Raw genomic sequence first — 57,671 nt, 5'->3', positions numbered from 1 at the left:
ATGTCAGACATATCATCAGGATGATAGATTTCAAGAGAATCAAAAAATAGAATGAGTTCTTGCTTACTTTCATTTCTTATCCAAAAGTTGCGAATGTAGAGACCGATACCCATATGAGCTTCGGCTGTGGCTTGTGTTTCATCAGTCTCTTTAAAATGTTTAATGTGACGTTTGGCAAGTTTTTTCTCCAAATCTTTAAAAGCTTTTTCAAGAGGAACTTGTGAAAAAGCTTTTGAGTAAAATAAAATCAAAAACACCCAAATAAGCCTTTTACTTCTCATATTTGATTGCATATTTCATTGTTATATTTTACAAGTCTAACTCCATCTTGATGTTTGCTCTTTTGTAGTGGGTGCTATTAAAAGAGATTTCTTTGAAACCGTATTTTCTATACATCTCAACAGCTGTTTGGAGTTTTGTATTAGAATATAGAATTAATTTCTTCATAGACATTCTTTGAGCTGTCTCTAAACAGTGTTTCATCAAATATTTGCCAATTCCCAAACCCTGATGTGTTGCTGTAACAGCCATTTTTGAAAGCTCATAAGTAGTTTCATCTACTTTCATCAGGGCTGCACAACCTACGATTTCGTTTTGGTATTGGGCATAGAAAATCATGCCTCCTTTGTCTATAATTTCTTCTTGAGGGTTAGAAAGCTGTTTTTCGTCATTTGGCTCAACAGCAAAATACTTTTCGAGCCATTCTATATTTAGGTTTTTTATAAAACTTTTATTTTCTTCAGAATAATCAATAATCTCAATCATATTTTTGTAAAGAATTTAGTAAATTGTTTTTAACTGAACTATGCCATTCATCTTTTAAAATACTTAAAATGACACTTGTTCTGCGTGTACCATCTGCACAATCGGCATGACTACGCATGATGCCCTCTTTTACACAACCAATCTTCATCATGGCTTGGATGCTTTTTTCATTTCTGTAATCAGCTCGAAATTCTACTCTTTCGTTGTTTAACTGTTCAAAAGCAAATTCCAAAAGTAAATATTTACAGTTTCTATTCACATGAGTACCTTGAAAACTTTTGCCATACCAAGTAAAACCAAGTTGTAACATTCTGTTTTCAAGCTGTATATCATAAAATCTTGTAGAGCCAGCATATTGCTGTTTGAGTTTATCAAATACAGCAAATGCATATTCTTTTTTAGCTTTTCGGTTCTCGAGAGCTATTTGAATATATCTTTGGAGACTATCAACATCATTAATTTGCATAAGGCTATATTTCCAAATTTCAGGTTCTTCGATAGGGAAATGCTTTAAATGCTCTAAATGAGCTTCTTGAAGAGGCTCTAAACGGATTTTTTCGTTTTCTAAAATGTAAGTTTCATCAAAATTAAGTAACATAAAATTTTAGTGATGGATTAGTTAAAATATGTATTTTTGCTTTACACAATTCATAACGTAGAATGAAATGCCATCATACATGAAAAAACTATTTTTATCAAATTTTATACTTTTATTATTTTGTTTTGTAACCTCTGCTCAACAAAAAAGAGGTGTCATTGCTTCTAAAGCAATGGTTGTAAGTGCTTACCCTGATGCTTCCAAGATAGGTTTGGAGGTGCTTAAAAAAGGTGGTAATGCCTTTGATGCCATGATTGCAACTGAATTAGCACTAGCTGTTTGTTATCCTGTAGCAGGTAATATTGGTGGAGGTGGTTTTATGGTGTATAGAACTCATAAAAGCGAATATGGAACTCTTGATTACCGAGAAAAAGCCCCAAAAAAAGCTCACAAAGATATGTTTTTAGATGCTCAGAGGAATGTAATTCCCAATTTAAGTTTGGAAAGCCATTTGGCTGTGGGTGTACCAGGAACTGTAGATGGTCTATGGCAAGTACATCAGAAATTTGGAACATTACCTTTCAAGGATTTGGTACAACCTGCCATAGATTTGGCATACAAAGGTGTAATCCTTACCAAAGCCGAAGCGGATGGTTTGAATGAATACAGAGCTGATTTTATCAAAAATAATACACAGATTCCTCATTGGGTAAAACCAGAAGGCATTTTTTGGAAAGCTGGAGATACACTCAAACACATTGATTTAGCTCATACACTTGAAAGAATACGTGATAATGGAAGAGAGGGTTTCTACAAAGGAAAAACGGCTGAATTGATAGTTGCTCAAATGAAAAGCCCACAGGCAAACAAAGGTATCATTAGTTTAGAAGATTTACAAAACTACAAAGCTACTTGGCGAAAACCTGTAATAGGGAGTTACAAAGACTATAAAATTATTTCTATGTCCCCGCCTTCAGCAGGAGGAATAGGGCTAATTCAGATGCTTGGAATGGTGGAGAAATTTCCTTTAAAAGAATGGGGATTTCATCATCCTAAAAGCATACAAGCTATTATAGAAGCTGAACGCCGATTCTACGCAGATAGAGCGACTTATATTGGAGACCCTGATTTTTATAAAGTTCCCATCAAGAAACTTTTAGACAAAACCTACATTGCTAAACGTATCAAAGATTTTACGCCTGAAAAAGCGACACCTTCCAGACAAATAAAAGCAGGAGTATTGAGCGGAAAAGAAAGTGAAGAAACAACACATTATTCGATTGTGGATGCTTTGGGCAATGCTGTGGCTGTAACCACCACACTCAACGATAATTATGGTTCAAAAATTATGGTACATGGAGCAGGTTTTTTGTTAAACAACGAAATGGACGATTTTAGTAGCAAAACAGGCGTTCCTAATATGTTTGGAGTGGTAGGAGGCAAAGCCAATGCCATAGCACCCAACAAACGCATGTTAAGTTCAATGACACCTACCATTTTAGAAAAAAACAACAAGCTTTTTATGATTGTAGGTACACCTGGTGGCTCAACCATTACAACATCTGTTTTTCAGGTAGTTTTGAATGTAATAGAGTTTGATATGAGCCTTCAGGAAGCCATTGAAAAGCCTCGTTTTCATCATCAATGGCTACCAGATTTGGTGTATATTGAAAAAGCCACTTTTGACGAAAAAACAAGAATGATACTTAAACAATGGGGCTACACGCTCCAAGAAAGAAACCCAATTGGAAAAGTAAATGGTATTTTGATATTGCCAGATGGCAAATTGGAGGGTGGTGCAGACAATAGAAGAGATGACACAGCAGTGGGTTATTAAACACTTAAAGGTTTTGAAAGGCTAAAAAACTAACTATTTGATATATCAGAAAATAATTTGCACATTTGCATAAACCAATCAATACTATGGCAAGAATATTAATCATTGATGATGAGGCAAGTATCCGTTATGCCTTAAGAGAAATATTAGAATACGAAAAACATAAAGTAGAAGAAGCAAAAGATGGAGAAGAAGGGCTTGCAATGTTGACCAAAGAAGATTATGACATTGCATTGTGTGATATTAAAATGCCCAAAATGGATGGTTTGGAGGTACTTACCAAATTTTCTGAATTGGGTAAAAATACTCAATTTATCATGATTTCGGCTCATGGTACCATAGAAACAGCCGTAGATGCTACCAAAAAAGGAGCTTATGAGTTTATTACAAAACCACCAGATCTCAATCGTTTGCTCATAACAGTTAAGAACGCCTTGGAAAAAACAAGTCTTGTGAAAGAAACCAAGATACTTAAAAAAGTTATCAGCAAAAAATACGAAATTATAGGCGAATCAGAGGTTATCAAGCAAATAAAAGATGATATTGAAAAAATAGCTAAAACAGATGCTCGTGTTCTGATTATAGGACCCAATGGTTCAGGTAAAGAGCTTGTTTGCAGACAAATACACGAACAAAGTGAAAGAGTTTCTATGCCTCTTGTTGAGGTTAATTGTGCAGCTATTCCTAGTGAACTCATTGAAAGTGAGCTTTTTGGGCATGAAAAAGGTTCGTTTACAGGAGCTATCAAAGATAAAAAAGGAAAATTTGAACAAGCTGATGGAGGCACACTCTTTTTGGATGAAATCGGGGATATGAGCCTCTCAGCACAAGCCAAAGTATTAAGGGCTTTACAAGAACAGAAAATAACTCGTGTAGGTAGTGATAAGGATATCAAAGTAAATGTACGAGTGATAGCAGCCACCAACAAAGACTTAAAAGAAGAAATCAAAAAAGGAAATTTTAGAGAAGACTTATTTCATAGATTGGGTGTAATTATGGTAAAAGTACCTTCGTTAGATGAAAGAAAAGACGATATACCTTTGCTTATAGATAGATTTTTAAACGACATTGCTGAAGATTATCGAAACTCTCCCAAAAAAATAGATAAAGACGCTATTGTTTTACTTCAAGAAAGAAACTGGTCTGGAAATATCAGAGAATTGCGTAATGTGGTAGAAAGACTTGTAATTATGGGAGGAGTAAAAATTACCACTGAAGATGTAAAAAAATATGCAATGCTGTAAGCATTAGGCATATTTTTTGCTTAAAATATAGAAACATCTAAATAGAAAATTTATGAAACATAACTATCTCTATTTATTACTTTTATTTCTTCTTTCAGGCTGTATTAGCTTCGGTAACGAAGATGAATATCCTAATGAAGTAGATGGATTTAAGCCTGTCTATGCTTCTAAAGAGAAAATCAACTCTATTAGTACTTTAGAAGCTCGTGTTTTGCAGAAACCAGGGAAAATATATACCTATGGTAAATACCTCTTCATTGGAGAGTCAGGTAAAGGTGTTCATATCATAGACAATGCAGATACAAAACAACCTAAAGCTCTTAGTTTTATTGAGATTCCTTTTAATAATGATATAGCCATCAAAGGCAATATTATGTATGCTGATAACTATGGGGATTTGGTTGTTTTTGATATATCTAATCCAACAGATGTAAAACTGATGAACCGAATAACCAATGCTTTACCACAAAACAGCTCTCAAGTACCTCCTGTACAAGGTTTTTTTGAGTGTGTGGATGCTTCCAAAGGTGCAGTGGTAGGCTGGGAACGTGTTAAAATCAAATCTCCAAAATGTAGATATTAAACCTTTATGACTATGATGAAAAAGTTTATCTATATCCCTTTGCTCTCATTTTTTCTAGGAGCTTGTAGTATGCAAGATAGTAATGATAGCACATTTGATAAAGCCTCACCTACAACTGGACAGGCTGGCTCTCTGGCTCGTTTTGCTATACAAGGAGATAATCTGTATATTGTTGATAAAACCAATTTAAGGACTTTTAGTCTTGTAAGTCCCACTGAACCCAAACAAATTCATACTACCAATATTGGATTTGGCATAGAAACGATATTTCCATATCAGAATAAGTTTTTTATTGGAGCTAGTGATGCCATGTATATTTATGATTTCTCTAATCCTGAAGCTCCAGTTCAGCTTTCTCGCTATCAGCATATTACAGCTTGCGACCCTGTGGTGGCACAAGGGAATTACGCTTATGTAACGCTGAGAAACAGTCAAATTACTTGTACAAGGTCTGATAATGTTTTGGAAGTGGTGGATATTAGCAACCCTACAAATCCTCAAATGGTAAACAGAATGTCCATGATAAACCCACATGGTTTGGGTGTAGATGGTATAGATTTGTTTGTTACAGAAGGCTCAAATGGATTGAAGAGGTTTGATATTACAGACCCTACCAAACCTGTAGAAAAAGAATTTTTACGCAATACTGCCAGTTTTGATGTAATACCTCGAAACAAAACGTTGATTGCTGTGGGTTCTGACGGATTGTATCAATACGATTACTCACAAAGTCCCATGCAACTACTCAGTAAAATACCTGTAATCAAATAATAATGTTAAGAATATTTTTCATCATCTTTATTATAGTAGGTTTTTTTTCAAAATTGAATGGACAAATAGTAGCCAAATGGACAATGTTTCGTCTATTCGATCCTGTGGCTCCTTCCATCTATTTGAATGGAGAATGGAACCCATATAAAAAATCTGCTAAAAAGACACTTCAAGGCTCTATAGGTTATGGATTTTGGGGGAATTTACAGGAGAATGAGAGAAATATCTCAAAAACAAGAACAATTCGTTTGGGTTTAGAACATAGATATTACTATTCTGGAGAAAAATTTGAGGGAAAATACCTATCTATAGGTATTGAAACTCGAAACGCTTTTTATGATGCAGAGGAGTGGGAAACAGTTTGTCCAACAAACGATTGTTACGAAGAACTCAAAACACAACGCTATATTAGAAACGCTTATAGTCTTACATTTAAACGTGGTAAAGTAAGAAATATGGGCTCTAATATTTATCTTGAAAATTATTTTGGGGTGGGTGTAAAATTCTCAAAAAAAACGGGAACAGCTTCAGAAATAGAGGAAATATATGCTTTAAAAGAAAATCATTACCTGTTTCCCATGTTTAGTTGTGGACTTCGATTAGGGTATATGTTTAAGCCCAAACAATAGTCTTTTTTATTTTTAATCTGTATTTTTTTCTCTTTTCAAGGATTTTATGCTATCTTTGCGTTCCAATTTTTAAACGCAATTATTAGTTAAAGCTATGATGGATAGAAATCAAGCCATTGGAATGGTAATTATTTCAGTAATGATTTTTGTGTGGCTCTTCTTTTTTTCCACGCCACCTACTGATAAACCTAAAGATTCCAAGCAAACCACCCAACAACAACAACAGCAAATAGACACAAACCAAAAGAAAATTCCTCAAATAGATACCAAACTATATGATACTCTACTTTTACAAGCAGAAGTGAAAGATGTAGTTTTAGAAAATAAAGAAATTAAAGTTACTTTTTCGACACAAGGTGGTAAAATCAAACAAGTTTTACTAAAAAATTATAAAACTTACGACCAAAAGCCTTTATATCTTTTGGATGAGAAGTTTAGCCAAATGAGTTATCAAATCCCAATGACCAATGGCAAAATAGATTTATATCAAATCAGGTATCAATCAGAGTTAAAAAATAATACAATCGTTTTTAAAGCTCAAGCAGGAAGCAAACAAATAGAGCAAATTTATACTTTAAAGCCTGATAGTTATGAATTGGGTTATGAAGTGAAACTTGCAGGGTATAATCTTACAAAAGATGTTGCTACTCTTGACTGGCAAGCCAATATGCCCAGAACAGAAAAAGATGCTACTCCAAGCCGTATCAAATCAACAATCACTTATTATACAGCAGAAGGAGGTTACGATTACCTTTCAGAAACTAACGACAAACAAGAAAAGACTATTACAGAGCCTATTCGTTGGGTTACTTTCAAACAACAATTTTTCTTAGCATCTATTTTCGCAACCAAAAACAATAGTTTCTCAAAAGCTTCTTTGACAACAACCACTGATGAAAATAATAAAGATGTTGTAAAGAGTTATCAGGCAAATATTGCAATTCCTTCTGAAAACCTACAAAATGGAAAAGGTACTTTCCAATTCTATTTGGGACCCAATAAATATGATGTTTTAAAGAAATATGATGAAGATTTTAGCAAAAACGTAGGCTTAGGCTGGGCTGTTTTTGGTTGGGTAAACAGATTTGTAGTAATTCCTATTCTTGATGTACTTTCTGGAATTGGCAACTATGGTATCATCATTATTGTATTAGTGCTAATTTTGCGTGCAGTATTATTCCCGCTTTCATACAAGTCGTACATTGGTATGGCAAAAATGAAAGTTTTAAAGCCTGAAATTGATGAAATAAAAGCTCGTACTGGTGGCGATATGCAAAAGGTTCAACAAGAACAAATGGAGCTTTTCAGACAAGTAGGTATCAATCCACTGGCTGGTTGTATCCCAATGCTTTTACAAATGCCTATTCTGATAGCCATGTTTACGTATTTTCCGAATGCTATTGAACTACGTCAGGAGAGTTTCTTATGGGCTGAAGACCTTTCTACTTACGATTCTGTTTTAAATTTATCGTTCCAAATACCTTTTTATGGTAGTCATGTGAGTTTGTTTACCATCTTGATGACCATTTCTACGATTGTTTATACTTGGTTTACTAACCAAACATCTACTATAGAAGGACCTATGAAAATGGTGGGTTATATCATGCCAGTGGTATTTATGTTTATGCTGAATTCTTATCCTGCTGGTTTGACTTACTATTATCTAATATCTAACTTAATGTCTATTGGTCAGCAAATAGGTATCAAGCGTTTGGTAAATGAAAGTAAAATCAGGGAAATTTTGGAGCAAAATAGAATCAAAAACAAGGACAAGAAAAAAACAGGTTTCCAACAACGTCTCGAAGAAGCTCTAAAGGCTCAACAAGAAAAACTTGAAACGAAACAAAAAGATTTGAAAAATAAACAAAATACAAAGAAATAAAGAAAAGGGTTTATAGAACATTCTATAGACCCTTTTTCTTTTTATTTTATCCAACTTCGTATTTCAGCACTGACTTCTGCCACCGAAATAGCATTGATACAACTACATTGTTCTGTTTTTCGACAATCAGAACAATCTTTATCCAATACCAATACTTTTGCTTTTTTACCTATGGGTTGCCATCGGGCAGGGTGCATAGGTTTAATGGGTGGATAAATGCCTAAAGCATAAATACCCAAAGCCGAGGCAATATGTAAAGGTCCTGTACTACAAGCAATTAAACCATCACAAATACTGATAAACATCATGAGTTCTGTTAAGTTTAACTTGCCTGTAAGGTTATAAACATTTTCTAAACCTAATAATTCAGGTTTTTGAGATTGAATCAAATCTCCTTCTGCTTGTGTGCCTGTTACAAAAAATTGAATATCAGGGTTATTTTGAGCCAATGCAAAATAACTATCCAAATGCCACTCTCTTGCTGAACCTTTCGATTTGGGGTGAAGAATAACATTTAGTTTTTCATGAGAAACCAAACTTTGCAATTCAGGTGTTAAATCAGGTGTTTTGAACCCATACCAGTCTGTAATGAGTGCAAAATTAGGTTCAATATTGAAATCTAAGCCTTCAAGCAATTTAAAATTAAGTTGTGCTTCATGAAGAGGAGAATCTTTTCTTGAGAAATCAATACGTTTATTACAATAGAGCCAATGCCACCAACGATGGCTTGTGCCAATTCTCAAAGGAATTTTTGCTTTTTTGGCAATAGGGGCTAAATCTTGATCAGGAAAAATAAAAATAATGACATCAGCCTGCAAAGAGGCCAATTTTTGAGGGTCTTTTAAAATTTCATCTTTGTCTAAAAACTTATCTACAAACTGACAGGCTTCTATGATGGGGCGTGTATAGGATTTTCCAATAAAATAAACCTCATTTTTGGGGTCTTGTTCTTTCAAAAAACCAGCGATAGGAAGCGTGAGGATTACATCACCCAAATTATCAGTTCTACTCAAAATGATTTTCATACATTACTCATCTATTACAAAAAACTCTACTCGTCTATTCTTCTTTCTGCCTACTTCTGTTTTATTATTTTCGAGGGGTTGCGAAGCTCCATAACCTCTGTAAAACAGCCTATTTTCACTAATTCCATTTTTAATAAGATATTCATGAACAGCTTTGGCTCTGGCATCTGAAAGCTTTAAATTGTCTTCAGGTTTTCCTATTTCGTCTGTATGTCCCGAAATCATAATCTTGATTTCTTTGTATTCATTAAGCAAACGAAGCAATTTATTTAATTCTTTTTTTGAGTTTTCTAAAAGAACGGCTTTACCAAACTCAAACAGTACATTTTTGAGAATAATGGGCTTATTGGGTTGCAAATAACCAAATTCGGTAGGTTCTAATTGCCAAGGCTTTTCAAAACCTGTTAATTCTTTGGGTGCTGTTAGTTTGTAAGGTGGTTGGGGTGGGTCAGCGAGAATAGGGTCAGCAAGAGCATCCAGCCAAACTAAACTCAAATTATCAAAAAAATAATAAGCTCTGTGATAACTAAAACGCTGTTTGTGTTCAGGTTTTTCGTCTATTTTACGAATATCTTTTTTTGAAAAACTACTAAATTCACCCAATGTAATGTATTGTTCATCGCCTTCAGCAACAAGTGTATCTACAATTTTTACCCATTTCTGCTTAGTATCCATAAAATCTGTTTGAATTTGTGGACGAAATTCCAATTTGTCATTCACCAAAACAGGATGTTTACTAAAATAAGCTCCTAATTTGCTCAAAGCAAAACAAGAATATTCTGATAAAGATATATACATGGTAAATATGTATCTATTTCTCGACTTTAAAGGTTCTCGGAGACGAGCTTGGACGTGTTCTCTATAAAAAAGCTCATCAGTATTTTTTTCGGGAGATTCACCAACTCTTACAATAAGTCCCAAATAGCCTTTTCCTTCTTGAGCTTCTAAATTGCCACAAGGATTGTTTTTAGGACTAAACTCTTTACTACATTGATGAAAGTAGTCTGGAGTACAATCTGGAGGGGTTGCCTTCCAATATTTTAAGCCACCAATGCGGACAGATCCAAAAGCATCAGGACAATCCTGATAATCCTCAAAGCTACCATCTATGATAAAATTGGGTGTTTGTTTGGTTTGAGCTTTACAAACTAAAAAAGGGAGAAATAGAAAAATGTAACGTAAAAATATAAGCATAATGTAAAACACTTCTGATAACAAAAATAATGAAAAAATTTACGAGTACAAAGCTTCAGACACGAATAAAAATATTGAATGTATTTTGTTTTTTAGGAAGATGAACAACATTCTCATAAACCAACTTTGCAATTTTTAATTTTTAATTATTAAATTCGCCAAAAAAACAAAATTATGAAGCAGTGTAATCTATTTTTAATCATTATACTTTGTCTATCTCATTCTGTTTGGGCTCAAACTTGCTTTAAAGATGTTGTGCTACAGATAGATACACTCAAGTATTCTCAACAAAAAGATGTACTAAATTATAAAGGAGATAAATTTATCGCATTTGAATATACTTCTGAAAATATGCCATGTGAGGTAAAGTTATACCCCACCAATATGGAGAATATTCAGAAAATAGATATTGCAAACTCATCTGATTTTGACATATTAGATTCTGTTTTTCGTGGACAAGATTATTTTAGATTCAAAATCAGATTTAAAAACTTAAATCAAAGTAAGTTTATAAGTTTGAACTTTACAATCAATCAGATTCCACTTAAAGAAACGACTTGTGAAATTAAATTATTCCCTCATCATAACACCAAAGCAGATTTTTATCCCAAAGATGATGAACTTTATATTGGTGAGGAAAGAGTTTTTGAGTTGCTCTCCAACAACCCTGAAAACATTAGAATAAATCCTATTTTTACAGAAGGAAAAGAAATTAATTACAGAACAGAATATTCTAATCGCCAACTCCGAATTTATTTATTACCCTCTAAATTGGGTGATATGGAGTTTTCTTTGGATTTGTTTACCATCAATCCATATATAGATGAAAGAGGAAAAGTACATTATCAATTACCTACCATCAAAAAGAAGTTTAAGGTAAAAGGCAGTCGTTTGGCTTTTTTAAATACAGAACCAAAGGAAGTTACATTAGATGACAAAGCTCAAAGAGTAGGCATAGAATTTCAAATAGATTATACTCGTCTGCTCGAAATGGAAAAGACATATCGTATTGAAAACCAAGAGAAAGCAGGAGGGATGCTTGTTGCAGAAATTTTCACCCAAAAACTTTTGAGTAATGGAAAAATACTATGTTTGTTAAGACCTTATAGCTTTCATAAACGTACAGACGGTTATTTATACATCAAAAATGGTGATTATCCTGTTTGTATTACCAATTTTAATGTAAATCCTAAAACTATTATTAGTAATATTACCATCTTACATGAAGGTAACAGAAGAGAGACTGTATTTTACCCTGGAGAAACAGTGGAATTAAGGCTCGAAGGGCTTGCTCTAGATAAAACTAAAATTCGTTTTGAAGGCTTAAACGTACTTACTTCCGATTCTCTGATTCGTACAGAAAGCGTACAAACTTTTAAACTGCAAGTACCCTTAAATATTACACTCAAAGAAATAGAAATTTATAATAGAAGCGAAAAAATAGGGCGTTCCATACCTGTCAATGAATACCAGCGTCCACACCAACTTAATTTTGTAAATATCAATTATGGTGCTGGAAAAACTTTGGTTACAGACCTGCCTCAAACAGTTTTACACCCACATATTATTAGAGATATTGAAATATCTTTTAATCCAGAGAAAATAGATGATAACAATAAACTCTTTGGAAAACAGTATGTGAGTGTAGATGTAACTGTTTTCAACGCCAAAGGCGATTTAGTGGAAATTAAGCGTATCAATAATATTTTAGTATGTCCTGCTGATAACTCTCCAAGAGCAGCTTTTTACATAGATAAACAATGCAACAGAACACCTATCAGTCTAAACACAATTTTGGGTAGAAAAACCTATGACTTAGATGGTTGGAGTAAAATAGAAATTGTTTTTAGTCACGATAAAGACAAATATGGAGGTGATGGATTTGTCAAAAAACTAGAATTGATTCTTCAAAGAAAAACCCGTTTCGATACTGAAGTGAGTTTCCCTGGGGGGCTATTAATTAAAAGAGCTGATCAAGCCAATTTTAACCCTTTCGGAGGGATTAGTTTGGCAATTGTTCAACAATTAAGTTTTTATCATCCCGAAAAAATCAATCGATATCGCCCTTATAAAGTAGGAATTGGGATTCTTGCCAACAATGCTTTTAATTTTAGTGCCAATGCTGCCAATAGAGATATAGGGGTGGTTGTGATTGGAAGTTTGTACCCAACTCGCAAAGACGTGAAACTTTCTTTCCCTTTGTATGCAGGCATGGGGTATTTTTTGAGTGCCAAAGCATGGTTTTTCCTCATAGGACCAGGGATTTTTGTGAGTTTTTAAAACCTAAAACATGAAAATAGCCTTCGTTGCCAATACTAGTTGGAACATATACAATTTTAGAGAAAGTTTGGTCAAGTACTTCTTGAGTCAAAACCACGAAGTATATATTTTAGCTCCCAAAGATGAACACACAGAAAAAATACAAAAATGGAATATCCAGTATTTTGAAATAACTTTGGAAAACAAAGGTAAAAACCCTTTGACTGATTTGAAATTTGAAAGACAACTCCGAAGACTCTATAAAGACATCAAGCCTGATGTAGTGTTGCATTTTACTATAAAACCCAATATTTATGGTACATTAGCTTGCAGAAGCCTAAAAATTCCTTGCATCAATAATGTTTCAGGGCTAGGGACAACATTTATTCATAAAGGTTTAAGTTCCAAAATAGCTCATTTTCTTTATAAAATAGCCTTCAAATTTGCTGATAAGGTGTTCTTTCAGAATGAAGACGATTTACAGATTTTTTTAGATAAAAAACTCATTAAGAAAGATAAAACAGGTTTACTCCCTGGTTCGGGAATTAATTTAGAAAAATTTAAACCTGATTTACAAGAGAATAAAAACGCTGAAAAATTTACTTTTTTGATGATTGCAAGGCTTATTTATGATAAAGGTGTACGAGAATATGCTGAGGCTGCTAAAATTGTAAAACAAAAATACCCTGATGTAGAAATACAACTTCTAGGAAACTACGAAAAAGACTCCAAAAATCCCTTGAATATCTCTGAAAATGAGATGGTTTCATGGAGTAATGAAATCAATTATTTGGGAGTATCTTCGGATGTACGTATTTTGATAGCTAAAGCAAGTGTTGTGGTATTGCCCTCATACAGAGAAGGAACGCCACGTTCGTTACTGGAGGCAGCAGCTATGGGAAGACCTTTGCTTGCAACCAATGTAGCAGGCTGTAAAGAAGTGGTAAAACATGGAGAAAACGGACTTTTGTGTGAGGTAAAAAATGCTCAGGACTTGGCTGTTAAAATGATAGAAATGATAGAAATGTCCCCTGAAAAACTTAATCAGATGGGCGTAAATAGCCGAAAACTCACAGAAAATCATTTTGATGAAAAAATAGTCTGGCAGAAATATGAAGAAGCAATTGAGGAGATAAAGGGTTAGAGAAAAGAGAATGGAAAAAGGAAATTAGAGAAAAAAGAGATAAAAGTTGTTAAAAAATAATTGAAACAACTGATATTGAACAATTTAATCATTGTGATTTTTTCAAATGAAAGAGCGTTGGGCAGAAAATTCAGCGAGGGTGGGTAGGCTTGTGCATGGAAGCATTGAATTTTCTTGATTTTTTGGTTCTTTTGTATTAAGACAAAAGAACAAGTCTATTAACTTATCACAAAATAATAAATTTAAATAACCTCTCTAATATATATTAAAAAATCATGAAAGCACTTATTTTGACAACCGAAGAAATTGAAATTCAAAATATAGAAAAACCTGTAGCTCAGGCTGGTGAGGTAGTAATCAAAGTTCAATATGGTTCTTTAAATCGCAGAGACCAATGGGCAAGAGTAGGGCTATACCCTGGGATGACCTACAATTGTGTTTTGGGATCGGATGGTTGTGGAATTGTGGAAAGTGTGGGGGATGGTGTAGATGCTTCTTGGATTGGACAGGAAGTAGTTATCAATCCTAATCAGAATTGGGGAGAAGACCCAAGACATCCCAATTCAAAAACTTATACGATTTTGGGAATGCCTAAAAACGGAGTTTTTGCAGAATATGTATGTGTACCTGTGGATAGAATTCATAAAAAACCTACATACCTGACTCCAAAAGAGGCTGCTGCTATTCCATTGGCTGCCCTGACAGCCTACAGAGCTTGTTTTTATAAAGGAAATATCCAAAAAGGAGATCATGTACTGGTTACAGGTATTGGAGGAGGTGTGGCTCAATTTGCTGCTCAATTTGCAATGGCACAAGGAGCAAAAGTATGGGTTACTTCGGGTAGCGATGAAAAACTTTCAACCATGAAAACCAAGTATTCTATTACTGGTGGGGCAAATTATAAAAAAGAAGACTGGCAAAAAGACTTACTCAAAGAATCGGGTGGTTTTGATGTAGTAATTGATAGTGCAGGTGGAAGTGATTTTAATTTGCTCTTGAAAACCCTTAAACAATCTGCAACCCTTGTATTTTATGGAGCTACATTGGGTAGCGTGAAATTAGATATGCCTCGTGTGTTCTTTGGGCAATATACCATCAAAGGTACAACCATGGGCAACGACCAAGAATTTGCAGATATGCTTGCATTCATCGAAAAACACCAAATACACCCTATCATAGACTCTGTACGCCCTTTTAAGCAGATTGTAGAGGCATTTAATGATATGCGAGATGGCAAAATTTTCGGAAAAGTGGTGATAGAGATGTAGGAAAAAAAGGTTCTATCTAAATGTTTTAAACATTTGAATAGACTTTTCGCAAAAATAATTAATATTATAATGTATTTAAAAAATATTCGTGTCATAGAATTGGCTTCGGTACTAGCTGCTCCAAGTGTGGGGCAGTTTTTGGCTGAATTGGGTGCTGAGGTTATCAAGATAGAAAATCCGCTTACAAAAGGAGATGTAACTCGCAGTTGGAAACTCGCTTCCGAAAATCCAGAAACAACGGTTTCAGCTTATTTTTCGTCTGTAAACTGGGGAAAAACATCTGTGTGCTTGAACATTCAGAAGAAAACAGACTTAGAACGCCTCTACAAAATGGTAGAACAGGCAGATATTGTACTAGCAAGCTATAAACCCCAAGATGCCGAAAAACTGGGAGTAGATTATGAAACATTGTCTAAAATAAACCCACGCCTCATTTATGGGCATATTACAGGCTACGGCAACGATTTTGGAAAAGTAGGTTATGATGCGATTATCCAAGCCGAAGCAGGTTTTATGTTTATGAATGGCGAACCCGATAGCCCGCCTACTAAAATGCCTGTGGCTCTTGTAGATGTACTGGCTGGACATCAGCTCAAAGAAGGTATTTTGCTTGCATTGCTGGGGCGTATACAGACAGGTGAAGGGGCATACATTGAGGTTTCACTGTTCGACTCGGCTGTTTCGGCTCTTGTCAATCAGGCTACCAACTGGCTCAATGCTGGGCATACGCCTGTTCGTATGGGTAGCGAACACCCCAATATTGTGCCTTATGGAAGTATTTTTATGACCAAAGACGAAAAACTCATTACACTGGCAGTAGGCACTGATAAGCACTTTGCCATGCTTTGCGATTTGCTTGATATTTCGGAATTAGCTGATTCTGAAAAGTTTGCCACCAATGCACAAAGAGTAAAAAACAGAAAAGAGTTACTGCCAATTCTCAAAGAAAAAATAGCACTTTGGGATAAAAACACCCTTCTTGAACGTTTGGAAGACCTAAAAATACCAGCAGGAGGGATTAATACCATGCCAGAAGTCTTTGAAATGCCTTTTACCAAAGAATTGATGTTTAAAACTCAAAATTTAAAAGGTATCAGACAATGGGTTGGTAAAATTAATGGAAAACGAGGCGTAGAGCCTCCAGAGCCTCCAGCTTTGGAGTTGTAATAGACTATTCAGAGATTTCTCTTAGTATTAGTTCTGTTTTAGTGATTTTTACAAGTTCAAACTTGGTTCTTTTATTGATAGGAATGGTGATGTTAAAAGTATTAAGTTCTTTATTGTATGACCACTTTCCTTTTGATTTTTTTTGATCATAAATGCATCCTCCATTGTATGTGTATAAAAGCTTACCTTTTTTGTTTATTGTGATTTGTTCTCCTAGAGGGATGATGTTTTCATTATTTCTTTCAAATACTAGAGTGTTGTTTGGATTATTATAAGTTTTCACCCATGATCCAATTAAGCTTTTAGGGACATTTTTATACAGATTAAGACTGTCTTGTCCTTTTGTTTCAAAGCTACCAAAAACTATAATGATGATGATTTGGAAGAGTTTGTTCACTTTATTGATTTGTTAGTAGATGCCAGAATGTTAAAACTGGATTTCTTTTGACCATATTTCTGAAGTTCTTGTCATTTTTGTTTCAGGAATTTCTACGCAAAGAAACCCAATCTTAAATTTAGAAATCTCTCGTTTAGCTTTTTTGACTTCAATTGTAAATGTTTTTGATTTTCCCGCAGGAAGTTTGACAATTTCGGAGCTGTTTTTATCACATGGAAATTTGAGAATTACTAATTCATCATTGTTGGTAACGAATAATTCTGTGTTTGAGCAAGACCAAGTTAGAAATTTAATTTCCTTGTTTGATGTATTTTTCACTCTTAAAATGATTTTTTGAGTCATCGAATCTATAGCCACCGTTCGGGTTATCAAAAGGCTTAAATTAGGATTTTCGACCTTGCTGAAATTCAAAGAGAGTGCAACAACAAAAAACAAAACTATATTTTTCATAGGATACACTTTACAAGCTTTCTGTTAGCAACTAAATAGATAATATTTTTTAATATTATCTAACCCAAAAACTTCGCTTTGAGTTCTGGAGTAGGAATCATACATTCTGTTTTTTTGCCAAACCATTTATAACGATTTTTAGCAAGGGTATTATAAACACCATCCCTCATAAAACGAGGTACAATCCAAAAAACTTGAAAAATCTTCCAAAATCCACCCAAATAAGAAATTACTTTTAAGGCTGCTGATGAACGCAAATAAACTTGGTCGTTCACTATCAACACAAAAGAATTAAACTCATTGGTGGGTAAATTAAATTTTTGGAGTAATGTTTGCCCTGCTTCTGATTGTAAGGAAGCAAAACGAAGAATATTTTTTTTGTCATTTCTAATAAAAAATTGTACAGAGCTATTGCAAAGGTTACAAACTCCGTCAAATAATACAATAGGATAATTCATGTTGAATATTTGTTTTATAAAAAATATGATAGTATTTTGGAATAAATATTTAGATTAAAACAATTTTTTAGGGAAATAAGTTGTATGAATAATTATTAATAATGAGATACTCAATCTATGTATATATTTACACTATATAAGAAAAAAATAAAAGAATTAGCTTTAGAAGAGTATATACTAATTAGAATCATAGAGATAGCAATTATAATGGATTTTTTAGTCCTCTTATTCAATAATTTTGCAGCATCTTTCCAAGCCACAACGCTAAATTTTATTTTTCTTATTTGCTTATTGGGTTTGTATTATATTGCTTTGTTTAAACATTGGCTGAACATTGCTCTTATTGGATTTATCTTATGTCTTGTTTTACTACTAACTTTTGCATGGTTTTTTAACCATGGCATTCTTGGAGACGCAGCATACTTTTTTATTAGTATGACCATTGCCTTTAGTATAATATTAAAAAATAAAAATAGAATACTTATACCAATTGGTGTTTTAATCTTGTTTTTAGGATTAGTTGTATTAGAATGGTACAATCCAACATGGGTTATATTGTATGAAAATGAAATATATCACAAATGGAACATGATCTTTTCTATTTCATTAAATATTATTCTTGTTTATAGTGTGGTAAATATACTTAAAAAAGAATATGAAGCTAATCGTAAAAACTTAGAAAAAACTAGTAATGATTTGAGTGAAAAGAATAAAATTCTAGAGGCAAGTGAGTCAACATTACATTCGCAGAATGAAAATTTACAACAATTAAATCAGGCTAAAAACCGACTTTTTTCTTTGATTTCCCACGATTTACGGAGCCCTTTAGCAGGAACTCAAGGCTTAATAGAACTTGCCTATAAAGGTGATTTCCCCGTTGAAAAAATCAAAGAATTACTACCAGAAATGCATCAAAGTCTTTCTTATACAGTTTCACTTTTAGATAATTTGTTGTTTTGGTCTAAAAGCCAGTTGTATTCTTATGAGCCTGAAATTAAGGAATTGGATATAGCTGAAACTGTTCGAAAATATTTTTTGCCTAATTTACAAATCATGGCAAAAGATAAGCAAATTAAAATTACACTTGATTTTCAAATTCATCATGCTTTGGGTATGATAGACTATAATATACTTGAAATTGTTTCAAGAAATGTTTGTTCAAATGCTATTAAATTTAGTCCAAATAATTCAGAGATTAATATTATTTTAGACAACTATGACGATTTTTTAAATCTGAAATTTATAGACCAAGGAGTAGGCATGAATCCCCACCATATTGATAAAATCTATAAAGGAGTTTTGTTTAGTACCAAAGGTACAAGCAACGAAAAAGGTGTAGGAATTGGCTTAAATCTTTGTCAGGAATTACTTCAAAAATGTAATGGCTCTCTTGAAATTCAAAGCGAAATGGGTAAAGGAACAACTGTAATAGTAAAAATACCTAAAGCTAGACTTAAACAATAAAAAAAATAATCACTTCATACGAAATTTTCTATTCTTAATATAATTCATTAAACTTGCGGAAAAAATAAACATAGAAAGAAAAAAATAAAATATGAAAGTAGCCTTAATTACAGGTATTACAGGGCAAGATGGAGCTTATCTTACTAGATTACTTTTAAAGAAAGGATATCAAGTTCATGGTATCAAGCGTAGAACTTCTTTGCTTAATACAGATAGAATTGATGATATTTATCAAGATCCACATGAACAAAACCTTCGTTTGAAACTCCATTATGGAGATCTTTCAGACTCAACCAATATTATTAGAATTATTCAAGAAGTACAACCCGACGAAATATATAATTTGGGTGCCATGTCGCATGTTCGTGTAAGTTTTGATGAACCCGAATACTCTGCTGATGTAGACGGCATAGGTACTTTACGTATCTTGGAAGCGATTCGTATTTTGGGACTTACCAAAAAAACAAAAATATATCAGGCTTCTACGTCTGAATTGTATGGTTTGGTACAAGAAGTTCCACAATCAGAAAAAACACCATTTTATCCACGTTCTCCGTATGCAGTTGCTAAAATGTATGCCTACTGGATTACAGTAAACTACCGAGAAGCTTATGGGATGTTTGCTTGTAATGGAATTTTATTCAATCACGAGTCGCCATTGAGAGGTGAAACATTTGTAACTCGTAAAATTACAAGAGGTACAGCTAGAATAGCATTGGGTTTACAAGATAAAATTTTCTTAGGAAATTTAGATGCCAAAAGAGATTGGGGACATGCCAAAGATTACGTAGAAGCTATGTATCTCATGCTTCAACAAGAAAAACCTGAGGATTTTGTTATTGCCACAGGGCAAACAACACCTGTAAGAGATTTTGTAAGAATGGCATTTGAACATGTAGGAGTTACATTAGAATTTAAAGGAGAAGGAGAAAATGAGGTAGCAGTGGTAGTAGCTTGTAATAACCCTGAATATCAAATACCTGTCGGAAAAGAAGTAATTGCTATTGATAAACGTTATTTCAGACCGACAGAAGTAGATTTACTGATTGGAGACCCTACCAAAGCCAATACAGTGCTTGGTTGGAAGCCCAAACATACACTCCAAGACTTGGTAACAGATATGATGCAATCTGATTTGGACTTATTCAAAAAAGATTTGTACCTGAAAAAAGGTGGACATGACGTGAAAAACTACTTTGAATAATACCTAATTATGCAGAAAGATAATAAAATTTATATTGCAGGACACAGAGGAATGGCTGGCTCTGCAATTCTTAGGAAATTAGAACAAGAGGGGTATACAAATATTGTTTATAAAACATCTCAGGAGCTAGATTTGCGTAATCATCAGGCTGTTGCGGATTTTTTTACTCATGAAAAACCTGAATATGTATTTTTGGCTGCTGCCAAAGTAGGTGGAATTCTTGCCAACAATACTTATAGAGCTGATTTTATCTACGAAAATATCACTATTCAAAACAATGTAATTCATGAAGCTTATAAAAGTGGTGTAAAAAAATTACTCTTTTTAGGCTCTTCGTGTATTTATCCAAAATTTGCCAATCAGCCTATCAAAGAAGAATATTTGCTAACGGGTACACTCGAATACACTAACGAGCCTTATGCTATTGCAAAAATTGCAGGAATCAAGATGTGTCAAGCCTACCACGACCAATATAGCTGTAACTTTATTTCTGTGATGCCTACCAATTTGTATGGCAAGGGAGATAATTATGATTTACAGAATTCGCATGTAATTGCTGCTCTGATTCGTAAATTTTGGGAAGCTAAACAAGAAAATAAGCCATCTGTAGAGATTTGGGGGACAGGCTCTCCAAAAAGAGAATTTTTGAATGCAGATGATTTGGCAGATGCTTGTTACTTTTTGATGCAAAATTACAATAGCCCAGAAATTGTAAATATTGGTACAGGAGAAGACATTTCTATCAAAGATTTGGCTCTTCTTATCAAAGAGATTGTTCAATATGATGGAGAACTCAAATTTGATACATCTAAACCTGATGGAACACCTCGTAAACTCTTAGATGTAAGTAAATTGAATTCTTTAGGCTGGAAACACAGAATCGAATTGAGAGAAGGTATCCAAAAAACGATTCAAGATAAATTTGAAAATAATTAACAAATATTTAACATAAGCTACATTGATTCAATGTAGCTTTTTTCTTATTTTTATAAGAAATGATGAAAGAAAATAATGTATGGAAAGAAATTGAAAAGTTCGATTTCGACTCACCACCATCCGAATATGGATTTTCAGTTAGATTGGCTTATGAAAATGGATGGTCTTTGAATTTTACACAGAAAGCCATTGAAGAGTACAAAAAGTTTATGTTTTTAGCATCCATTTCAAAAGAAATGGTTTCGCCTTCGGAAATAGTAGATACGGTCTGGCACCAACATCTACTATTTTCTCATTTTTATGCCAATTTCTGTCAAAAATTAGGGAAATGGATAGACCATGTACCTTCAACACATCAGGCTTCGGAAAAACATACATTTGTACAAGCCAAAAAACATACAAAAGAGCTTTATCGGGAGTATTTTGGTGAAATGCCGAAAGATATTTGGCAAAACAATTCGATTTTAGAGGATTTTAGAAAAAATACGAAAGCAAAGATTTCGAAGCAACAAATTGATATTGTTGCTTTTTTTATGTTTATACTACTTTTCTATCCTTTCAGAAAATTACTGGAGCCTGTTCTTTTAGAGATACCAGGCACCAATTTTCTATTTATATATCCAATATTGATAGCCTTTGTAGGAATAGGTTTGTGGATTTTTACAAGTAATTATTTTCAGAAAAGTATAAAGGATATCATGCCTAAAATACTTCTTTTACAAAATCTGCATCCTTTAGAACTGATTTATATGCAGAAAAGAAAATTGGAGTTTGTAATTCATGCAATTACCAATGAACTCTTCAGAAAAGACTGTATTCAAATAAATAATCTCAATCGCTTGGAAATTACTGATAAGCAAGTTGATAAGACATTTTTTGAGCAAATTATTTATAATTATATTCATGAACAAAAAGCTGTTTATTATACAGATTTGATGAACAACTTTATTTATCAACCTGTTTTTACACAAATTTCGAAGTTTGTAGATGATTTTGATAAAGCAGTTTCTTCTTCAAAAATATATCTCAATTATCATCTAGTTAAATTGACTGCATATTATATCACTTTCTCAATTGGTTTATCAAGATTTTTTTTAGGAATAGAAAGAGATAAACCTGTAGGGTATTTGATGGGGATGTTGATACTTTTTTTAATAATTAGCCATTTTTATAACTTATATCTCAATGAAATCTTTGTGTCTAAAATTATTCCCAATAACTACTGTATAAAAGAAAAGCATACATTAATAAGCCTAGATAGCTCTAAGTATTTGGGCTGGGAATATTTAACTATGGGCCATGCTGTCATTGTAAGTAGTTTTGCTCCTATAATTACATTTTATAAACACAAGCAAAATGAAGATGGATCCAATGCAAGTAGTTGTGGTTCAGGATGTAGCAGTGGTGGAAGTTGTGGTAGTAGTTGTGGAGGTGGCTGTGGTGGTTGTGGAGGATAGAATAATATTTAAAGGCTGTTAGGAAAATCTTTTTTTTGGCACTAAGTTTGTCTTACAACTCAAAAAAATTAACATAAATTCAACATCCATGAAAAAGACCCTACAAGTGATGCTTTGTGTTGGAATACTATTTTTCACATGCAACCAAGCTGAAGCTCAAAAAAAGAAAAAGAAGAAAGATGTAGCTGAAAAAGCTACTGTAGTTACTCCAACCGAAGACTTAAAAAGCCTTATTCAAAGGAAATGGCAATTGGATGGAGAATTTTTTAAAGCTGAAATGAAAAAAGAAGCAGAAAAGTTAAAAGCTACAAATCCGGAAAAAGCTGCTGAAATAGAATCGCAGATGGATATGGTAGTGGGTCTTGCTTCTTCTATTACAATGGAATTTAAGGTAGATGGTAGTATGGAAATGGGAGCAATGGGACAATTGGAAAGCGGAAAATGGACTTTAGACGAAAAAGCAAAAATCTTGACCATGATTGATGCTAGTGGTAAAGAGTCTAAATTAAACATCAAAGAAGCCTCTAAAGATAAATTAATACTTGAAAACCCTACAGATGAAACTATGAAAATGCTTGCTTTAGTCCCTGCCAAATAATAACACGATGAAAAAAATCTTACAAATGATTCTTTGTGTTGGGCTTATGCTCTCCACAATTAATCAAGCAGAAGCTCAAAAGCTAACTAAAAAGGAGAAAAAAGCTCTTGCTAAAACACAAACTCTTTTGCAAAAAAAATGGTCTTTTGATGTGGACTTCCTAAAAGGTGAAATGCAAAAAGAGGCTGAAAAACTTAAAGCTACAAACCCTGAAAAAGCTCAAGAGATTGAAAGTCAGATAGAAATGGTTGCCATGCTTGGAGGTATTACAATGGATTTTAAAGCAGATGGTATCATGGAGATGGGTATGATGGGACAATCAGAAAAAGGAACTTGGAGTTTAGAAGATAAAGGAAAAGTTCTTATTATGACAAATTCGGGAGGCAAACCAGATAAGTTAAATATCAAAGAATTAACAGAAAAAAGATTGGTATTGGAAAATCCCACAGACGAAAACATGAAATTGATAGCTCTAATACCTGCTAAGTAAAATTTAGATAGAAGTAATTATTAAAGCACTCAAAAAATATTTTTTGGGTGCTTTATTTCATTTAATGGGCATTTAGTTAAAAGTTTGATAAAAATCATAAAAAAAAATCTTTCAGAATAAATGAGTTATACAAAGAATTACTATTTTTGTGGCTGATTTATTTCGTTTATTCCATTCTAAACTGATTGATAAAGTTTTATGAACATTAACGTAAGACCTGACGAAGTTTCTGCAATTCTCAGAGAACAACTTTCTAACGTAAAAACAGAAGCCGAATTAGAAGAAGTAGGTACAGTTCTTCAAGTAGGTGATGGCGTTGCCCGTATCTACGGACTTACCAAAGTACAAGCTGGTGAGTTATTAGAGTTTGAAAATGGTGTAAGAGCCTTAGCTTTAAACTTAGAAGAAGATAACGTAGGTGCTGTATTGATGGAAGCTGGTGAGGTGAAAGAAGGCGATACTGTACGTCGTACCAAAAAGATTGCAAGTATCAAGGTTGGAGAGTCAATGCTTGGAAGAGTTGTCAATACTTTAGGTCTGCCTATTGACGGAAAAGGTGATTTGCTAGGTGAGCTGTTTGATATGCCTTTAGAGCGTAAAGCTCCTGGGGTAATTTATCGCCAGCCCGTAAATGAGCCTCTTCAAACAGGTATCAAAGCGATTGATGCGATGATTCCCATTGGTAGAGGTCAAAGAGAGCTTATCATTGGTGACCGTCAAACTGGTAAAACAGCTATCATCATTGATACAATCATCAACCAAAAAGAATTTTACGATAGAGGAGAGCCTGTATATTGTATCTACGTAGCTTGCGGACAAAAAGCATCTACAGTAGCTCAAGTTATGAGAGCTTTGGAAAAAGGTGGAGCTTTGCCTTACACTATTGTTGTAGCTGCTACAGCTGCTGACCCTGCTCCAATGCAATTCTTTGCTCCTTTTACAGGTGCAGCTATTGGCGAATTCTTCCGTGATACAGGAAGACCTGCTTTAGTGGTATTTGATGACCTTTCTAAACAAGCTGTTGCGTATCGTGAGGTATCTCTTCTTCTTAGAAGACCTCCAGGACGTGAAGCTTACCCAGGTGACGTTTTCTACTTACACTCTCGTTTGCTAGAACGTGCTGCTAAAATCAATGCTTCTGATGAAGTGGCAAAGAATATGAATGACCTTCCTGAGTCTTTGAAAGGCAAAGTGAAAGGTGGTGGTTCATTGACTGCATTGCCTATCATCGAAACACAAGCTGGTGACGTTTCTGCTTATATTCCTACCAACGTAATTTCAATTACAGATGGTCAGATATTCTTGGAATCTAACTTGTTCAACGCAGGTATCCGTCCTGCTATCAACGTGGGTATTTCGGTAAGCCGTGTGGGTGGTAACGCTCAAATCAAATCTATGAAGAAAGTAGCGGGTACATTGAAACTTGACCAAGCTCAATTCCGTGAATTAGAGGCTTTTGCTAAATTTGGTTCTGATTTAGATGCTGCAACCAAACTAGTTATTGATAGAGGTAGAAGAAACCTTGAAATCTTGAAACAACCTCAATATTCTCCAGTGTCTGTAGAAGACCAAGTAGCAATTATTTATGTAGGTACACAAGGTTGCTTGGATAAAGTACCTGTGGATAAAGTAAAAGAATTTGAAAAAGAATTCTTACGCATGATGCGTGCTGAACATAAAGATGTACTTGCAAACCTTCAAAAAGGTAAATTTGAAGATGCAGATACAGCCAAAATGAAAGAATTGGCTTTGCGTTTAGCAAAAAATTATTAATAAAATTATGAATTATGAGTGATGGGTAATGATTACTCCATCACTCTTGATTTACTACTCATAATTTATCATTTATAATTCGTCATTTATAAGATGCCTTCACTTAAAGAAACCCGTAATAGAATCGTATCTATCAACTCTACACAGCAAATCACCAAAGCAATGAAAATGGTGGCTGCTGCCAAATTGCGTAGAGCTCAAGAGGCTATTACTCAGATGCGTCCTTATGCTCAGTCATTAAATAAAATATTAGGCAATCTTTCTTCTAATTATGCTGGCGAAATAGAAAGTCCTTATTTACAAGAAAGACCAATAGAAAAAGTTTTGTTAGTGGTTCATACTTCTGATAGAGGTTTGTGTGGTGGATTTAATAGCAACATTCAGAAATATGTTATCCTACTTCTAAAAAATGAGTATAAAGCTCAATATGAAAAAGGAAATGTACATTTACTTTGCATAGGTAAAAAAGCTGCTGAATTCTTCAAAAAACGTAATTATACTGTTATAGGCGAAGAATTTACTAATATTTTTACTCGTTTAAGCTTTGATGCAGTTAAAGAAGCAGGGGAGTTTATCATGAACTTATATGCTGAAAAACGTTATGATAAAGTAGCACTTGTTTACAATGAATTCAGAAACGTAGCTACGCAGGTATTATGCCAAGAGCAATTTTTACCTTTATCTTCTGAAAAGAAGATAGAAATAGCTAAAAATAGTTCAACAGACTATATCTTAGAGCCTTCGGCAGAAGAAATTATTACAGAGTTGATTCCTAAATCGTTGAAAGTGAAGCTTTACAAAGCTGTTTTAGAATCTAATGCTTCTGAACATGGAGCAAGGATGACAGCTATGGACAAAGCAACTGACAACGCTAACGAAATCTTAAAACAATTGCGTTTGGAGTACAACCGTTCTCGTCAGGCATCTATTACCAAAGAAATCTTAGAGATTATTGGTGGTGCTGAAGCCTTGAATAATTAAGATGTTTAGAAATATTGATAATAAAAAAGCCCTTGAATTTCAAGGGCTTTTTGCTTTGAATATGCTTATATTTCCTACTAAAATTAACTTATGAAGTGGCTCTTTTTTTATCTAATTATATTAGTCCCGTCTAAAATTTTAGGGCAATGTTATGAAGAAATTTCTTCCAGTACAATCTATATAGCAGAAAAGAAACTTTTTAGTAAAACAAAAGAAATAGTAGCACAAGAAATATCAGATTTACTAAAAAAAGCAAAGTTAGGTAATCGAGATACGAAATATAAAATGTATCATTATAGAGTTAAAATAGATTCAAAAGGAAATATTAAGGATATATTCTTTTTTAAAACAAAGAATATAAATAAAAAAATAGATATGTTATTAAAAAATTATATTCAAACATTAGTCCCTTTTAGACAATCTGCATATATCAATGATAAAGGCGAAAATATCTCTTTTATTGAGTCATTTTCTATATATATTCAAATAGAAGAAAATGGAATAACTCTTAAATTACCTTCTCAAGAAGTAATAACTATAAACTAAGAAATTCAGCTTTTTCTCCCTTTTTGCCATACACAAACCAAGTAGTATCATTTCCTTGAGCCAAGAAATTTTTGATTTGCTCAAACTCTACATTGACTATAATAATACCTCCCAGACTACCTACACCAAATGTATTGGATTCAAATCCTGCCATGTAATAACGCCATTCGTTGTTACTTGCATCTGTGAGCAATTTCATAGATGCATCTTCATTTCTATCTAAAAATGCCCTTTCCGATTCAGCATCTGTATAACTCATATTATCATCAAAAATATCATAAGAAATAAAAAAGAAATTGGAAGCATTGTCTTTAGAGTTAAGGAATTTATCCATTGTAGCACTGGTTTTGCCCAATTCGATAGAGGCATCAACACCAGGAGCAAAAACTGTAAAAGCCCCATTTTGAAGGTAAGCAAGTAAATCAGCCATAAGAAAATTTGAATTATAAAGATTGAATGATTATTGCCTAAAATTAAATGGAAAGAATCGTTATTAGAAACCAAAATGAGTTTGTGAAGAAAATATTTAGTTTATGTTAGGTAAAATCAAAGAATAGCCACTAAAAAAGCCCTTGAATTTCAAGGGCTTTGAATTACATTAATTTTTTATACTTGATACGTTTGGGAGCTTCATTACCCAATCTTTTCTTGCGGTTTTCTTCGTAGTCAGAATAGTTTCCTTCAAAGAAGTATACTTGCGAATCACCTTCAAACGCTAAAATATGTGTACAAATTCTATCTAAGAACCAACGGTCGTGGGAGATGACCACAGCACAACCACCAAAGTTCTCGAGAGCTTCTTCTAAGGCTCTTAAAGTGTTCACATCCAAGTCGTTGGTAGGTTCATCCAAAAGTAGTAAGTTTCCACCTTCTTTGAGTGTAATAGCTAAATGAACTCTGTTTCTTTCACCACCTGAAAGTACACCTACTTTCTTTTCTTGGTCGTTTCCTGTAAAATTGAATTTGCCAACATAAGCTCTTGCGTTCATTTGCATATTGCCCAATTGTACCCATTCATTTCCTTCCGAAATAGTTTGGAAAACAGTTTTTTCAGGGTCTAAATTGTCATGCTCTTGATCAACATAAGCTATTTTTACAGTTTCACCTACTTCAAAAGTACCAGTGTCGGGCGTATCTTTACCTGTGATGAGTTTGAAAAGAGTTGTTTTACCTGCTCCGTTTGGTCCAACCACACCCACAATACCCGCAGGAGGAAGCGAAAAACTCAGATTTTCAAATAAAAGTTTATCACCAAATGCTTTACTGATGTTATCGGCAATGATTACTTTATTACCCAAACGAGGTCCAGCAGGGATGTATAACTCCAATTTTGCTTCTTTTTCTTTTCCTTCTTCAGAAAGCATTTTTTCGTAAGCACCTAAACGAGCTTTTGATTTGGCTTGACGAGCTTTGGGAGCCATACGAACCCACTCCAATTCTCTTTCTAGAGTTTTCATACGTTTGGTTTCTGATTTCTCTTCCTGAGCCAAACGTTTTTGTTTTTGGTCTAACCAAGAAGAGTAATTTCCTTTCCAAGGAATACCTTCGCCTCTATCAAGCTCTAAAATCCAGCCCGCTACGTTATCTAAGAAATAACGGTCGTGGGTAACTGCAATGACAGTTCCTTTATACTCTTGCAAGTGTCTTTCAAGCCAATGTACTGATTCAGCGTCTAAGTGGTTGGTAGGTTCATCCAAAAGCAATACATCAGGTTGTTGTAAAAGTAAACGACAAAGAGCTACACGGCGTTTTTCACCACCAGAAAGGTTGGCAATGAGTGCATCGGAAGGGGGGCAACGCAAAGCGTCCATCGCTTTTTCCAAACGAGCATCCAATGTCCAAGCGTCCATGTGGTCAAGGCGTTCTTGTACTTCGCCTTGTCTTGCAATCAGTTTATCAAAATCTGCATCGGGTTCGCCAAATGCAAGATTGATTTCTTCAAATTCTTTAAGGAGGGCAACTGTTTCAGCAACACCTTCTTCTACAATATCACGAACAGTTTTGGTTTTGTCAAATTCAGGTTCTTGAGAAAGGTAACCAGTTGTGTAATTTCCAGAAAAAACTACTTCTCCCAAGTAATCTTTGTCAATTCCTGCAATAATCTTCATTAAGGTGGATTTTCCCGAACCGTTCAAACCTAAAATCCCAATCTTCGCACCATAAAAAAACGATAAATAAATATTCTTTAACACTTGTTTGCTGGGAGGGTATATTTTACTGACCCCTGCCATTGAAAAAATAATAGTTTCACTCATAATATGATGATTTAGAAAAATACAGCCAAAAATACGTTTTTTTTTATTTTTTGCGAATAATCAACGAGAAAAAACATGAAAATAAAGAGGTTCTACTTCTGAATTACTGTTTTTTTGTGTATTTTGATTTCAAAAAATATTAAAACTATGCAAGGAACTTATGAAGAAAAGAATGTGAAAGTAATCAATTGGAATGTAAAAATGGTACTTTTAGAAAGTTTAGAAGGTGATTTTCTAGTAAAAAGAGAAGATTTTGAAACAAAATTTAAACAAGATGAAATTCTTACGATTCAATCAGAAATCGTACGCAATGCTCAAAAATATGCAATAAAATGCCATACCGAAACCAATCATACTTACGATAATTTGCCCTATGAAGTACATTTGCGTATGGTATATGGTTTTGGCGTTCATTTTGAACATTTATTACCTCAGGATACTAAAGAATATGCTTTAGCAGCTTGCTGGACACACGATACCATTGAAGATTGCAGACAAACTTATAATGATGTGAAAGTTGCTTGTGGAGAGCAAATTGCTGAACTCACTTATGCTCTTACGAATCTCAAAGGAAAAAACAGAAAAGAAAGGGCAGGAGATGTTTATTATGAAGGTATTAGGAGTACACCTATGGCTCGTTTTGTGAAACTTTGTGATAGACTTGCCAATGTGAAATACAGTCTCGAAAAAGGAGATAACAGAATGTGGCAAACTTACAAACAAGAAAATCCTCATTTTAAAATTCAACTCTATGAAGAAAATCTTCAAGAAATGTTTGATGAGTTGGAAAAATTATTTCAAGGCTAAAAATGAACTTTATGAAATATTTCTTATTCTTATTTTTGCTTGTTTCGGCTTGTTCTAAACCTCAATCTCTGAAAACACCCAGAGCAAACAATCCATCTTGTATTGAAAATTATACTGTGATGATTGAGGAAAATGGAAAAAAAGAACCTCTTTTTTTCTGTAAAACAGAAATGTATGAATTTGCAATTATTTGGCAAAAAGATACATTGATTAAAGAAACAAGCTATCGTAAACTGAATGAGGTAATTACGCCATTTTCTAATAAAGAATTCAAAAATTGTTTTTTTCTAAACTTGGAATATGGAGATGGTTGCCCTGTTATGTATAGAGTATTGCAAATTAAAAAAGGGAAGGCATTTATTTCAGATGCTTTTGGAAACTGCCATGATGAAATCAGTACGTATAACTGGAAATTCCCGATTCTTGAAATAGATTTCAAAGAATCGCCTGATTTCAATAAACCCAAACTCAAGTATATTTTTGATAGTGGACAATCTGCTTTTAAAGAACAAAGCCCTTAACTTTCTCAAGGGCTTTCATTTTAGATGCTACTTAAATTTACTGTTTTTTGATAAGTTAATGGAGTCATTGTTCTTTTGGCTTCGCCGAGCTAAAGGTTTTCTTGATAAAAAAGAACGAAAAAATCAAGAAAATTCAAAGCTCCCACGCACAAACCTTCCCACCTCGCTGAATTTTCAACCCAACGCTCTTTATATTTGAAAAAAAATATAAAAATTTAATCATGTATTTAAGCTATTTTTAAGTAACTTCTTAATTCGTTTTACGAACGTATTTGGTAAGAATCACGATGGTTTGTCCATCAATTTTACCTTCTATATAAGCAGGATTATCTTCTACTACACGAATATTTCTGACGGCTGCACCCATTTTAGCATTTACATTAGAGCCTTTTACATCCAAACTCTTGATAAGCACAACGCTATCACCTGTTTGTAAAATATTTCCGTTGCTATCTTGGTGAACGGTCAGTTCGTTATCTTCTTCATAGCCTGCTTTTGCCCAAGTGAGTGTTTCATCATCTAAATACAACATATCAAGTTGTTCCATTGCCCAAGTCTCAGTTTGAAGTTTGTTGAGCATACGCCAAGCCACTACTTTTATAGCAGGAACCTCACTCCACATGCTTTCTGTAAGGCAAGTCCAATGTTTGCCATCTAATTCTTCTTTTTTATGAAGTTGGTTTGCACATTTTTTACAAATATACAGGCTATCATCTTCGGATTGGGTGCTGTTAGGAGGTACATCATAGACTTCCAAAGTATCTTGTGCATAACAAAGCTCACATTGGTTGTTGCTACGAGCTTTGAGGGTATCTATTAAACTCATACAAATAAAAAAATAAAAGGATAATTTTGGTTAAAATACCCCGCAAGATACGAATAATTTAGGGGCTTTTAATGAGGGGCAAAAATTTTTGTAGTAGAATAATGATATTCTATTCTTTCGTTTTTTGTATCACCTTTTATTTCCCAAACCAATACAATGCGTCTTGGAGCTAACTGTAAATGAGCTGTATATAAGTCTTTATCACAGATATGTGGACAAATGGATGAAAAAGTGTTTGTATCTTGATATACTAGGTGAAATAAATATACAGGGTTTTCTTCTCCAAAACGTAAATGTTCCAATTTAATACGTTTTTCTGTTTCAAAAGTCCAACGATAAACATTATGGCATTTAAACTGTTTTTGCTGATTAGGAAGAGTTAAAAGTCCTGACTCTTCAAAGATAATAATATCTTTTTTAGGGCTAGAAACAGTAACAATGCCATTACCTTGAGCATTCCAACCCTGAGTATCTTTGGTTGTAGTAGCCTGAAAGAAAAAAGACTGTATATTTAAAAGTGTTTCTTGAAAACCTTCCATTATGAAATATTTTCTAACTTATTGTGCTCTAAAGAAAAATGTAGTGTTCTACCGTTTTTGAGTAAAATAAACACAATGCCTCCTCTTACTTCTTGGATTGTACCCTCTGAATTGTAATCGGAGCGGATAATGCCATTAGCATCATAATACTCTCTGAATTTGACATGGATGCCATCTTCGCAAACAATATGTATATACGAAGCACACCAGCCTTGTTCGTCTTTATCGAAATAGCCACCAGCAAGTTCATAATGGCTGTTGAAGGTGATAGGGGACATAATTAAAAATTAGGAGTTAATGTATCATACAAGTTTTTAAGATTAGTGTTCTATTCATAAATTTGCCATTTGTCTGATAAAATTTTAAAAGTGCTTTTATTTAAACTCTGCCGAGTATCTTTTTCACCTTCCTTCTTGCTTTTCATATCCTCTAAAATTTCTTTTCGCAAATTGGTAGGAATACGTCTATTTAACTTTATTTCCAAAGCATCAAAAAAATCTTTATAATGTTTACTTTTCTTATGAGTTAACTTTTTCAGAAAAAACATGTTGATTGTTTCAAATATTTCTTCTGATACTTCTGTAAGAATTTCATTTATACCTATTTTCTTAAATATAAAATTGCTTGAAGCGTTAGTTACATTATCTTCAAAATCAACTTTATATTTTTTACAATCATTGTATTTATCTTTAAAAGATAAGAGTATTAAAAACTCATCAACTAAAAGAATATAAGGATTCTGACTTTGTGGATGGCAAGATATATATGTGGGTTTTACACCAGAAAAACCTGTACTTCTTAAAATTTTAAAAGATACTTTTTTAAGCCTATCATCTTCTAAAATAGCACTTGAATATTTGCCTTGAGTATCTGGTAAATACTTATTTAATAATATTCTGATAAATTCTTTATGCCCATCCATCAAGTCCAAAGGGAGTTTAAATGAGGCTCTCCAGAAAATACTTATCCAAAAAAGAAAAGAAATATCAAGAGTAGTAATTTTATTATGATTAACGCTTTTTGAATATGAACTCTCAATTTTAGAAAATCTATTTTCGCAATCAGAGCAAAAAATATGGTTAATAATGAAAGGAGATTTATATTTTTCGAGATTATCAAAATCTAAACTTTCAATATTAAAGACTTCTTCTAATTTTTCTGTTAAAATACTTCTTCCAAAATAAGCTGTTGTTTCAGTTGCATTAATAGCAAACCCCAATTCTAAATCTCGCCCTTTTTTCTTATCTACATTATCAACTCTTGACAAGAGTAAATGTGATATTAAGTGAGAACCTGTTTGATCAGCATCTTTGTTCTTACATAATTTACATTTTTCCATAGTCCTGTTATTTTAATGTCCACTAAAATAACAAAAAATCTAAACAAAATCAAGAGGTTTAGATTCCTCACAATGTTCGGAATAAAAAAATGAGATAGATTTTAAAATCTATCTCATTTGCACTTACCCATGAAAACCTTGTTTCTTTTGAGCCATTTCACGTAGGCGGGCAGTAGGACGGAAGCGTTCGCCATAAGTATCTGCCAGACGATCAGCTTCTTTTACAAAATTCTCAATGCCTATATAATCCACAAACGACAAAGCACCACCTGTATAAGGAGGGAAGCCCCAAGCCAAAATAGAACCTACATCTGCATCACGAACGTTGGTAACCACATTTTCCTCAAAACATTTGATGGTTTCAAGTACTTGTCTGTATAAAATACGTTTTTTGGCTTCTTCGAGACTGGGCTGTTCTTTGGCTACAGGGAAATGCTCTGCAAGACCACTCCAAAGACGTTTGGGTTCATCTTCAGGGTATTCGTAAAAGCCTTTTTTGTCTTTTTTACCCACACGACCCAATTCTTCTACAAATTTCTTCACAACCTTGCCATCAGCGGTGTCTGTAATCTTGATACCCATGTCTTTTTCGGTTTGGAGATAGATTTTATACATCAAATCGAGGGCTACAGCATCCGAAACATCCAAGCCACCTACAGGCATTCCTGCTCCTTTGCCTGCTGCCTCAATAAGGCTGGGGCTGATGCCTTCTGAAAGCATGGTAATACTTTCGGAGGTGTATGTTCCAAACACACGAGAAGTATAAAAACCTCTGCTATCATTTACTACAATCGGGGTTTTCTTGATTTTCTTCACGTAGTCTATGCTGAGGGCAATGGCATACACAGAAGTTTGTTTGCCTTTAATAATTTCCACAAGCATCATTTTATCTACTGGCGAGAAGAAATGCAAGCCAATAAAGTTTTCAGGGTGTTTGGATGCCTCTGCAAGTCCTGTAATAGGCAATGTAGAAGTATTGGAAGCAAAAACAGCTTTTTCTGTTAAAAATGCTTCAGCTTCTTGTGTTACCTGAGCTTTGAGGTCTCTGTTCTCAAAAACAGCTTCAATCACCAAATCAGAGCCTTCTAAATCTTTGGCATCAGCAGTAGCCTTGATACGAGCTAAAACAGTTTCAACTTGTTCTTGGGTATATTTTCCTTTTTCTAACTCTTTTTTCAGCAAATTTCTTGAATAGTCTTTTCCTTTTTCGGCAGATTCAAGGCTTACATCTTTTAAAACTACTTCCAGACCAGCCACAGCCGAAACGTAAGCAATACCAGCTCCCATCATACCAGCTCCTAAAATACCTACCTTCTTTACATCAGTAGCAGGAACATCTTTGGGGCGGGCTGCACCTTTGTTCGCCTCTCCCATAGCAAAAAAGAGTGTACGAATCATGTTTTTTGCTTCTTTGGTTTGGCTGATACGAGCAAAATGTTTGGCTTCGATGGCTAAACCATGCTCAATAGAAACTTGCAAACCCTCATAAACACACTCCATAATAGCTTGTGGAGCAGGATAATTGCCTTGTGTTTTGCCTTGTAAAAGGGCAGTTCCAGCAATGAAAGTTTGAACGCCTTTCGGAGATTGTACATTGCCACCAGGGACTTTATAATTTTGTACACCCACTACATTTCCTTTTTTATCAAGCTCATCCCAAGGCTGTAATGCTCTGGGATTTGCCAGAATCCAATTTTTTGCTTTTTCAATTAGCTCTTCTTTAGAAGAAGCCAATTCGTTTACCAAGCCTTCTTTCAAGGCTTTTTCAGGATTTAATTTTCTGCCTTCTAAAAGTAATGGAAGCGATTTCTCGATGCCTATCATACGAGGCAGGCGTTGTGTACCACCACCACCAGGGAATAAACCAATCAGTACTTCGGGCAAACCGATTTGTATTTTGGGGTCGTTTAAGGCAACTCTATAATGGCAAGCCAAACAAACTTCATATCCACCACCCAAAGCTGTACCATTGATGGCAGCCACTACGGGCTTTTTGCAGGCTTCGTATTTTCTGAAAACTTTATGAAGGTGGCTTATCATTTCATAACCCTGCTCCAAAGTAGCATTTTTGAGAAGCATATTGAGGTCAGCTCCTGCCACAAACTCTTTTTTGTGAGAAGTAATGATAATGCCTTTTACGTTAGGGTCTTCAATGGCTTTGGATGTGGCTTCGTCAAAAGCTTTGATAGATTCTTCGTTGAGAACGTTCATAGGAGCATTCATCATATTAAAGGCAATAATAGCAATCTGGTCTTGGATTTGGTAGTCAATCATAAGCAAAATTTGATATGGATTCTATTAATAATCTTAATTTTCTTTATTTAATAAACAAATTGTTTGTTCTTTTTGTCTTGACACAACCTTTAGCTCGGCGAAGCCAAAAAGAACGAAAAAAGTCAAGACGCTCCAAAGCTCCTGCCCGCAAACCTTCCCACCCTCGCTGGAGCGTCAGCCCACGCTTTTAAGGAATTTAAGATTTTTTATTTTCTTATTGATAACAGTTCATTGTACTAAGCATATTTTTCTAAAAGTTTCACTAAAACAGCAAAATCTTTAGGATAACTGGCTTCCTGATAAATTTGTTCACCATTCATACCTTCAAACCCCAACCCAAAAGCATGTAAAGCCACACGCTGTATGATGGGCAATTCGTCTGCATCTTTATTGATTTTAAATTTCTTTTTGAATTCTGAAAGAAAAACAAACTGCCCTCCATACATTTCGTCAGCGACAATAGGTGCTTTGAGAGCCTTGAGGTGTATGCGTATTTGGTGCATACGTCCTGTATGGGGTTTGGCTTCAATGAGTGTGAAGTTTCCTATGTGTCTGAGTGTTTGAAATGTGGTATGTGATTTCATACCTTCCTTAAAATCAATGGTTACCATTCCTTTTTTAGAGAGTTTGAGAATGGGAAAAGTAGCTTCTTGGGCTTCAAAATTATGAATACCTTCAGAAACAGCATGATACACTTTCTGAACTTTTCTACGTTCAAACGCCATCGCAAGATGTCGGTATGCTTCAGGATGTTTGGCAATAGCAAGCACTCCAGAGGTTTCTTTGTCTAATCGGTGACAAATCTGATAGGTAGGCTCATAGTTTCTGAGCAAAGCAATAATACTTGTTGTTTTTCTATCTTCGGTACGTTCATCGAGTGTAGCCATGAGTGGAGGCTTATTGATGAGTACAAAATCGTCATTTTCAAAAATTATGAGGTCTTCAAAACTTAATTTAGGCATTCTCTGTATGGTTTGTTGTTAGTTTTTCTAAAGCTTGTTTACGTTCTTTTTTAGCTTGTTTTTTGAGTAAAATACTAGGTTCAGACATTCTTTCAGGGCAATCGGTAGCCGAACAACGCTGACAAGTTTCTCCTACTTTTTTGATAATCAAATTTTTATCTTCTAAAAACTGGATTGTTTTTTGAGCTTGCTCGTTTATCTTGATGCCTATTGCCAAACTACTTAAAGCTGGTGTAGGGGAAAGTGAACGAGCCATAGCCAATACAAAATATCTGTTTGGCGAATCGTAGTATTCTGAAATTTGAGCTTTACAAAGGATTTCAGAGCCTTTCTTATGATGTTTTTGTAAATCTTGTAAAATAGTAATTGAAATCCAACGTCTGCAATAATGCTCTTCGAGAGCTGAAGCATGAGGATTGTGTAAACCCGAAATATGCATTTCCTTGGTTAGATTAAACTGTTTATCAGTGTTATCAAAACGCAAGAAAAACAATTCATTCAAACCGAAATATTTGGGTAAAAGATTGCTACATCTGTAAAGCAATGTTTCAGGAGTTACTTGATATTGAGCATTGAGATTGATGAAAAATTCTGCATCAAATTGTTTTTGCTTGAAAAAAGTTTTTAAGTCATTTACAAGCATATTTTGAGGCAAAAGCAAAGCTCCTGCAAAATAAGAAGCTTTGAAATTATTCAGAACTTCATCAAAAGAACGAACTTCTACCCAAGAAAATGTAGTAGAACGTTTTTTGATTTTCAAGAATGCAAAACCAATTTCTCTACACAAAACAAATCGTTTTTGGGTTACACTCAAGCTCTGATTAATCAACAATGTATTTCCTTTGAGTACAGAACGCAGACTTTTAAGAGCAGGCTCAAACGTAGTTTCTTGGGTTTGGATATGATATTGGTTTGAAAGAACTTCTTTTAAGAAATCAATATCCAAAATGGTTTTATCTTCTAAATGGTGTAACTCTCTGAAATGTTGGGCTTCTTGCTCCAAATCTTCAAAATAGTTTTCGTACATTTCCTGATAAGAACGCAAAACAGAGAAATAAAACTCTTCAATTTGCATATCATAGCTTCGGGCTATTTCGGCAAGTGTACCAATAAAAGCACCTACTTTTTCGGGAGCGTTTGCCAAAATATCTAAAAATTGTGCTGGTTCAATACCAAAAACCTCCAAAGGAAACTCACCTAAAAAGTTCGATTGTAGCAAATCGGCAAGAGGAGCAAGTTTTTTATTGAGTTTGAGTGATACCAACCAGTCATAACTAACCCCCAAAGTTTCAGCTAAAACTACAATTTTTTCAGTTTGAGGGTACTTTTTCCCTTTTTCAATTTCATTGAGGTACGAAACAGAAATGCCTGTTTGGTTGGCTAATTCGGATAACGAAATGCCTTTTTCTTGGCGTAACTGCTTTATTTTCAGACCAAATGTGAGTCGTATATTTTCTTTTGCAACTGTCAATTTTTAAAGGGTAAATGGGTTAATGCTAAAATTTTTTGATATAAGAAACAAGACCTTAGACACAAGAATTTAATAGTTTTGAATGAGAATAAGAATGATATTATGTTTAGTTTTTACTACCTTTCACTTTCTTCAAGTATTTTTCAAAATTCCAGCCTTTTTTTGTTCTTTTAAAAACGCTATTGTTGTATTCAGGATTTTCTTTCATAAAAAGACTTGCATAATAGTCTTCGCATTGAAACATCTCTAAAAACCTAATAAACCAATACAACGCTTTCTTTTTTCCATAATGATGTTTTAGAGAAGACTCTTGTAAAACATCAAAATCTTTGATAAGAGAATAAACTTTTAAATACATTTTGATATCAAAGTTTTTTTGTGTGTAAAAAGTAGGGTGATAAAATAATTGATTCTTTTTATAAAATATTTCGGAAGTTGAACCCCCACAACAACTCCCTGTTCGTATGATAACAAATTGTTGTTCTCTACAGGCATAAGCGGAGTCAAAATTCAGAACAAAATCAGGTTTTAATAAATCTAATGTTTGAGGCAAAATAATTACTTGCTCATTATTTGCGATGTCTTTTATTTCGTCAATTGTAAACCCTAAATCTTTAAAGTAGATAGGGGTTTTAGGATTGAGTATACTATCTGTTTTTGATTTTGAGATTACTTTTTCCTTTTTTAAGCTAATAGTTTTCTTTTTTGAATCTTTAAAAGTATCATCAAAGAAAGTATAATTTTTTGCAATAAACTTATCTCCCTTTTTCTTAAAAACAAATTCAGTAGTTCTTGTACCAAGTGGTGGATTGGTAGGAGGTCCACCAAACTCTTGATATGTAATTACCAATTTATCCTGAGCAACTACCTGTACCCAAGAGCAAAAAAATATAAATATGATAAGGCAAATTTTCATTAAAATACTTTTTTTGAAGTAAGAATATCTAAGAGGTTGTTTAAATTTTATTACTTTTATTTTTAGAACGAAGTATATTTTATGAAAATCTTGGTTTTAAGTTGTTTTAAAGTTATCATTCTTTTGCCTTGATGCAAAAGAATCAAAAAATCAAGAAAATTCAATGCTTCCACACACAAACCTTCCCACCCTCGCTGAATTTTCAGCCCAACGCTCTTTTTTGCAAAAATGTTTGAATTATTTTTAAACAACCTTTGAATTTTTAAAGAATTTATCTAGACTTTTGTTTCTCATATCTCACATCTTTTTAATACGTTTTCGTCATATCCGAAGGGATTGCCAACACAAAATTACCTTTTTCCAGATTAGTTTTCTCTAATTCTGCGATAGATTCTTGTTCAACACTTGCAATACTTACAATTTTGAAATTTGGATTCTGCTTCTTGAGATACCAAATAATGCTCTCAAAGTTATCGGAGTGGTACGAACCATTGAAATGCAAGAATATTTTGCCTTTTTGCCAGTTTTTAAGAATGAAATGAGCCATGGTAGCATCTTTAATAGCTTGAGCCTGAGCAAAATATTCTGGTTTTGCATTGCCACCCATTTGTCCATGCTGTGCCATTTTTACCATTTCTGCATAAGCGGGTAAAGCAACATCAAAGGCAATAGGCAGAGGAGCAATATATTTTTTTGCCTCTGCATCCAGTTTATTTAAACTTTCTAAACCCTCACGAGATACAATACTGGCATATCTGCGAGGAATATTGGTGGCTACAAAAGGGATTCTTTGTTTGATAGACAAGTCTAAAAGAGGTTTGTAGTCAGTTTTGTAATTATCCCACATTTTGGCTTCTTTGGTGAAGTGTGCTTCTTTAATCCAGCCATTTTGGTATTCGTTGAGTACAAGCTGATTATCTGCTTCAAACATTTCAGCACCAAAAACTAATTTTTCTTTGTTTTTGGAAGCCAAGTCTTTGGCTAACTGGAGTTGTAACCAATGGCAAATAGGGTTGTTATGCAACTCTCCAAAAAACACAATATCAGCTTTTTCTGCTTCAGCCAGAAGGGCATCATAAGTTGTTTTTTTGCCTTTGGCATCGAATAGCTGATAAGCGGGCTTACTCATAAATGCAACAGATAGAATCGAAATAAGAACAAAACTGAACAAAATACTTTTTTTCATTAGATATTAAACTTTAAATGGAGTTTGTTTAAAATATTCTTTTGCCTTGATGCAAAAGAATCAAAAAATCAAGAAAATTCAATGCTTCCACGCACAAAACCTGCCCACCCTCGCTGAATTTTCAGCCCAACGCTCTTTTTTGTACTCAAAGAATGCAATGTTTAAATTATATTATAAGAAAATAGCTTTTTCTATATACTCATTACACTGTACTAAAAATTAGGATAATTCTCCAAAAAAAGCGTTTCCTGCTATATTTCTGTCTTCTGAGAAATGGAAATCATAAAAATGTTGGTAAATTTCTTCCTTAGAAAGCGAACCATCACCATTAGAATCTAATTTGGCAAAAACTTTAGAGGCTTCGTCTTTCGGATTTCTAAAGCCTTCATACAAATGTGCAAATTCAGCAGGCTGTAAAACTCCATCCTGATTGGTATCTATCACAGGAAATACTTGGTCTATAAAAGGCAGTACAAATTCTTCATAATTTTCTTTGGAACTCAAATGACGTTCATAAGCTTTTTTAAACTCCTCAAAACTAACACTTTGGTCTTGGTCAGTATCAGCACCCAAGAGTAATTTTCTCCAATACTTTTTTAAAGCTCCTCTGAATTTTTTATCATTATCATCACCAATTTTCCAACCAAAAATTTTTATAAACTGCTCGGCAATCATGTCCATGTCCTCTGGCTCAATTACTTTGTTGCCATCAGCATCAAAAAAATTAAAAAGTTTTTGAATTTTAAGCGTTTGAAATTCTGTAAGCATAATTTTAGGGTGTTTAAGTGAAAGAAAGATAAACACCTCAAATATAAGCCAAAATATCAAAAAATACAGATTTTTAGCAAAAAAATACATAATTTGTGTATGTTTGCAAAATTGAATTGATTCATCTAAAACATACAAACAATGAGTTTAACAATTATTGGTACAGTAGCTTTTGATGCTATTGAAACACCCTTTGGAAAAACTGATAAAATTATAGGCGGAGCAGCTACTTATGCCTCATTAGCAGCATCTTATTTAACTAAAAAAGTAAATTTGGTAGGCGTAGTAGGTGATGATTTTCCTCAAGAAAGCATTGATATGCTGAAAAATCATGGCGTAAATACAGAAGGATTGCAAATTAAGCAAGGTGAAAAATCTTTCTTCTGGGCTGGAAAGTACCACAACGACATGAACAGCCGTGATACACTTGCCACAGAACTCAATGTACTTGCTGATTTTGACCCAATTATCCCTGAAAGCTACCAAGATACAGAGTTTTTGATGTTGGGTAATTTGACACCTACCATTCAAAGAACGGTGGTGGAAAGAATGAAAAAACGTCCCAAATTGATTTTGATGGATACCATGAATTTCTGGATGGATATTGCTTGGGACGAATTGATGAAAACCTTGAAATTGGTAGATGTACTTTCTATCAATGACGAAGAGGCTCGTCAGCTTTCTAAAGAGTATTCGCTTGTAAAAGCTGCTCGTAAAATTTTAGAAATGGGACCTAAAGTGTTGATTATCAAGAAAGGTGAGCATGGTGCTTTACTTTTCAATAAAACACAGGTGTTTTTTGCTCCTGCATTGCCTTTGGAAGACGTTTTTGACCCGACAGGTGCTGGTGATACTTTTGCTGGTGGTTTTATTGGATATTTGGCAAAAACAGGTGATATTTCTTTTGAAAACATGAAAAATGCTATCATTTATGGCTCTGCTTTGGCTTCACTTTGTGTAGAGAAATTTGGTACAGAACGCCTCCAAAATCTACGCCCCTACGAAGTAGAAGACAGAATTAAAGAATTTATTGATTTGGTTCAGTTTGAAATAACAATTGGCTAACAAAAAAATACCTCTTACCTCAAAAGTAAGAGGTATTGAGTTTTTTAAGATAAAATATTTTATGCTTAGAATTTTTATAATTTGTGTCATCAGTATTTTAGGAATTACTTCAAAAGCCCAAAATACAGAGAAATTTATTGAGGTGTATGTTCAGGATGAGGCAGTAATTGAGCCAGATGAGATAGAATATGCCATTTATGCTTTTCCAAGTGAAACTATATATTTTGATGAAGATGCGTCTGGTAGAACGATTACTATGGGAGCTGATTCGAAAAAAAATCTCCTCAGAAAGTATATGAAGAAATAGAACAAATTATAAAAAAGTATAAATTCCCTTTCAGAAAAGAACAAAGAAAACCAGATTTGGATAGGGTAAAAACCTATTTAACATACATTATTACCTGTAAAGATATACAGCTATTTTACAAATTTAAAGAGGAAATTTTTGATAAAGAAGTAGGTACTTATTTTATCAATAAAAAATCTTCTCAAATGGAGATTGTAGAGAAAAGGTTAATTGAAAAACTATTGGAAAAAGCTCAAAAAAAAGCAACTCTAATAGCTCAAGCATCTCATAAAAAAATTATAGAAATTACACACATAAAAGAATTAGCATTATTAGAAGAACAATTAGGAGGTTGGACAGTGTATCCACGATTAGATGCTGTTGATAGAAAGAATATGATTTTTGATACAGAAATAAAAATTAAAAAAACATTTCTGGTTCGTTTCCAAGTAGAGAACATTAAATAACATAAAAGATATATCCTGTGAAAAAAATATTGGTTTTAGGAGCTGGACGTTCAGCTTCTTCTCTGATTCGTTATCTTGCAGAAAATGCTCCCAAAAATGCTTGGCAAGTGAGTGTTGCCGATGCACAAAAAGAATTGGTATTACAGAAAATACAACCCTATCCACACCTTACAGCTTACGATTTTGATGTTTTTGAGGCAGATAAGGCTAAAAAACTCATAGGAGAACATGATATTGTCATTTCCCTGATTCCGCCAGCTTTGCATATTCATGTGGCTCGTTATTGCTTGGAATTAGGCAAAAATATGCTGACAGCTTCTTATATTTCTAAGGAAATGCAAGAATTGGATGCTGAAGTAAAGAAAAAAGATTTGATTTTCTTGAATGAAATTGGGCTTGACCCTGGCATTGACCACCTTTCAGCCATGAAGATTTTAGACCATATCAGAGCAGAAGGGGCTGTTGTGAAATCTTTTAAATCGTTTACAGGTGGACTGATTGCCCCTGAATCAGATAATAATCCTTGGCATTATAAGTTTACTTGGAATCCTCAGAACGTGGTTTTAGCAGGACAAGGTGTAGCCAAATATCTTGAAAATAAGCAAATTAAATATATTCCTTATCATCAGCTTTTCAGACGTATAGAGTATTTTGAAGTGGAAGGTTATGGTGTGTTTGAGGGCTATGCCAACCGAGATTCTTTAGGCTATCAGAGTGTGTATGGCTTAGAAAATATTCAGACACTTTTACGTGGGACACTTCGTAAACAAAACTATTGTAAGGCTTGGGATTGTTTTGTGCAATTAGGTATGACAGATAATGTTACCATCATGCCTACTCAAAACATTACTTATCAGCAGTTTTTAAAGACATTTTTACCCGAAAATGCAAACGATACCCTCGAAAATACTTTTGTAAACTATCTGGGTATTACTCAAGAAAAGAAAGATACTGTTTTGAATCAAATAGCTTGGCTAGATTTTTTTACAGATAAAAACATTAATTACCCCAAAGCAGAAGCAACTCCAGCCCAAATTTTACAGTATATTTTAGAACAAAAATGGGTTCTTGCCCCTGAAGACAAAGATATGATTGTCATGCAACATATCATCAATTTTGAGCAGGCAGGTGATGAAAATGAAATTATTTCGGAACTCGTAGTAATCGGAGAAGACAATGTCCATACAGCTATGGCAAAGACCGTCGGATTGCCTTTGGGAATTGCTTGTAAACTGATTTTAGAGGGCGAATTTAAACAGAGAGGAGTACTGATGCCTATTGATGCCGAAATGTATGAGCCAGTCCTCAAAGAATTGGAGGAGTACGGTATTATTTTTAAGGAACGAAAGACAAAATAGCCTAATATTTTGGATAAAGAAGAAGAACATAAAATCGTTGCCTTGCGGAAAGAAATCCCTGTAGGAATTACAGAAGGACTAAATTTATTACGGGAATATTATGGCAATTTAGAAGAGGCTGTTATTGCTTTTCAGAAAAAAAGGCTTCAGATTGTTATCAATAAAACAAATACTTCTGAAGAATTGGCTTTGAAACATTTGAAGCAAAATAATTTTGATATTAACCTCACTCTTAAAAGTCTTGAGGAAGAACTTTATTCTATTACAGAAAGGATTTTTAGAAAGTTTAAAAGTAAAGAGACAGTTTTAAGTAATCTATTTTCTTCTATTGAGCAAACACGAGATTTAAAAAGGAACTTTTGGATTGATTTCGAGAAATTGGATGTATTGAATGAGCAAGAAAAAGCTTTTGTAATTATTCAAGAGTGGCTTAATTTTGAGGCTTGGGAAAATTTTACAACTGCTTTGCATTTTCATTTGGGGCTGGTGATAGAGCAAATTGACCAAAAACTTAGATGGTTAGAAATGGCTGAAAATCTGAAAACAGCCCATGAAAAACAAAAAGAAATTTACTTGAAATATCAAAAACAATATGATTCAGTAACAATTCATAATGAGTATCTTACAGAAGACACAGAATATCAAAAATGCTATCAATTTTTTAGGGATAATGAGGAAGTTTTCACAGAAAAACTATATGATTTCATAAAAGAAAATATTCAATATTTCCCTTGATAAATACTTAAAATCTTAAACACAATTATGGAAAAACTCTTTCTTTTGGATGCAATGGCTCTTGTTTACAGAGCTTATTATGCTTTTATCAATGCTCCACGCAGAACAAGTACAGGTATGGATACAGGGGCAATTTTTGGATTTATCAATACCATGCTTGAGGTAATAAAGAAAGAGAAACCTACACATTTGGCAGTAGCTTTTGATACTTCTGAGCCTACTTTCAGACACGAACAATTTGAAGAATACAAAGCCCACAGAGAAGCCCAACCCGAAGGTATTACAGTAGCTGTACCCTATATCAAGAAGATTTTGGATGCTATGAATATCCCCACACTGACGCTTGCAGGCTATGAGGCAGATGATATTATTGGGACAATCGCCAAACAGGTGGCTCGTGAGGACTTTCAGGTGTATATGATGACTCCTGATAAAGACTATTGCCAGCTTTTAGAAAACAATAAAATCTTTATTTTCAGACCTGCCTCTAAATTTGCACCCAACGAAGTTTGGGATGTACAAAAAGCCCTTGATAAATTTGGTATCAAGAAAATTGAACAGGTAATAGATATGCTGGGTCTTCAAGGAGACGCTTCTGACAATATCCCAGGGCTTCCAGGGGTTGGAGAAAAAACAGCTCAAAAACTTCTTGAAGAGTACGATTCTGTGGAAAATCTGATAGCCAATGCCGATAAACTAAAAGGCAAAATGGCTGAAACTGTCAAAAATCATGGTGATAAGGCAATTCTATCTAAACAGCTCGCAACCATTCATTTACAAGTACCTATTGAGTACAATGTAGAAGAGTTTAAAATGTCTGAATACAATAAAACAGAGCTTTCTAAACTTTTGGATGAGTTAGAGTTTAAAACACTTAAAACCAAACTTATAGGACTTAGTGAAGAAGAAAAACAAGCTCAAAAAACAGCCAAAAAGCAATCTCAGCTACAATTAGATTTATTTGGTAACAATACACCTGCTCAAGAAGAAGAGTCTGAAACAGACGAAACTTTTGAGGAAGGAGAGAAGCGTTTTCAGACTATTGCTGACACCGTTCATCAGTATCATATTGTTGATAAAGAGGAGGATAGAAAGCATTTGATACAATTACTTTCCATTCAAAAATCTTTTTGTTTTGACACAGAAACGACCTCTTTGGATACACTCAAAGCCGAATTGGTAGGGATGTCGTTTGCTTACATAGCCCATGAAGCCTATTATGTGCCTATTCCTGCAGACAAAACAGAGGCTCAAAAGATTGTAGAAGAATTTAGAAGTGTTTTTGAAAATGACCAAATCGAGAAAATTGGACAAAATATCAAATATGATATTTCCATTTTAGCTAATTACAACATTGAAGTAAAAGGGAAATTGTTTGATACTATGCTTGCAAGCTATCTGATTGAAGCAGAAAGCAAACATGGTATGGATTATTTAGCAGAAAAATACTTAAAATATCAGCCTGTAAGCATCGAAACCCTGATTGGTAAAAAAGGTGTGAATCAGGGAAGTATGAGAGATATTGAGGTTCAAAAAATAGCAGAATACGCTGCCGAAGATGCTGATATTACATTCCAACTCAAAGAAAAACTAGCTCCTGAATTGCAGAAAATGCATGTAGAAAAGCTGTTTTATGAAGTAGAAACGCCTCTTGTTGAGGTACTTTCAACTATCGAACGCAATGGTGTGAAACTTGATACCAAAGCCCTGAAAGAATCTTCTGAATTGCTTGAAAAAGAAATTTTGGTTTTAGAAGAGAAGATTTACTCGCAAGCAGGTAGAAAATTCAATATTGCTTCGCCTAAACAACTCGGAGAAGTACTTTTTGATGAAATGAAACTCATCAAAAATGCTAAAAAGACCAAAACAGGTCAGTATGCTACAGGCGAGGAGATTCTGAGTAAATTGGCTGAAGAACACCCAATTGTTGTAGATATTTTGGAAATCAGAGAGTTACAGAAACTAAAATCTACTTACATAGATGCTTTGCCAGAGCTTGTAAGTACTATTGATGGGAAAATACATACATCTTTTAATCAGGCAGTTACATCAACAGGCAGATTAAGTTCTACAAACCCGAATTTGCAGAATATCCCTATTAAAACTGCTAAAGGCAGAGAAATCAGGAAGGCGTTTATTCCTTCGAGTGATGAATTTTTGATTCTTTCTGCTGACTACTCTCAAATTGAGTTGCGTCTGATGGCTGCTTTCAGCCAAGACGAAACACTTTTGGAGGCTTTTGAAAAAGGTTTGGACATTCATGCTGCTACTGCTGCCAAAATTTATAAAGTAGCCTTAGAAGATGTAACAGCAGATATGCGTAGAAATGCAAAAACTGCCAATTTTGCAATTTTATATGGTAGTACGGGCTTTAATTTATCAAGCCAACTAAAAATTTCGGTTTCAGAAGCAACCAAACTCGTAGAAACCTACTATCAGGAGTTTTCAGCAATCAAGAAGTTTAAAGACTCCATGATTCAGAAAGCTCGTGAACTCGAATATGCAGAAACCATTTTGGGACGTAGAAGACATCTGTACAGCATCAATGAGAGCAATAAAGTAGTAGCGGGGCAAGCCGAACGAAACGCTGTAAATATGCCTATTCAGGGTTCTGCTGCCGATATGATTAAACTGGCAATGGTCAATATCCATCAGTTTTTTAAAGATAAAAATCTCAAATCCAAGATGATATTGCAAGTTCATGACGAATTGGTGTTTGAGGTACACAAATCGGAAATTGATATTGTAAAAGAAAACGTGATAAAATTGATGAAAAATGCCATTGCTTTGCCCGTACGCATGGAGGTAGAAGTGGGTATTGGGCATAATTGGCTGGAAGCTCATTAAAATCTATGAGTGATAAATGATGAGTTATAAATTGTAGCCTTCCAAAAAATTATAATTTTTTGGAAGGTTTGTGGTTTTAGAGTTCAAAATGAAAACAAATGCTACAAAAAATTAAGAAAATAGCCATTAAGACCTTAAAAATACTTTTCCTTACAATTGTGGGGCTTCATTTGGTTTTAAGAATAATAGGATTAATGCCGATAATATTATTTACTGATAAATTGGCAGGAACAGAATTCAACGATGAGAGGTTTTCTCATCGAAAATGGATGAATATAAAAGTAGGAACACCAAAATCGGAGGTAGAGAAAAGTATAAAAGGTCATGACCTGCCAAATTACTCAATTAATCATTTCGGAGATTTTAAGTCAAAGAAAGATTCTATGGCAACTCTCACTTCACACAGTACATCAAAAGAAAATTCCTCTTTTTACTATTCATATAATTTCTATTATGATAAAAACCAAATTTTAATAATTAAAAATTATGCACATATTTCTGACTAAAAAAATATTTTGGGGCGTAGTGGTGGCATATACTTTATATTCAATCATTGAATTGGTAATTCCATTTTTTAAGTATAAAAAATTTGATAAAGATAAATGGGAAACTGTCAGAATAGGTGATAGTTTGAAAACAGAGGAATTAGGCATGGCAGATTTTTTTATTGAATCAAAACAAGGAAAAAATGTTCATAGCAGATCTATTTATGGATCAGAGCCTTATTATGTGATTTACTCAATAAATGGCAAAGTTGTAGATAAATATTATAGAAAAAATGATAAAGACACTACAAAAATTAGGAAATAAAAATAAAATCTTATGAAATCAAACTTTATTCTACTGTTTCTGACCTTCATAATGATAGCTTGTAGTTCTGAAAAAAAAGAAAATCAGGCTTTCAAGAAGATGAAATTTTCTATTTATCCACCTGCATTGCCTCCAGACCAAATGTGTATTACAGAAATCTTTGAAATAGAGGGTAATACGCTCAAATATACAAAATCGGAGGGCTTGTGTGGAGGAACTACACCCAAAGATAAGAGTCAAACAGTTACTTTGACTCAGGAAAAAAGACAAGAAATAAGAAGTATACTGGTTAAATTAAAAGCTGATAAATTCTCTAAAGATTCAAAATATGATGGGAATGCTTCAGCAAACCTGAATATCCAATGGGGAGATAAAGAGGAATCTTTTAGTTTTTTACATTATGAGGGAGAAGAAATAACCAAATTACACACAACTTTAAGAGCAATGATTAAAGAAGCAAAATAAAAAAAGCCTTTGAATACAAAGGCTTTTCAATTATGGTCATTTTACTTGTTTCTTATTGAATAAAACTTCATAGACTAAATAAGAACCAACACCTACAACAGCCACCCAAATAATCCATTTAAGGATTTTCCCTAAAAAACTAACCAATAGAATACCCACTACAATGGCAATTACTATTTTAATAATTTTGTCTGTTTCCATTTGAACAAAGTTTTGATTTATCCTAAAATTATAAATAAAAAACGGAAAAAACCAAAAAAATATTGTGTTAGTTAAGACGATACTGTACAATTTTCTTTACTTGTTCATAAAACTGATGAGGCAAAAGTGTTCGCCAGCCTTCAATTTCTAAGTTTCCACCAAAGTTTACATACATATCAATACCATATTTTTGCCATTCTGTATAAACAAAATCACGAAATTGTAAGGCAGCCACCCAACCTTCTTCCACATCTTCAAACCACTCTTCATAATAACAATCATCAGAACCATGAAAATTAAAAACATTTTCGCCAAGCAAGATAAATTGATTGATTCCTAAATCAATCATAGGATTGATGATATTGTTTTTTAAAGTCATAATATCATTTTCAATGGCATCGTTCCACTCACCAATGAACTCAATAATAGCAAAATTTTCATCGTAATCTACAAATAAGACCTTGATATACAAGGTTTCAGAACCCATGTAATCCCAAGCAGGGTCTATATAATAACCATAAATGGTTTCAGAGTATAAATCATAATTATATTCTTTACCAAAAAATGGACTATCGTCGTCTGTGGCAGGGTCATAATATTGTAGCCATCGGTGGTAAGGCGTGATGGTATGCATTTTATTTCGTTTATAATCAGGATATAAGATAAAAGAAAAAGGAGAAAAGAATATCTTTTTTCTTTCTTCCTTTTTCTAAAAAAATTAACAAGATTTTAAATGATTTGGTTGTTAAAATTTATTTTTTTCCTCTCCAAAATACACCTAAGGGTAATTTCTTATCAAACTTGTCAAGCAAAAATAATTCGCCCATTTGTTTTTCAGAGAACGAATTTTTAAAAATCTGATTGATGAGTGTTTCAGCAATCAAAGCAGAAAAGCCCATAGAATACAAATTCAGTATCAAAAAGCCCTGCTTTTCATCTAAAAGCTCATTACAACATTTGAGCATTTCGTTCAGATTATCTTCCAATATCCATTTTTCGCCATCAGCACCACGCCCATAAGCAGGAGGGTCTAAGATAATACCCTGATATTTTTTACCTCTTTTTACTTCTCTTTTTACAAATTTCAGAGCATCTTCTACAATCCAACGAATATTATCCAGCCCAGAGGCTTCCATATTTTCCTTAGACCATGTAATAACCTGTTTTACAGAATCTACATGCGTTACATCTGCCCCAGCAGCTTTGGCAATCACAGAAGCACCACCTGTATAAGCAAACAAATTGAGTATCTGAGGCTTATCTGTTTTCATTTCTGAAATACTATCCACCATAAAATCCCAATTTTCAGACTGTTCAGGAAAAATACCTACATGCTTAAACGAGGTCAAACCTAAACGCATCTTAATTTTGACATTTTTGTAGGCATAATTTATCCACCACTGTTCCGAAACACCTTTTTTGATATTCCATTCACCTTTTTCGGTAGCTTTATCAACGCCTTTGGCTCTTGTAAAAGTGGCGTGAGCCATTTTTTGCCATTCCTGTTCACTCAGACTTTTATCCCAAATGGCTTGGGGTTCAGGGCGAGCCGTAATAATTTTGCCAAAACGTTCCAATTTTTCAAAATTTCCACTATCTATCAGTTCGTAGTCTTGCCAGTGTTGGGGTGTAAGAAGAAGCATTTTTATTAAATGGTTAATTCTAAATTTTTAAATTGGATAATAGAAAAAGGAAGATAGAAAAGTCTTTTTTCCCTTATCTATCATTTATAATTCATCACTTATCACTCATTTAGTTTTCTCTGGCTATCAGTTGTCGCATAAACTCATCTAAAAATTGCTTTTGAGCATTACGAGCATTGAGTTCATCCAATTGTTTGAAAGCTAAATCGAAAAAATATTGTATTTTTTGTTCAGTTTTCTCCTTGATTCCAAGTGTATTATAAATATCTGTAACAGCTTTTACTTTTTCTGCAATATCAAAATCTTTTTTAGCCAGCCAATATTCTAACTGAACTTTTGTTTCGCCTGTTGCTTGAGCAATAGCCTCTAAAAGTAAATATGTTTTTTTGTTGGCAGCTATATCACCACCTACTTGCTTGCCAAATTTATCAGGATTCCCATACACATCTAATAAATCATCTTTTAATTGAAATCCTATGCCAATATTTTCGCCAAAGGCTCTGATTTTCAGTTGTTCTTCATCATTAGCTCCTGCAAGCATAGCACCCAATTCCAAACTAAAACCCAATAAAACAGCTGTTTTGAGTCGTATCATTTCAATATATTGACTTTCTGAAACAGTTGCTTTATCTTCAAAATTCATATCCCATTGTTGTCCTTCACACACCCAAGCTGCACAAGCACTGAACTTCTCAAGAGCTTTGCGTAGATATTTGTCTTCTACACCACTCATCAGTATTTCGTAGGCTTTTACGAGCATGACATCCCCTGAAAGAATAGCAATACTTTCGTTCCATTTGGTATGTACAGTAGGCTGACTTCTACGAAGTGGGGCTTTATCCATGATGTCATCATGCATCAAAGTGAAATTATGAAAAACCTCTACCGAAACAGCAGCAGGAACACATTTTTGCCAATTATCGTCAAAAAGTTGGTAACCCAAAAGTACTAAAAGAGGTCTCATACGTTTGCCACCCAAATTCATCAGATACTGAATAGGCTCATAGAGTTCTTGAGGACTTTTTCCGTAAGAATAATGATTTAAAAATTGTTGAATTTCTTGAGAATGTAAGGATAAATCCATAAATATTGAATAAATAGAACAATAGTTGAAATCTACACAAAAATAAGGAAGGCTTGCAACTGCAAGCCTTTAAATTTTAGTACTCATCTTCGTTGAAGAAGAAATCTTCTTTGGTAGGGTAATCAGGCCAAATCTCCTCGATACTCTCGTAAGGCTGTCCATCATCTTCTAATTCCTGAAGATTTTCAATAACTTCCATAGGAGCTCCAGAACGGATAGCAAAATCCACTAATTCTTCTTTGGTAGCAGGCCAAGGAGCATCTTCTAAATACGAAGCTAATTCAAGCGTCCAATACATAAGCAATTATTTTAAAAGTTCGCAAATATAGGAAAAACGATTTAAAAACCAAGAAGTAACATGAATGTTATTCTTAATAGGTCAATTTATTTATTATTGTAAATTTTCTTTAATTCTCCGTCAAACTCCTCAAGCATAATTTGTTTTACTTGGATTTTACGTTTTTGGGTAGCCAAATTGAAGCTTTTATGCTCTGGTTTGTACTCTTGAGCACTTTCTGCAATGTTTACTTCCTGTTCATCTTTACGAATCAGTTCACGTAAGAAACTGGTCTTTATACGAAACTGGTCTAACATAGGTTTCTTATGAAAGTCAGGATATTTACGAATAACTACACGCATTAGGTAGCTTTCTTCAAAAATTCTATCACAAGCATATCTGAAACGATTTGCCAAATTTTTATCCAAATATTTAGGATTGGTTACTTCATTTTTCCAAGCTACCAGCAAATCTTTCGTCTGATTGTTACTGTCATCAGTATTGACACCTATCAAAGATTCAGCCTTTTTACAAAGTTTTTCTTGGATTGTTCTGGCTTGTTCGGCAGGGTCTAAGGGCTTGATTTGCTCAGCAGGAATACCCTCTTTATATTGTTTATAACGGAAAAAGAATTCGTTATTGATTTTCTTGAATCGCTCCCAATATCTTTCAAGTTTTTTCTGAGGTACTTTTCCAACAGCTTTCCAATCATTTTGTAATTGTTTAAAAGCAATTGCTGCTGAATCAAAATCTTCGGAGAGCTTCAGAATGCTAGCTTTATCTACAAGAATTCTGTATTTGTTCAGACGGTCTTTCAGCTCGTCGGCTTTATTCTTGAAAAACTCTTTCTTGTTGTTGTAGTAGGCTTTGATATGCGATGCAAATTCTTCTTCTACTTTGGCTTGTAGATGGTCTTCAACAGCTCCAGTTTTAATCCAACGAGTTTTGAGTTCGTCAATCTTGATACCAGTTTCTTTCCAGTCAGTATCATCTACCAAAGATGCTAGCTCTTGGATAATTTGGTTTTTAATATCCAGGTTTCTATGTCTATTGACATTGATAAGCCCTTTTAAGAAAGTTTCTTGCTCATCTAATTTCGCAAATAGTACAGGAAAATCACCCAAACCTTTAAATTCTTGGAGGTAAGTACGCAAATGAATGAGTTTCATTAAGAAAGAACCCTTATTTTCTGCGGATTCAATCATTTTCTCTAAATCTGCTACTTTTTTTTCAGCATCTTGAAAGCGTTTTTCAAAATACAGAATAGCAGCTTCATTTGTTTCCTTTACCACCCCAATCTCTCGGTCAGGCAAGCCCATATAACCCTTTAGAAAAACCTTTCCCTCGGAAATATAGCCATAAGTATGCTCGTAAGTAATATTCATAGCAGTAATTTGAAGTAGCCTTACACCCAACGGATGCAGGCTAAATACGTTGTTTGTTAAATGAAAAGTATTATAATAATTTTTTTAATCATTTACAAATGATGAAACAATTTTTTTTTAGAAGCGTTCCATAAAATGCAATTATTATTGAAAATGTGGTAATAATTTATCCATTCATAGAAAATAAAAATTCATTATTATCTTGAGTATTCTTCATTTTGTCAAGCAAAAACTCCATTGCCTCTCCAGCATTCATATCGTCCATAAATTTACGCAATACCCAAACTTTATTCAATTCATCTCTAGAAAGCAATAGATCTTCTCTTCTTGTTCCTGATGAAGGAATATCTAAAGCAGGGTAAACACGCTTGTTGGCAAGTTTTCTATCCAACTGTAACTCCATATTACCTGTACCCTTGAATTCTTCAAAAATTACCTCATCCATTCTTGAGCCTGTATCAATTAAAGCTGTTGCAATAATGGTTAAAGAACCACCATTTTCAACATTACGAGCAGCTCCAAAAAAGCGTTTTGGTTTTTGCATAGCATTTGCATCTACACCACCTGTCAATATCTTACCTGATGAAGGCACAACAGTATTGTAAGCTCTTGCCAAACGAGTAATAGAATCCAAAAGTATTACAACATCATGCCCACACTCAACCATTCTTTTAGCTTTTTCAAGTACCATCGAAGAAATCTTCACATGACGTTCTGCTTGTTCATCGAAAGTAGAAGAAATTACTTCAGCTCTTACAGAACGTTGCATATCAGTTACTTCTTCAGGACGTTCATCAATCAATAATATAATTAAATATACTTCTGGATGATTTTCAGCAATGGCATTAGCAATTTGCTTTAATAAAGTGGTTTTACCTGTTTTAGGTTGAGCAACAATCATTCCACGTTGTCCTTTTCCAATAGGAGCAAATAAATCAAGCATTCGAGTTGAAATCAAATCTGCTTTGGTGCTTAGCTTGAGTTTTTCTTCAGGGAAAAGAGGGGTAAGGTATTCAAATGGAATTCTGTCTCTAATTTCTTCAGTAGTTTTACCATTTACACTACTCACTTTGAGAAGAGCAAAATATTTTTCACCTTCTTTGGGAGGACGTATTTGTCCTTTTACAGTATCACCAACTTTCAAACCAAAAAGTTTAATTTGAGAAGGAGAAACATAAATATCATCAGGACTAGAAAGATAACTATAATCGGGGGAACGTAAAAAACCGTAGCCATCTTGCATAATTTCAAGTACTCCAGAGTTTTCTATCAAACCATCAAACTCACGAAGTCTGTCTTTATTCTTTTTTTGAAGATGCTGTTGTTGTTGTTGCTGTTGATTGAATGTTTTTTGTTGTTTCTCAGTGTTTTGGGGAATAATTTCTTCCAAAATCTCTACAGCAGGGTCTTCTTCTTGAGGTAAATCAGCAATCAGAGCATTAATATCAAATGGTTCTACGGTAAAATCGGATTCTTGACTTTCTTTTTCTTTTTCCTTCTCTTTTTTATCCTGTCCATTTGAATTACTCTGTTCATCAGTAGCATTTTTTTCTACATTTTGTCTGGGCATACGAGTACGCTTCTTTTTTGCTAGGTTCTCGTCATTTTTGGAAGCATCATTTTCTTCAATGTCTTCTTGAGAGTTTTCTGGAGTGGTAGGAGTGGGTTGCTCTTCCAGAATTTTGGTGATAAGCTCTTGTTTAGTTAATTTTTTGGCATTCTTGATACCTAACTTATCAGCAATTTCTCTTAGTTCTGAAAGCAATTTCAGATGTAATTCGTCGGATGTATGCATAAAAACTATACGGTAGGATTTTTTTGTATGGTTGTGATATTTGGTAAGCTAATTTGGTTGGAAAAAAGTTGATTTTTGCTCTCCATATTACCATAAACAATATAAAATTGTTTTTAGTATTTACACTCAAAAGTATTTAAGGTGATTTAGAAAATTGAATGGAAACTTTATAGTGTAGTGTGGCAGGAAAGCATTGCAATATTATAAGATATAATTGTATTAGTCAAGTACACACAAAAATATTTTTCAGAAATTTTATATTTGCTTAAATTTAACGAACGTTTTATTAGTATTGTAATCCATAAAATTGATGAAAATTGTTGTAGAATCACAGTATTTCCCACCTTTAGCTTATTTTTGTTTGTTTCTGAGTTCTGAAAATTTAACAATAGATATTTTTGAGTATTACCAAAAACAAAGCTATCGGAATCGTTTTCAAATCGTAACATCTCAAGGTACTCAAAGTTTTAGTGTACCTGTTGTAAAGGGAAATCAGAAAAAGGCATTAAAAGAGATAAAAATAGATTATCATGAAAGTTGGGTAAATGTGCATTGGCGAAGCATTTTTTCAGCTTATGGCAAATCACCTTTTTTTGAATATTATGCGAATTTTTTTGAAAAAATACTATACAAAAAACCAATTTTTTTAGTAGATTTGAATATGGAGATACTGACAACTTGTCTGAAATTAATTGGCATCAAGAAAAATTTTGAAATTACAGAAAAATACCTAAATTTAGAAAAAAATAGCGAATATACGGATTTTCGCTCAGCCATTCATCCCAAAAATAAAAGCCAAATAGACAGTATTTACAAGCCTATGGCTTATCAACAAGTGTTTGGCAGCAAATTTGAGGATAACATGAGCATCATTGATTTACTTTTTTGTGAGGGTAACAATGCTTATAATATTTTAAAAGCAAGTATTCCGAACAAATTAAGTCACGAAATTGTTACATAGAAACCGAAATTAGAAAGAAAAGGACTATATATACATGGAAGCAAAATTCTCCAACCAAGTAAAAGAAGTAATAGCCCTCAGTAAAGAAGAGGCATTACGTTTGGGGCATAGTTATATTGGCACTGAACACATTGTATTGGGTTTACTACGTGAAGGCGATAGTAAAGCTATCAGTATTTTAAAGCAATTAGGGGTTTCTCTTGAAGAACTTAGGCAAGTGATAGAACAAGCTATCAAAGGAACTGCCACCCATGATATTAAAAATATTGCCAATATATCACTAACCAAACAATCTGAAAAAGCTCTAAAAATCACTTATTTAGAAGCTAAAATTTTCAAAAGTCAAGTTATTGGTACAGAACACTTGCTTTTATCTATTCTTCGTGAAGAGGACAATTTAGGTTCTCAAATATTGAGTAAGTTTCATATAACTTATGAAATCGTGAAAAAAGCTATCGAAAACCAAAACACAGATCCTCATGCGGGACCAGATACTGACGATCCTGATGAGGAGCAAGGGAGAATGTTTGGCGGAGGTATGCGTGAAGCTAAAAGTACAGAAAAATCTAAAACTCCTGTTTTAGATAATTTTGGTAGAGACCTTACAAAAATGGCTGAAGTGGGCAAATTAGACCCCATTATCGGTCGTGAGAAAGAAATTGAGCGTGTAGCACAAATTCTTTCAAGACGTAAAAAGAACAATCCTATTCTAATTGGTGAGCCAGGTGTTGGTAAAACAGCCATTGCAGAAGGTTTAGCTCTAAAAATCGTTCAGAAAAAGGTATCAAGAGTTCTTTTCAACAAGCGTGTGATTACACTTGACTTAGCTTCTTTGGTAGCTGGTACAAAATATCGTGGTCAGTTTGAGGAGCGTATGAAAGCTGTCATGAACGAACTTGAAAAATCTCCAGACGTAATTTTATTCATAGACGAATTGCATACCATTGTGGGTGCAGGAGGGGCAAGTGGCTCATTAGACGCTTCTAATATGTTCAAACCAGCCCTTGCAAGAGGAGATATCCAATGTATTGGAGCAACCACACTTGATGAGTATCGTCAGTATATCGAAAAAGATGGAGCTTTGGCTCGCCGTTTCCAAGTAGTGATGGTAGAGGCTACCACACCTGAAGAAACCGTTGAAATCCTAAATAACATCAAAGATAAATACGAGGATCACCACCATGTGATTTATACCAAAGAGGCATTAGAGGCATGTGTGAAACTTTCTGATAGATACATCTCTGATAGATTTTTGCCAGACAAAGCTATTGATATTTTGGATGAAGCAGGTGCAAGAGTACACATCAATAATATACAAGTACCTGAAGATATTTTGAAACTTGAAGAGCAAATTGAAAATATCAAAAA

Annotated in this window: 58 protein-coding genes and 1 pseudogene (2 of these 59 cut by a window edge); 32 read left to right on the top strand and 27 right to left on the bottom strand. The window is 33.9% G+C overall.

What is annotated here, in order from left to right; all coding sequences use genetic code 11:
* The 3 genes and pseudogenes from AD998_14775 to AD998_14765 all read right to left on the bottom strand — a co-directional run.
* Positions 1-191 (bottom strand): annotated as a pseudogene (locus tag AD998_14775) (hypothetical protein) (it extends 85 nt beyond the left edge of the window).
* Positions 192-309: 118 nt separating this feature from the next.
* Positions 310-765 carry a hypothetical protein gene (locus AD998_14770; GenBank protein ID KOY87245.1) on the bottom strand — a complete coding sequence of 152 codons (456 nt, stop codon included), beginning with the start codon at positions 763-765 and terminating at the stop codon, positions 310-312.
* Positions 758-1,363, bottom strand: a complete 606-nt coding sequence (locus tag AD998_14765) for a GCN5 family acetyltransferase (GenBank protein ID KOY87244.1) — start codon at positions 1,361-1,363, stop codon at positions 758-760. Before AD998_14765 ends, AD998_14770 begins: the two co-directional genes overlap by 8 nt.
* A 79-nt stretch (positions 1,364-1,442) precedes the next feature.
* Here AD998_14765 and AD998_14760 point away from each other — a divergent pair, with 79 nt between their 5' ends.
* The 6 genes from AD998_14760 to AD998_14735 all read left to right on the top strand — a co-directional run bounded on the left by AD998_14760 (position 1,443) and on the right by AD998_14735 (position 8,249).
* Positions 1,443-3,140: a gamma-glutamyltranspeptidase gene (locus AD998_14760; protein KOY87243.1), complete on the top strand. Its 1,698-nt coding sequence runs from the start codon at positions 1,443-1,445 to the stop codon at positions 3,138-3,140.
* Between the two features lie 86 nt (positions 3,141-3,226).
* Positions 3,227-4,384, top strand: coding sequence for a Fis family transcriptional regulator (locus AD998_14755; protein ID KOY87242.1), 1,158 nt, complete (start codon positions 3,227-3,229; stop codon positions 4,382-4,384).
* A gap of 103 nt (positions 4,385-4,487) precedes the next feature.
* The gene (locus AD998_14750) at positions 4,488-4,967 is read left to right on the top strand and encodes a hypothetical protein (GenBank protein KOY88223.1); all 480 of its coding nucleotides are present in this window, start codon (positions 4,488-4,490) and stop codon (positions 4,965-4,967) included.
* Between the two features lie 15 nt (positions 4,968-4,982).
* Entirely contained in the window at positions 4,983-5,738 is a 756-nt protein-coding gene (locus AD998_14745) for a hypothetical protein (GenBank protein KOY88222.1), read from the top strand.
* Positions 5,739-5,740: 2 nt separating this feature from the next.
* A complete protein-coding gene (locus AD998_14740) occupies positions 5,741-6,367 on the top strand; it encodes a hypothetical protein (protein KOY87241.1) in 627 nt (208 codons plus the stop codon).
* A 97-nt stretch (positions 6,368-6,464) separates the two neighbouring features.
* On the top strand, positions 6,465-8,249 hold the full coding sequence (locus AD998_14735) for a hypothetical protein (GenBank protein KOY88221.1): 1,785 nt from the start codon (positions 6,465-6,467) through the stop codon (positions 8,247-8,249).
* Between the two features lie 41 nt (positions 8,250-8,290).
* Here the strand turns inward: AD998_14735 and AD998_14730 are convergent, their stop codons facing one another.
* Both AD998_14730 and AD998_14725 read right to left on the bottom strand, forming a co-directional pair.
* The gene (locus tag AD998_14730) at positions 8,291-9,274 is read right to left on the bottom strand and encodes a hypothetical protein (GenBank protein KOY87240.1); all 984 of its coding nucleotides are present in this window, start codon (positions 9,272-9,274) and stop codon (positions 8,291-8,293) included.
* 3 nt (positions 9,275-9,277) lie between these two features.
* Positions 9,278-10,468, bottom strand: a complete 1,191-nt coding sequence (locus AD998_14725) for a hypothetical protein (protein ID KOY87239.1) — start codon at positions 10,466-10,468, stop codon at positions 9,278-9,280.
* Positions 10,469-10,642: 174 nt separating this feature from the next.
* Here AD998_14725 and AD998_14720 point away from each other — a divergent pair, with 174 nt between their 5' ends.
* From AD998_14720 to AD998_14705, 4 genes are all read left to right on the top strand, one after another.
* Entirely contained in the window at positions 10,643-12,748 is a 2,106-nt protein-coding gene (locus AD998_14720; GenBank protein ID KOY87238.1) for a hypothetical protein, read from the top strand.
* Positions 12,749-12,758: 10 nt separating this feature from the next.
* Positions 12,759-13,871, top strand: coding sequence for a hypothetical protein (locus AD998_14715; protein ID KOY87237.1), 1,113 nt, complete (start codon positions 12,759-12,761; stop codon positions 13,869-13,871).
* A gap of 275 nt (positions 13,872-14,146) precedes the next feature.
* Positions 14,147-15,139, top strand: coding sequence for an alcohol dehydrogenase (locus AD998_14710; protein ID KOY87236.1), 993 nt, complete (start codon positions 14,147-14,149; stop codon positions 15,137-15,139).
* 69 nt (positions 15,140-15,208) lie between these two features.
* Entirely contained in the window at positions 15,209-16,306 is a 1,098-nt protein-coding gene (locus AD998_14705) for a carnitine dehydratase (GenBank protein KOY87235.1), read from the top strand.
* Between the two features lie 4 nt (positions 16,307-16,310).
* On the opposite strand, the gene AD998_14700 is transcribed toward AD998_14705, so the two are convergent.
* Genes AD998_14700 through AD998_14690 form a run of 3 tightly spaced genes read right to left on the bottom strand, consistent with a single transcriptional unit; the run spans position 16,311 to position 17,611 of the window.
* Positions 16,311-16,703 (bottom strand): hypothetical protein, encoded by a 393-nt coding sequence (locus AD998_14700; GenBank protein ID KOY87234.1) that lies wholly within the window; start codon positions 16,701-16,703, stop codon positions 16,311-16,313.
* A gap of 30 nt (positions 16,704-16,733) precedes the next feature.
* Complete coding sequence (locus AD998_14695; protein KOY87233.1) at positions 16,734-17,153, bottom strand: hypothetical protein; 420 nt, start codon at positions 17,151-17,153, stop codon at positions 16,734-16,736.
* A gap of 59 nt (positions 17,154-17,212) precedes the next feature.
* Positions 17,213-17,611 carry a hypothetical protein gene (locus tag AD998_14690; protein ID KOY87232.1) on the bottom strand — a complete coding sequence of 133 codons (399 nt, stop codon included), beginning with the start codon at positions 17,609-17,611 and terminating at the stop codon, positions 17,213-17,215.
* A 117-nt stretch (positions 17,612-17,728) separates the two neighbouring features.
* On the opposite strand from AD998_14690, the gene AD998_14685 reads away from it, so the two are divergent.
* The 9 genes from AD998_14685 (at position 17,729) to AD998_14645 (ending at position 27,060) form a co-directional block, all read left to right on the top strand.
* A complete protein-coding gene (locus tag AD998_14685; GenBank protein ID KOY87231.1) occupies positions 17,729-19,075 on the top strand; it encodes a hypothetical protein in 1,347 nt (448 codons plus the stop codon).
* A 91-nt stretch (positions 19,076-19,166) separates the two neighbouring features.
* Entirely contained in the window at positions 19,167-20,279 is a 1,113-nt protein-coding gene (locus AD998_14680) for a GDP-mannose 4,6-dehydratase (protein ID KOY87230.1), read from the top strand.
* Between the two features lie 9 nt (positions 20,280-20,288).
* Complete coding sequence (locus AD998_14675; GenBank protein ID KOY87229.1) at positions 20,289-21,215, top strand: GDP-L-fucose synthase; 927 nt, start codon at positions 20,289-20,291, stop codon at positions 21,213-21,215.
* Between the two features lie 62 nt (positions 21,216-21,277).
* Positions 21,278-22,672 carry a hypothetical protein gene (locus AD998_14670; GenBank protein KOY87228.1) on the top strand — a complete coding sequence of 465 codons (1,395 nt, stop codon included), beginning with the start codon at positions 21,278-21,280 and terminating at the stop codon, positions 22,670-22,672.
* A 109-nt stretch (positions 22,673-22,781) separates the two neighbouring features.
* On the top strand, positions 22,782-23,270 hold the full coding sequence (locus AD998_14665) for a hypothetical protein (GenBank protein ID KOY87227.1): 489 nt from the start codon (positions 22,782-22,784) through the stop codon (positions 23,268-23,270).
* A 25-nt stretch (positions 23,271-23,295) separates the two neighbouring features.
* Positions 23,296-23,760, top strand: a complete 465-nt coding sequence (locus tag AD998_14660) for a hypothetical protein (GenBank protein ID KOY87226.1) — start codon at positions 23,296-23,298, stop codon at positions 23,758-23,760.
* A gap of 198 nt (positions 23,761-23,958) precedes the next feature.
* Complete coding sequence (locus AD998_14655; protein ID KOY87225.1) at positions 23,959-25,533, top strand: ATP F0F1 synthase subunit alpha; 1,575 nt, start codon at positions 23,959-23,961, stop codon at positions 25,531-25,533.
* Positions 25,534-25,626: 93 nt separating this feature from the next.
* Positions 25,627-26,514, top strand: a complete 888-nt coding sequence (locus tag AD998_14650; GenBank protein ID KOY87224.1) for an ATP F0F1 synthase subunit gamma — start codon at positions 25,627-25,629, stop codon at positions 26,512-26,514.
* Between the two features lie 90 nt (positions 26,515-26,604).
* Positions 26,605-27,060 carry a hypothetical protein gene (locus tag AD998_14645; GenBank protein KOY87223.1) on the top strand — a complete coding sequence of 152 codons (456 nt, stop codon included), beginning with the start codon at positions 26,605-26,607 and terminating at the stop codon, positions 27,058-27,060.
* Here AD998_14645 and AD998_14640 read toward each other — a convergent pair.
* Positions 27,050-27,490: a hypothetical protein gene (locus tag AD998_14640; protein ID KOY87222.1), complete on the bottom strand. Its 441-nt coding sequence runs from the start codon at positions 27,488-27,490 to the stop codon at positions 27,050-27,052. The two genes, AD998_14645 and AD998_14640, sit on opposite strands and share 11 nt — an antisense overlap.
* A gap of 163 nt (positions 27,491-27,653) precedes the next feature.
* Positions 27,654-29,315 carry an ABC transporter ATP-binding protein gene (locus AD998_14635; GenBank protein ID KOY87221.1) on the bottom strand — a complete coding sequence of 554 codons (1,662 nt, stop codon included), beginning with the start codon at positions 29,313-29,315 and terminating at the stop codon, positions 27,654-27,656.
* 300 nt (positions 29,316-29,615) lie between these two features.
* Between AD998_14635 and AD998_14630 the strand changes: the two genes are divergently transcribed.
* Both AD998_14630 and AD998_14625 read left to right on the top strand, forming a co-directional pair.
* Entirely contained in the window at positions 29,616-30,122 is a 507-nt protein-coding gene (locus AD998_14630) for a phosphohydrolase (GenBank protein ID KOY88220.1), read from the top strand.
* A gap of 2 nt (positions 30,123-30,124) precedes the next feature.
* Positions 30,125-30,643, top strand: a complete 519-nt coding sequence (locus AD998_14625; GenBank protein KOY87220.1) for a hypothetical protein — start codon at positions 30,125-30,127, stop codon at positions 30,641-30,643.
* Positions 30,644-30,893: 250 nt separating this feature from the next.
* Here AD998_14625 and AD998_14620 read toward each other — a convergent pair whose 3' ends face one another.
* From AD998_14620 to AD998_14570, 11 genes are all read right to left on the bottom strand, one after another.
* Positions 30,894-31,469 carry a PhnA protein gene (locus AD998_14620; GenBank protein ID KOY87219.1) on the bottom strand — a complete coding sequence of 192 codons (576 nt, stop codon included), beginning with the start codon at positions 31,467-31,469 and terminating at the stop codon, positions 30,894-30,896.
* A 68-nt stretch (positions 31,470-31,537) separates the two neighbouring features.
* On the bottom strand, positions 31,538-32,008 hold the full coding sequence (locus tag AD998_14615; protein ID KOY87218.1) for a hypothetical protein: 471 nt from the start codon (positions 32,006-32,008) through the stop codon (positions 31,538-31,540).
* Complete coding sequence (locus tag AD998_14610) at positions 32,008-32,286, bottom strand: hypothetical protein (GenBank protein ID KOY87217.1); 279 nt, start codon at positions 32,284-32,286, stop codon at positions 32,008-32,010. The genes AD998_14615 and AD998_14610 overlap by 1 nt, the downstream gene beginning before the upstream one ends.
* A gap of 50 nt (positions 32,287-32,336) precedes the next feature.
* Positions 32,337-33,347, bottom strand: a complete 1,011-nt coding sequence (locus tag AD998_14605; protein KOY87216.1) for a hypothetical protein — start codon at positions 33,345-33,347, stop codon at positions 32,337-32,339.
* 123 nt (positions 33,348-33,470) lie between these two features.
* A complete protein-coding gene (locus tag AD998_14600) occupies positions 33,471-35,621 on the bottom strand; it encodes a 3-hydroxyacyl-CoA dehydrogenase (protein KOY87215.1) in 2,151 nt (716 codons plus the stop codon).
* A 236-nt stretch (positions 35,622-35,857) separates the two neighbouring features.
* Positions 35,858-36,583, bottom strand: coding sequence for a pseudouridylate synthase (locus AD998_14595; protein ID KOY87214.1), 726 nt, complete (start codon positions 36,581-36,583; stop codon positions 35,858-35,860).
* A complete protein-coding gene (locus tag AD998_14590) occupies positions 36,576-38,054 on the bottom strand; it encodes a hypothetical protein (protein ID KOY87213.1) in 1,479 nt (492 codons plus the stop codon). The genes AD998_14595 and AD998_14590 overlap by 8 nt, the downstream gene beginning before the upstream one ends.
* A gap of 106 nt (positions 38,055-38,160) precedes the next feature.
* Positions 38,161-38,970 (bottom strand): hypothetical protein, encoded by an 810-nt coding sequence (locus tag AD998_14585; protein KOY87212.1) that lies wholly within the window; start codon positions 38,968-38,970, stop codon positions 38,161-38,163.
* Between the two features lie 62 nt (positions 38,971-39,032).
* Positions 39,033-39,221: a hypothetical protein gene (locus AD998_14580; protein ID KOY87211.1), complete on the bottom strand. Its 189-nt coding sequence runs from the start codon at positions 39,219-39,221 to the stop codon at positions 39,033-39,035.
* A 56-nt stretch (positions 39,222-39,277) separates the two neighbouring features.
* On the bottom strand, positions 39,278-40,156 hold the full coding sequence (locus tag AD998_14575) for an iron-regulated protein (GenBank protein KOY87210.1): 879 nt from the start codon (positions 40,154-40,156) through the stop codon (positions 39,278-39,280).
* A gap of 219 nt (positions 40,157-40,375) precedes the next feature.
* Entirely contained in the window at positions 40,376-41,014 is a 639-nt protein-coding gene (locus AD998_14570; GenBank protein KOY87209.1) for a hypothetical protein, read from the bottom strand.
* 51 nt (positions 41,015-41,065) lie between these two features.
* On the opposite strand from AD998_14570, the gene AD998_14565 reads away from it, so the two are divergent.
* The 9 genes from AD998_14565 to AD998_14525 all read left to right on the top strand — a co-directional run bounded on the left by AD998_14565 (position 41,066) and on the right by AD998_14525 (position 48,957).
* On the top strand, positions 41,066-41,989 hold the full coding sequence (locus AD998_14565) for a sugar kinase (GenBank protein KOY87208.1): 924 nt from the start codon (positions 41,066-41,068) through the stop codon (positions 41,987-41,989).
* Positions 41,982-42,296 (top strand): hypothetical protein, encoded by a 315-nt coding sequence (locus AD998_14560; GenBank protein KOY87207.1) that lies wholly within the window; start codon positions 41,982-41,984, stop codon positions 42,294-42,296. The genes AD998_14565 and AD998_14560 overlap by 8 nt, the downstream gene beginning before the upstream one ends.
* Before the next feature lie 56 nt (positions 42,297-42,352).
* Positions 42,353-42,742, top strand: coding sequence for a hypothetical protein (locus tag AD998_14555; GenBank protein KOY87206.1), 390 nt, complete (start codon positions 42,353-42,355; stop codon positions 42,740-42,742).
* Between the two features lie 17 nt (positions 42,743-42,759).
* Entirely contained in the window at positions 42,760-44,100 is a 1,341-nt protein-coding gene (locus AD998_14550; protein KOY87205.1) for a saccharopine dehydrogenase, read from the top strand.
* 9 nt (positions 44,101-44,109) lie between these two features.
* A complete protein-coding gene (locus tag AD998_14545; GenBank protein KOY87204.1) occupies positions 44,110-44,835 on the top strand; it encodes a hypothetical protein in 726 nt (241 codons plus the stop codon).
* A gap of 27 nt (positions 44,836-44,862) precedes the next feature.
* Positions 44,863-47,682, top strand: a complete 2,820-nt coding sequence (locus AD998_14540) for a DNA polymerase I (protein KOY87203.1) — start codon at positions 44,863-44,865, stop codon at positions 47,680-47,682.
* A 98-nt stretch (positions 47,683-47,780) separates the two neighbouring features.
* Positions 47,781-48,188 carry a hypothetical protein gene (locus tag AD998_14535; GenBank protein KOY87202.1) on the top strand — a complete coding sequence of 136 codons (408 nt, stop codon included), beginning with the start codon at positions 47,781-47,783 and terminating at the stop codon, positions 48,186-48,188.
* A complete protein-coding gene (locus AD998_14530) occupies positions 48,169-48,492 on the top strand; it encodes a hypothetical protein (GenBank protein ID KOY87201.1) in 324 nt (107 codons plus the stop codon). Before AD998_14535 ends, AD998_14530 begins: the two co-directional genes overlap by 20 nt.
* Positions 48,493-48,543: 51 nt before the next feature.
* The gene (locus tag AD998_14525; protein KOY87200.1) at positions 48,544-48,957 is read left to right on the top strand and encodes a hypothetical protein; all 414 of its coding nucleotides are present in this window, start codon (positions 48,544-48,546) and stop codon (positions 48,955-48,957) included.
* 268 nt (positions 48,958-49,225) lie between these two features.
* On the opposite strand, the gene AD998_14520 is transcribed toward AD998_14525, so the two are convergent.
* The 6 genes from AD998_14520 to AD998_14495 all read right to left on the bottom strand — a co-directional run bounded on the left by AD998_14520 (position 49,226) and on the right by AD998_14495 (position 55,342).
* Positions 49,226-49,792 (bottom strand): hypothetical protein, encoded by a 567-nt coding sequence (locus AD998_14520; protein KOY87199.1) that lies wholly within the window; start codon positions 49,790-49,792, stop codon positions 49,226-49,228.
* A 118-nt stretch (positions 49,793-49,910) separates the two neighbouring features.
* The gene (locus tag AD998_14515; GenBank protein ID KOY87198.1) at positions 49,911-50,801 is read right to left on the bottom strand and encodes an oxidoreductase; all 891 of its coding nucleotides are present in this window, start codon (positions 50,799-50,801) and stop codon (positions 49,911-49,913) included.
* A gap of 109 nt (positions 50,802-50,910) precedes the next feature.
* On the bottom strand, positions 50,911-51,885 hold the full coding sequence (locus tag AD998_14510) for an isoprenyl synthetase (protein KOY87197.1): 975 nt from the start codon (positions 51,883-51,885) through the stop codon (positions 50,911-50,913).
* Positions 51,886-51,961: 76 nt separating this feature from the next.
* Positions 51,962-52,183 carry a hypothetical protein gene (locus AD998_14505; protein ID KOY87196.1) on the bottom strand — a complete coding sequence of 74 codons (222 nt, stop codon included), beginning with the start codon at positions 52,181-52,183 and terminating at the stop codon, positions 51,962-51,964.
* An 86-nt stretch (positions 52,184-52,269) separates the two neighbouring features.
* Positions 52,270-53,547, bottom strand: a complete 1,278-nt coding sequence (locus tag AD998_14500; protein ID KOY87195.1) for a hypothetical protein — start codon at positions 53,545-53,547, stop codon at positions 52,270-52,272.
* Between the two features lie 166 nt (positions 53,548-53,713).
* Positions 53,714-55,342: a transcription termination factor Rho gene (locus tag AD998_14495; protein ID KOY87194.1), complete on the bottom strand. Its 1,629-nt coding sequence runs from the start codon at positions 55,340-55,342 to the stop codon at positions 53,714-53,716.
* Positions 55,343-55,652: 310 nt separating this feature from the next.
* Between AD998_14495 and AD998_14490 the strand changes: the two genes are divergently transcribed.
* Complete coding sequence (locus AD998_14490) at positions 55,653-56,303, top strand: hypothetical protein (GenBank protein KOY87193.1); 651 nt, start codon at positions 55,653-55,655, stop codon at positions 56,301-56,303.
* 34 nt (positions 56,304-56,337) lie between these two features.
* On the top strand, positions 56,338-57,671 hold the 5' portion of the coding sequence (locus tag AD998_14485) for a Clp protease ClpC (protein KOY87192.1). The gene runs 1,174 nt beyond the window's last position; only the first 1,334 of its 2,508 coding nucleotides appear in the window; its start codon is at positions 56,338-56,340; the stop codon falls past the right edge of the window.

The sequence above is a fragment of the bacterium 336/3 genome (assembly GCA_001281695.1).
Taxonomy (GTDB): Bacteria; Bacteroidota; Bacteroidia; order Cytophagales; family Thermonemataceae; genus Raineya.
The sequence above is the reverse complement of the archived record's forward strand: the minus strand, read 5'-3'. Positions and strand labels throughout refer to the sequence as shown.

What these genes read in the sequence shown, in the direction of transcription:
- AD998_14770 (KOY87245.1), bottom strand. Translation starts at nt 765, where the DNA reads ATGATTGAGATTATTGATTATTCTGAAGAAAATAAAAGTTTTATAAAA.
- AD998_14765 (KOY87244.1), bottom strand. Translation starts at nt 1,363, where the DNA reads ATGTTACTTAATTTTGATGAAACTTACATTTTAGAAAACGAAAAAATC.
- AD998_14760 (KOY87243.1), top strand. Translation starts at nt 1,443, where the DNA reads ATGAAAAAACTATTTTTATCAAATTTTATACTTTTATTATTTTGTTTT.
- AD998_14755 (KOY87242.1), top strand. Translation starts at nt 3,227, where the DNA reads ATGGCAAGAATATTAATCATTGATGATGAGGCAAGTATCCGTTATGCC.
- AD998_14745 (KOY88222.1), top strand. Translation starts at nt 4,983, where the DNA reads ATGAAAAAGTTTATCTATATCCCTTTGCTCTCATTTTTTCTAGGAGCT.
- AD998_14740 (KOY87241.1), top strand. Translation starts at nt 5,741, where the DNA reads ATGTTAAGAATATTTTTCATCATCTTTATTATAGTAGGTTTTTTTTCA.
- AD998_14735 (KOY88221.1), top strand. Translation starts at nt 6,465, where the DNA reads ATGGATAGAAATCAAGCCATTGGAATGGTAATTATTTCAGTAATGATT.
- AD998_14730 (KOY87240.1), bottom strand. Translation starts at nt 9,274, where the DNA reads ATGAAAATCATTTTGAGTAGAACTGATAATTTGGGTGATGTAATCCTC.
- AD998_14725 (KOY87239.1), bottom strand. Translation starts at nt 10,468, where the DNA reads ATGCTTATATTTTTACGTTACATTTTTCTATTTCTCCCTTTTTTAGTT.
- AD998_14720 (KOY87238.1), top strand. Translation starts at nt 10,643, where the DNA reads ATGAAGCAGTGTAATCTATTTTTAATCATTATACTTTGTCTATCTCAT.
- AD998_14715 (KOY87237.1), top strand. Translation starts at nt 12,759, where the DNA reads ATGAAAATAGCCTTCGTTGCCAATACTAGTTGGAACATATACAATTTT.
- AD998_14710 (KOY87236.1), top strand. Translation starts at nt 14,147, where the DNA reads ATGAAAGCACTTATTTTGACAACCGAAGAAATTGAAATTCAAAATATA.
- AD998_14705 (KOY87235.1), top strand. Translation starts at nt 15,209, where the DNA reads ATGTATTTAAAAAATATTCGTGTCATAGAATTGGCTTCGGTACTAGCT.
- AD998_14695 (KOY87233.1), bottom strand. Translation starts at nt 17,153, where the DNA reads ATGAAAAATATAGTTTTGTTTTTTGTTGTTGCACTCTCTTTGAATTTC.
- AD998_14690 (KOY87232.1), bottom strand. Translation starts at nt 17,611, where the DNA reads ATGAATTATCCTATTGTATTATTTGACGGAGTTTGTAACCTTTGCAAT.
- AD998_14685 (KOY87231.1), top strand. Translation starts at nt 17,729, where the DNA reads ATGTATATATTTACACTATATAAGAAAAAAATAAAAGAATTAGCTTTA.
- AD998_14680 (KOY87230.1), top strand. Translation starts at nt 19,167, where the DNA reads ATGAAAGTAGCCTTAATTACAGGTATTACAGGGCAAGATGGAGCTTAT.
- AD998_14675 (KOY87229.1), top strand. Translation starts at nt 20,289, where the DNA reads ATGCAGAAAGATAATAAAATTTATATTGCAGGACACAGAGGAATGGCT.
- AD998_14670 (KOY87228.1), top strand. Translation starts at nt 21,278, where the DNA reads ATGAAAGAAAATAATGTATGGAAAGAAATTGAAAAGTTCGATTTCGAC.
- AD998_14665 (KOY87227.1), top strand. Translation starts at nt 22,782, where the DNA reads ATGCTTTGTGTTGGAATACTATTTTTCACATGCAACCAAGCTGAAGCT.
- AD998_14660 (KOY87226.1), top strand. Translation starts at nt 23,296, where the DNA reads ATGATTCTTTGTGTTGGGCTTATGCTCTCCACAATTAATCAAGCAGAA.
- AD998_14655 (KOY87225.1), top strand. Translation starts at nt 23,959, where the DNA reads ATGAACATTAACGTAAGACCTGACGAAGTTTCTGCAATTCTCAGAGAA.
- AD998_14650 (KOY87224.1), top strand. Translation starts at nt 25,627, where the DNA reads ATGCCTTCACTTAAAGAAACCCGTAATAGAATCGTATCTATCAACTCT.
- AD998_14645 (KOY87223.1), top strand. Translation starts at nt 26,605, where the DNA reads ATGAAGTGGCTCTTTTTTTATCTAATTATATTAGTCCCGTCTAAAATT.
- AD998_14640 (KOY87222.1), bottom strand. Translation starts at nt 27,490, where the DNA reads ATGGCTGATTTACTTGCTTACCTTCAAAATGGGGCTTTTACAGTTTTT.
- AD998_14635 (KOY87221.1), bottom strand. Translation starts at nt 29,315, where the DNA reads ATGAGTGAAACTATTATTTTTTCAATGGCAGGGGTCAGTAAAATATAC.
- AD998_14625 (KOY87220.1), top strand. Translation starts at nt 30,125, where the DNA reads ATGAACTTTATGAAATATTTCTTATTCTTATTTTTGCTTGTTTCGGCT.
- AD998_14620 (KOY87219.1), bottom strand. Translation starts at nt 31,469, where the DNA reads ATGAGTTTAATAGATACCCTCAAAGCTCGTAGCAACAACCAATGTGAG.
- AD998_14615 (KOY87218.1), bottom strand. Translation starts at nt 32,008, where the DNA reads ATGGAAGGTTTTCAAGAAACACTTTTAAATATACAGTCTTTTTTCTTT.
- AD998_14610 (KOY87217.1), bottom strand. Translation starts at nt 32,286, where the DNA reads ATGTCCCCTATCACCTTCAACAGCCATTATGAACTTGCTGGTGGCTAT.
- AD998_14605 (KOY87216.1), bottom strand. Translation starts at nt 33,347, where the DNA reads ATGGAAAAATGTAAATTATGTAAGAACAAAGATGCTGATCAAACAGGT.
- AD998_14600 (KOY87215.1), bottom strand. Translation starts at nt 35,621, where the DNA reads ATGATTGACTACCAAATCCAAGACCAGATTGCTATTATTGCCTTTAAT.
- AD998_14595 (KOY87214.1), bottom strand. Translation starts at nt 36,583, where the DNA reads ATGCCTAAATTAAGTTTTGAAGACCTCATAATTTTTGAAAATGACGAT.
- AD998_14585 (KOY87212.1), bottom strand. Translation starts at nt 38,970, where the DNA reads ATGAAAATTTGCCTTATCATATTTATATTTTTTTGCTCTTGGGTACAG.
- AD998_14575 (KOY87210.1), bottom strand. Translation starts at nt 40,156, where the DNA reads ATGAAAAAAAGTATTTTGTTCAGTTTTGTTCTTATTTCGATTCTATCT.
- AD998_14570 (KOY87209.1), bottom strand. Translation starts at nt 41,014, where the DNA reads ATGTATTTTTTTGCTAAAAATCTGTATTTTTTGATATTTTGGCTTATA.
- AD998_14565 (KOY87208.1), top strand. Translation starts at nt 41,066, where the DNA reads ATGAGTTTAACAATTATTGGTACAGTAGCTTTTGATGCTATTGAAACA.
- AD998_14540 (KOY87203.1), top strand. Translation starts at nt 44,863, where the DNA reads ATGGAAAAACTCTTTCTTTTGGATGCAATGGCTCTTGTTTACAGAGCT.
- AD998_14535 (KOY87202.1), top strand. Translation starts at nt 47,781, where the DNA reads ATGCTACAAAAAATTAAGAAAATAGCCATTAAGACCTTAAAAATACTT.
- AD998_14530 (KOY87201.1), top strand. Translation starts at nt 48,169, where the DNA reads ATGCACATATTTCTGACTAAAAAAATATTTTGGGGCGTAGTGGTGGCA.
- AD998_14525 (KOY87200.1), top strand. Translation starts at nt 48,544, where the DNA reads ATGATAGCTTGTAGTTCTGAAAAAAAAGAAAATCAGGCTTTCAAGAAG.
- AD998_14520 (KOY87199.1), bottom strand. Translation starts at nt 49,792, where the DNA reads ATGCATACCATCACGCCTTACCACCGATGGCTACAATATTATGACCCT.
- AD998_14515 (KOY87198.1), bottom strand. Translation starts at nt 50,801, where the DNA reads ATGCTTCTTCTTACACCCCAACACTGGCAAGACTACGAACTGATAGAT.
- AD998_14510 (KOY87197.1), bottom strand. Translation starts at nt 51,885, where the DNA reads ATGGATTTATCCTTACATTCTCAAGAAATTCAACAATTTTTAAATCAT.
- AD998_14505 (KOY87196.1), bottom strand. Translation starts at nt 52,183, where the DNA reads ATGTATTGGACGCTTGAATTAGCTTCGTATTTAGAAGATGCTCCTTGG.
- AD998_14500 (KOY87195.1), bottom strand. Translation starts at nt 53,547, where the DNA reads ATGAATATTACTTACGAGCATACTTATGGCTATATTTCCGAGGGAAAG.
- AD998_14495 (KOY87194.1), bottom strand. Translation starts at nt 55,342, where the DNA reads ATGCATACATCCGACGAATTACATCTGAAATTGCTTTCAGAACTAAGA.
- AD998_14490 (KOY87193.1), top strand. Translation starts at nt 55,653, where the DNA reads ATGAAAATTGTTGTAGAATCACAGTATTTCCCACCTTTAGCTTATTTT.